The following is a 57,671-nucleotide window of genomic DNA, read 5'->3' as shown; positions in this document are numbered from 1 at the left end:
TCGGCGGGGAGATCACGTTCAATAAGGCCACATTAACCGTATAGCGACATGTCCTTCCGGGCAACCCTAACCATAGACGGTAAATCATTCGAGGTCTTGCAGTGTAGCCATACGTTGTCTCAGAAACACGACCGGGGAAAAACCACATCGGGCGTGCGTGGTGGGGTCATCATGCTCATTCTACAAGGCAGTGACGAAGATTTGCTGGGCGATTGGGCGACCGGACCAACGGTGAAGAAGGACGGAGACATTACGTTTGACCGTATCGACCAACAATCGACTTTACAAAAACTCGAATTTCAGGATGCCTATGCCACCCTGTATTTCGAATTTATGGCATCCGGTGCTATCGATGCCGATGCCGTTTTTGAAGCCATTCCGGATACCCTGAATCTGGACCTGACAAAGGAAAATGAGTTTGACGCCCGGGTAATCAACAATACGAAAATCATCGTGCGTTTTGTCGAGCGTACCCAGCACAGCAATTGCATTCTGCTACGCTTATCAGCCGCAAAAATTAAGCTCGACGGTATTGACCACCAAAACACCTGACCAATGGCCAAACAGGTTGTTCCGCATATTGAACTCGAAGGCGGCAAAGAGCTGAAAAACGTTTTGTCGCTCACCATCGAGCAGGATCTGTTCGGTCATCACCAATTTGCCCTTTCGGTTCCCTTCGAGGACCTCGAAGAAGCTAATGAACTGTTTTTTCATGAGTCGCACCGGAACGTGGTCGGGAAGACGATTCAGTTTTCGTTCGATCCCCTGCTCGAAAATGGGTCATTCAACTTCAGGTTCAAAGGGCTCGTTACCGAACTTGCCCTCAAAAATACCAGTGACACGTCGAACGTTTTCGTATTGACCGGCGCTGGTCTGACCATTTTACTGGAAGACAGCCGGTTACGGCGGACGTTTCTCCAGTGCAGCCTGACCGATATTGTCAACCAGGTGCTGACGCCGTATCCCAGCAACCTGCTGAAGCGATCGGTAAATCCTAAATCATCGGAAGCGTTACGCTATGTCGTTCAGTATGACGAAACGAATTTTGCGTTTCTGACCCGCCTGGCCGCCGAATACGGCGAATGGTGTTTTTACGATGGACAGCAGTTGGTATTTGGAAAACCCGATAACCAGAAAGTTGATTTTAAAGTCGATGGCATGCAGACGTTTGCCATGAGCCTGCGGCTTCAACCCGCCAAATTTCTGTACACCCGATACGATTATTTAGCCGACGAAACGTACCAAAGTCACTCTAACGATCAGTCGATCAGTGGATTGGGGCAATGGGGCGACTTTACCCTGAACGAGTCAGAGAAGACGTTTAGTCAGGAATCGCAGCTGCCCCTGCCCAAACTCGTGTATGGCCAGAGTGAGTTGAATGAAGTGGCGAAAACGCAGAAAGCCATGGAAGCCAGCCGATTGGTGGAGTTTCAGGGCTTCGGTGAGAATCCAGACATTTCGGTTGGAACGGTTATCTCCGTAAAAGGAACGCGCCTTACCGAACGGGGCGTGTCGGAGGAGAATTTCGGCAGCTACCGGGTTACGCATGTATCGCACACGTTGGACAGCAGCGGAAATTACGCCAGCACCTTCCGGGCCGTGCCCGACTCGGTCACCTACCCGCCCTCAAACCCGTCGTTCCGACTGCCGATGGGCCAGACAGAATTGGCCAAAGTAATTGATAATGAGGACCCCGACAAGCTGGGTCGCGTAAAAGTGGCTTTTATGTGGCCCGGCACCAACAACGAATCGGACTGGCTGCGGGTAGCTCATGCCTATACAGGTGGTGGCGAAGGTATGCTGTTCGTACCCGAGATCGACGCGCAGGTGATGATTGCTTACGAGTCCAACCTGGCCGAGTACCCCTTTGTACTGACTAGCCTGTACCCTAAAAAAGACGGCGTTGATTACACCCGGCGCGACAACGTGCAAAAGACCATCCAGACCAGAGGGGGCAACCAGATCAGCCTGTACGATAAGGATACTGAACAGAAAATTGAGTTGACCAACGTTAATAAAACGGATACCCGCCTGCTGCTCTCGTTTGCCGACGACGGCAAAATAACCATCGAGACGCAGGGCGGCATCGTTATTTCGGGAAAAGACATTCAGATCAAAGCGTCTAATGATTTAACGCTTGAAGCGCAGAACAACATTGAGTTAAAGGCTACCAACGCCGTGAAGGTCGAAGGTACGGCCAGCGTGGCGATCAAAGCCGCCGAGATCAACGCCGAAGCGGACGCCACGGCCAGTGTGAAGGCCAATGCGCAACTCTCGCTCGAAGGTACCCAGACGTCGCTCAAAGGCGATGCAATGGTGGAAGTGAAGGGTGGTGTAATTATGCTGAACTAACGATTGGAATTAGCTCACCCGCCGGGCAATAATCGTTGCATTGTCAGTCAGTTTATTCTGGCTGAAATCAAGATCAGGATCCAGATAGACCGGGCGCTGCCACCAGGCCGTTTTTTTTGTAAATACCCAGCCAAAGGGGCGTCCCGCTTCATCGGTGAACTGGATGGGACTGGCGGGTGTGCGCTCATTATAATCGTTGATAAAGATCAGAAACAGATCGCCCAGCGTCATCGTAACGGGTGCTTTCGCTTTGAAATTCGTAAAATTCGTATCGGCGGACGTTTTGAGAAATTCAAACTGGATGACAAAAATGGTCGACAAGTCAAGCAAATCCAGATCAGGCATCGTTCCATTGAGTGGGTAGTACCATTTCCGGTAATCGGCCGGTGGTATGTTCAGGTAAAATTGATAGGCCTGTCCCACGAAAAAAGGAATCAGGAACGGAATCAGACTGGTCACAAATGGCCAGCGGTCGGCCAGATAACCCGTCTGCCAGTAAAATAGCAGGGCCAGAATCATGGCCACCAGCAGCATGCCTGTCGTCGCCAGCCCCCCCCGCCCAAACGGCGTGAAAAGCAGCGGAGCAACCTGTCTGCTCAAAAACAGGTGCAGACAACCCAGCCCTAGAGCCAGCACCTGAATCAAGATGTAATACCGCTGAAAATGGACGCTGTCCAGGGTACCCGCAACGCTGAAGGCACTCAGCAGCAGGACAACCACAAGCCCATAAAGAAAATTTGGAGATCGTTTTGCGATGGTTAAAGAAGGCATTAGACTACACGTTATTGATCATTTCATTACTAGCGTATTCAGTATGCAATATGGGCGAAAAATTAAAAGAACACACTACTTTAAGTACTTGTCTTTCAAGAGCAAGTCCAATCGCATTCATTTTCTGCCAACTTGCCTTTCCAGCACACTACCCGAAGGCGTACTGCCGTTGGCTAAAACCGTGATTGAGTTGCCTGAGCGTGTTAGCAGTCTCCGTAAAGGGAGACTCAGCCAACGCTTCTCCGCCGTATAGACTACCGGATTCATACAGCCCCCTCGCTGCCGAACCGGGATGTAGTGTACAGGGCCGATGGTCGGAATAAACGCATTTTGTTGGAGGCAGGCAACGGGTGTTGTACCGTTCGTGCACAGACTGGCAAGCCCATCGACAGCTTTGGTCAGGTGGGCCGATTCAACTGGGAAGCAGGTCTTGACTGCTCAGGCGCTGACAGCAGGCTACTGATTTGGCGGCCAACGAGACTGGAATTAACGCGTAACCGTCACGCGCAGGAAAGTGGCTGCTATAGCAGTGCGGTTTGGATCACCACTCGTGTTCTGCTGGTCGAATAACTCCCGTAACTCATGTTCGAGCGCCTGGGCTTTCCCTTCCTTTTGGGCAGCCTCGAAGGCATTCATCGTGGGGCCGTAATAGGTTTTAAACAGGTCGACCAGGTCGGCAGGTGGAGAATCCGTAGTAAACATAAATGTATCCGGAACACAACTGATATTCTCCCGTGGCACACCGGCTTTTTCAAAACGGTCTAGAACGTGATTTTCAATACCCCACAACATGGGACTGACGAAACCCTCTGGCGGAGGTGGTGTGTAGGCCGTGCTGATCTTCAGAATTTGCGCGACCAAGGTGGGGTCGCCTGGTATCCAGTTTCCCATCACTATTCTTCCGCCGGGTCGGGTAACCCGAACCATTTCGCGGGCAACGTCTACTGGCTTCGGCGCAAACATGGCACCAAATATACTGACGACCAAATCGAAGGATTGATCCTTTAATTCATGTAAATCGGTTGCATCCCCTTGCTGGAAAGTGCAGTTGGCTAGCCCTTCTGCTTTAGCTCGTCGGTTACCAGCCTCAACCAGATTTCTGGCGATATCGACTCCTAACACAGTGGCACCAAGTTTTGCTTCCGGAATGGCCGTGGTGCCATCGCCCGAACCAAGGTCAAGTATTTGCATGTCCTTCGTGATCCCTAGTTTGGCAACCAGCTGCTCACCGCTTTTCCGCATAACCTGAGCAATTTTTGTAAAGTCTCCCTTTTCCCACAAGGCTTGGTTCGGATTCATAAGTTTACCTGTTTAGTCTGGTATCAAATTTGAGTTGTTTAAACGACTGGCTAGAACGAGAGGGGTGGCTTCTGTTGACACTCACCCATACCCTACCTGGTTGATTCAAGGCTACGCATCCAGTCATTTATAACAGGCTGAAAGTAAGCCATCTGTCAGCTTTCCAAACAAATTATTTAGCCATCGGAAACTTTCTTCCTGGTGATGGTCTCTACAAAATTCAGGATTTTTATATTTTTATTTTGCTATATATAATACAACTACAACAGTCAAGTATTATTTTTAGGCCGTAAACAACTGCTGAACAGAATCAACAGACGTAGTGAACATTCTGCCTACTCTATTCATTTGCCATGGCTACTAGAAAGAAACAACTGATCCGGGTCGTATTTGACGTATTGGATGAAATGAAACAAAATCTGCGGCTGGATGAAGACCTATCCGTTGCCGCCACCGACCCCGACGAAGCAATCGACTGGGTATTTTCGGAAATGCAGCGTCAACTAAACCGATCGGACATCCGCCTGTCGCGGGTTCGCATTTGCGCCTGAAAGACGCCTTTCAATCTGTTGCTTGACAGCTCTTTTTGTCGCTGCGACCTCAGACGCAATCTACGGATGCAGTAAAATCGCCCTGACCGACGATTACGGCTAACGGCGCAATGACAAAAAGAGTCACGCAATAACACTCAAGTTTAGATAGTGATCAACGCTTCGCGAGTACCTAGTTTACCAGGCGTCGTGGCATTCGTATCCTTGAGTAAAGGCAGGCAAGAAGTTGCGTCATTGGCCTACTTACTGGACGAGTAACCGCTTAGACTATTTTTCCAGAAATAATGTGACCCAGGCCGGTTAGGCGGTCCTCATTATATGAGGATGTCATATTTACGCCAACCACTATCTTTTATAAAGTGGCTTCTGATCGCAGGCTTCTGGAGCCTGTGCAGTTGCCAGGGCACCCAGCAGAAACAGCCCCTGTCAGCCAATCTGGCAGCCCCAACGGCGATTCGCTTCGATGGTACAACGTACCAGTTGCTTCGACACGGCAAGCCTTACTTTATCAAAGGGGCCGGGGGCGTCAGTCACTTTGACGAACTCAAGGCGTGCGGGGGCAATTCCATCCGGGTCTGGGACGATATTGATGCCGGACGCATCCTGGACGAGGCCCAGTCATTAGGGCTGACGGTCATGCTGGGCCTGTGGGTTGAGCGGGAAATCGAGGGCTTCGACTACGACGACCACGAGGCCGTAGAACGACAGTACGAACGCATTCGCAAAACCATCCTGAAATACCGCCACCACCCCGCCCTCTTGCTTTGGTGCGTGGGCAATGAATGGGCGCAGGAAGCCAAAAACGTTAAAGTCTATGACGAGGTCAATCGCCTGTCAAAACTTGTCCACCAGCTCGACCCGAATCATCCGGTCTGTACGGTCATCTCGCCCGATAGCAAACGGGCCATCTGGCTGGTCAGCAAGCGCTGTACCGATGTCGACATTCTGGGGGTGAACTCCTACGCCCTGACGGAGAAACTAGGTGAGTTCTTTCAGAAAGGCGGCTGGACCAAGCCTTACCTTATCTCAGAATATGGCGCACAGGCCTATTGGGAAACAACCGCGTCCGCCTGGGGAGCGCCCGACGAACCCGACAGCCGTCGGAAAACGGAGTTTGTCCGACCTTTTTACCAACGTTATATTGGCGCACAGCCCACCAATTGCTTCGGCGCTTACATATTTTACTGGGGCCACAAGCAGGAGGAGACACACACCTGGTTCAGCCTGTTCGATGAACAGGGCCGTCAGACACCGCTCGTGGCGTTGATGCAGGAGCTTTGGTCGGGCAGAAAACCAGCCAATTTGGCTCCCGTTGTCGACGGCCTGTTCATCGACGGGGAGCCGCTAGCGAACCACTCCTACCCAGCCGCGTCGACGCGACATGAGGCCGAAGTTCGGGTTCAGGATCCGGAAGGTGATCCGCTCACGTTTGCGTGGGAAATTAAACCGCATGCGCAGCCCGGCGCCGATTTCGTGGGCGTTCCCCGGCCCGCTTTACAGGGACTGCTGGAACGTACCGATACCCGAACCGTCCGCTTTCGCTTACCCGAAAAGCCGGGTGCGTACCGGTTATTCGTAAATATATACGATACCCATCGACACGTAGCTACCGCTAATTTTTCGTTTGACATAGCGGGGACATCACCAACCGAACCCACCACAGCCGACGACTAGCGATCGGTTGGCTGCTGTATCGCCAGCCAGGTAGTGGGCACCGCCTGTAAATCGCGGGGTTTCGAGAAAACGACACCCCGAATGGTCGGGTAGCGCTCCCTCATCAGTTCCAGCGCATCGACTGTCCATTGTCGGTCAGGAGTATTATCCGTCACGGATTCCAGACGGGTAATCAGAATCGGTTTTTGCCGGATGCTGTACGTAACATGCGACCGAACCGTGGTGTTCGGAAGCTGAAACAACGCGGCAAACGAGTGCTCTTTGTGGTCGGCGGCCAAATCCGGGTTATTGACGACGGCAAAGCCCAGCCAGTCGACATAGGCGGTGCCCGGATAATAGGTTACCACGGTTGACGGCTGCGCAGGGCACCAAACCCAGGTAATGTTCTGCGCCTGCTGCTGCCGACACAACCGGACAATGTATTGCCACGCCTGTCGGTACAAAACCAGGCTGGCTTCCTGTTGCACCCCATAGGCTTGAGCCGGACTGTCGAACTCAGGCAGGAAACTAACCAGCACCGGGCGTTGCATCTGCCGGACATTCTGCGCCCACCTGCGCAGCGCAGCATCGCGCTCCCCACGCACGATGCTTTTCAGAAACATCCGGACATGGCTTTCTGTCGTATCGGGTCGTCCGCTTGCCCTGATGTACAGCAGCGGCAGTTGCCCATCGACAATCCTGGGCGAAAACTGGATGGACGAATTAGGCGCCATCGGCCAGTCGACGGAATAGGGTGTTATGAGGTTGATGGTTGACGGAAGAGCAGGTTGCCCGGCCGACGGACTGGTCAGGCCAACATAAAAAGGCTGCGTATTGGCAAAACGAAGGTCAGTGGGCCGGTCGTTGGTTTTGATGCGGTACGTAAAAATCAATAAGCCCAGCGCCAGCAGCACCATACCGGCAAACAACGGAATTGCCCGTCGCTGGAGCCAGTCGTAGAGCCCGTAACGAACTACCCAAGCTATTCGGCGCCAGCGCCCGATCTGCGCCGAATGGCCCGATGGTTGGGTAAGCCAATTGGCGAGCTGGCGTAACATCTTCTCCTGACCGGCAATAACGTTAAGCGTCAGAATCAGCATGTTCAGTACCCCAAACACCAGCATCATCTGAAAGTAAATGTTGTACAGCGCAAAACGACCATACCAGTAAATGCTGTAGCCGATGGCCCCGAGGGTAGCCAGCACAAACACAAGATTAGGCAGAATGAGCCAGAAATTATTCCGGGGCCGGTCGTCTTTAGGCGTGGGAATGTACGGCACCTTTACCCGGAATACGGTGTAAATAAACCCCAGCAAATATACCCACCAGGTCCCACTGGCCAGTATGCCACCAACAAGATGAAAGCCAGCCTCGTGCCGCTCAACAAGCCACCGTTGAGCATATTGTCGGATCAGAAAACCCGTTAGCAGCAGCGGTATATAGACCGTAGCGAACCGAAGTAAATCCAGTTGCAGCGGCAGCAGCATGGTGAGCAGCGACAGAATCGGAATGAGCAGGTCGAAAAGCTGCACCATTCCCAGCAGATAATACAGGGGCAGTGTTGTGTAGTGCAGCTTTTGCCGCCAGGTCAGGTGTTTGAACACCCGGGGCAAGGTGGTCACCAATAGCTCGAACGTGCCACGCGACCACTTAAGCTGTTGTTTGTAATAGGCCGATAGCGTGGCGGGTACTAACCCGTACGACAGGGTCAGCGGCACATAAACCGACTGCCAGCCCCTGGCGTGCAGCTTCATCGCCGTGTGCATATCTTCCGACAGTCCATTGGCATGCCCCCCAATAGAGTCCAGCGCTTCCCGCCGAAAGGTGCAGTTTGCGCCAATAGCCTGCGCCGTTCCGTAATTGCCCATGCAGGTCATCATCGGGCCGTAAAAGCTGTAAGTCTGTTCGGCAGCGCCAAACGCGACGACGCTCCCTTTCTGATTATAATAGCCCTGTACGCACTGAACAAAACCCAGATCAGGATTATTGAAATAGGGCAATACATGATCCAGAAAATCCGGTACAGGCACATGGTCGGGATCGATGATCAGGCATATCTCGCCCGTAGCCTGTCGTAAGGCGTTGTTGATATTCCCCGCTTTCGCGTCGGTTTTAGCGGTGCGGGTCACATGAATGACGCCTAGTTGGGCGCAAACCTGCTTAAGGCGGGGGTCGTCGGCTTCGTCACAGAGGTAAGTCGTATGCGGGTAGGTGATCCGCCCGATGGCTTCCAGTGTATTAATAACCATCTCGTGCGGCTCACCAGGGCAGTACGTTGTCAGCACATCTACTGACCAGGTCCGGGTCGTCACCGGCGGCACGGGCGGCACGACATTCCAGTAATGATACCACTCATGCAGGAGCCGCAGAATGCGAAACAGGACGGACACGGACAGCAACCCGAACAGCCAGGGATACCCCTGGTTCTGGGGTTGAAAAAACACCCATAGGAACGCCACCACGAACAACAGGCCAATGCCAATCAGTACACGGACCAGCCGGACGTCGCCCGCTTTGTAAGTAAAGTTATAGTTTTCATTGGGTGTGGATTGGGTGAATTGGGGCCATTTCATACTATGTTGACTCGTTCTGCCAAAAACGGTTACATCAAAGCCCACCAATCCAAAAATTTAATAAGTTGTACCGTTTCGACGGTACGCTAGCCAGGCCAAATTGGCTCCGTTCGGGCAGCACAGCCAGATCGGATACTCAAACAGGCAGGCCCCAAAAGAGCCATCTTCAGCATCAGTACCGTTTAGATTTCCTCTTTGACCGACCCACACGTCAGCATTTTATCGCCGTAGTATGGATTCCGGACTTCACGCTTGTCGCTGAGCCACGATGCCCCTTTGCCTTCGGCCGCCATCGGGCAGAACTGCACGTATGCTTTAGCTGGCCTGGTTGCTTTAGCCAGCGCGATCATGCTGGACGAAAGCCTTTCGAACTGCTTACGCTGGGCATCCACATTCGTACTTTTGCCAATAGCCAGCGCATCGGCTTTAGCGCTTGCCAGCGCCTTTTTGTCAGCCGCTGATAATCTGGTAGCATCGACCTTTTCCAGAGCCGCGACCAGGGCAATTGCCTTTATTTTAGCTTTGGCGGCATCCGTTGCGACTAGGGCATCTTTGACCTGATAATATGCCGTGAGAGCCGGGGCGGTCGTCTGCGCTGAAACCATTAGTGAAACCAGCGACAGGCTCAGGGCCGCTATAGTCAATCGAATTGTTTTCATAAACTGGGCTACATTAACAAGGTGAAACATCAGGTAAGTTTACGACACGACCGGTTGATCATCGATGCGCCGGTCGGTTATTACTTTTTTGTAAAAAAGACAATATGGCAAAAATGAGGCATGAGCGGGTACTTGGTACAAAAATGTGTAGTATAAAGATTTACTTCGGTAATTTTCCATCTGTGTAACTTATTTCGTAGCCCTCCTATTCGGCATGACCGTACACTTTGACACGCTGGACTATTTAAAGACGGGAAATACCCGGCAAAAACAGGCGTATTCGATCCTGACGCATCACAAAATTATGGACAAACTGGTCCGGTTTACGCCTATTCTGGTGGGTACCATTCCCATCGATATTGCCATTGACAGCAGCGACCTCGATATTATTTGTTGCTGGGACGACAAGCAGGCGTTTCAGGCTACCGTCCTCGACTCCTTCAACGGACATACTGGATTCCGTGTCCATGACTATTCAGAGCACAACACCGATTATGTCGTGGCTAACTTTATGATCGACCATGTAGAAATCGAAATTTTTGGGCAAAATATTCCCACCCGGCAACAAATGGCGTATCGGCACATGCTCATCGAGCATACCCTGCTAACCGAGCGCGGGGAGTTTTTCCGCCAGCAAATCCTTGACCTCAAACGGCAGGGCTACAAGACAGAACCCGCCTTCGGCAAATTACTGGGCTTTCAAACAAACCCCTACGAAGAACTGCTGACGTATGAAGCCAAGTAGCGACCATTGCCCCTCCCGGCACTCGCCGTGAGGATTCGATTAGGCATTACCAGTTCATTGATACGTGTAAATTTTAATAACCATGTCAGAACAGTTGATTCATCACATCCGAAAAAATGTAGCCCTCCCGGTAGATGATGAATCGTCGATTCTAAGCTATTTTCGACCTGTGCACATCAGCAGAAAGGAAAATCTGCTGGAAACCGGGCAGCCCTGTAGAGATCATTATTTTGTCCTGAAAGGCTGCCTGCGGCTGTTTTTCCTGAATGAAAAAGGAACGGAGCAAACGACTCAGTTCGCCATTGAGAATTGGTGGCTAACAGACTACATGGCGTTTCAAAACCAGCAGCGTACCGACTTTGCGATTCAAGCAGTCGAATCGACTGACGTTCTGGCTATCGATTTTCAGAGACAGGAGCAACTGCTGGTTCAGTTTCCCACGCTGGAACGCTATTTCCGGCTCATCTATCAGCGGGCGTACGCAGCCTCGCAGTTACGAACAAAGTACCTGTGCGATTTTTCACGGGAGGAGCTTTATCACCACTTCGCAAAAAGCTACCCGGAATTCACCCAACGCGTTCCCCAATACCTGCTAGCTTCGTTCCTGGGCTTCACTCCGGAGTATTTAAGTGAGATCAGAAAAAAGCGTTCTTAAACCAGTTTAAGTTTTTTCGCTTCTGCGCGTCCGACCTTTGTCGTATCAAAACATTGATAGCAAACAAGATTGATTTTCACGGTCAACGACAGACAAAATGAAAAAGCGAATTGACATCCAAGCCATTGAACCACAGGCCTATAAAGCCATGTACGCGTTAGAAGGTTATTTGCAGACCAGCCAGTTAACGAAGATCCACAAGGAACTGATCAAGATAAGGGCTTCACAGATAAACGGTTGTGCCTTCTGTCTGGCGATGCACACAAGCGATGCGCTGAAAGCCGGAGAAACCGCAGAGCGAATCTTCCTGCTGAACGCCTGGAAAGAAACCCGCTTATTTACGGACGAAGAGAAAGTGATTTTGGCGTTAACAGAAGAAATTACGTTAATCCAGAAAAATGGGGTAGCCGACACTACTTACCAACGAGCCCGGGAGATCTTCGGGGAGACTTACTTAGCCCAGCTTATTATGGCCATTGTCGCGATAAATGCCTGGAATCGAATTGCCATTAGCACTCAACTGGAACCATACCCGGTGGACTGAGCTTTCATCCAAAATAAATGTGATAAATAATACGGCTTCTGTTTCAGGCCACACAATAAACCGGCTTCGGCTGCGTTTTTTAAACATTACGCTTTCTTAGCTCCGTGGGTAATTCCCGCGGAGCTTTTTTAGTTTACGAAGTTATCCGTTATCTACCCGTCACGGAATCGACATTCGCGTAAAAGAACACTAGCCCTTGACGTACGCCGATGGTGTTTGTTTATAAAACTCCCGAAAGACTTTGGTGAAGTAAGATGGCGTCTCAAAACCCACCAGATAAGCCGTCTCGGCCGCACTGTGCCCCAACCGTAACAGGTCGATGGCTTTTCGTAGCCGATACTGACGGATCAATTCCACCGGCGACAGATGGGTGAGGTTGTGAACTTTCAGGTACAGCGCTTTGCGGCTCATCGCCAGTTCATCGGCCAGCCATTCGACGCTTAGGGTCGAGTCGTCCAGATGCGCTTCAATCAGCGTGTACAGCTTACGCAAAAACTGATCACTAACCGTTTGCAACGGCGTGGTGCTGTCGGGCTGGGCCAGTTGCTGGCGGTAATGTTCCTGCAGGCGCTGCTGCCGGCTCAATAAGTTACGTAACCGCAACCGGAGTTCGTCCAGATGAAAGGGTTTCGTTAAATAGTCGTCGGCTCCCAATGCCAGGCCCTTCAGGCGATGCGAGTCGCCCGCATTGGCCGATAACAGCACCAGCGGAATATGGTCGGTAACGGGGTCGGCCTTTAAGCGCTCAATCAGGGCGTAGCCATCCAGACGAGGCATCATCAGATCTGTAATAATGATCGAGGGGAGTTCCTCTTTGGCCAGTACCCAGCCGTCGTAGCCGTTGGCCGCCGACCGCACCCGGTACGTGGTGGCCAGCTCAGCCACCATAAATTCCCGCAGTTCGCGGTTGTCTTCGATCACCAGCACCAAGGGCGGTGTCTCGGCGACTCCCGATGGGGTTGTCAGCGGGGGCGTTGCGGGGAGCGCGGGTAAATCGACGAGCACCGAGGGGGCTTCAACCGCCGAAGCGGCCTCGTTTTCATTCGTCCGCTGCAGCGGTAATTCGAGCACAAACTCCGTACCCGATTCACCCGCTTGGCCATCGACCTGGCTCTGAACGTTTATCTGACCACCCAGTCGAAGGGTAAGTTCGCGCACCAGTGCCAGACTAATGCCCGTGCTGTCGTTGGCCCGAATACGCTGATTATCACCTTCGTAATAGCGATCAAAAACGTGAGGAAGTTTATGTGCCGTAATCCCAATGCCCGTATCCCGTACGGACAAACGGGCTCCGGTCGGCGTTTGGTGAAGCGAGACGGTTATGGTTCCCGTAGGTGTGAACTGTATCGCATTTGTCAGCAGATTGGCCAGAATTGTTTCCCATTTGCCCGCGTCGAACCGGTAGTATCCCGTAGGCATATCCGTCTGGTAGACCAGCGCCAGTTGCTTGATATCCGCCGAAGGTCGAAACAAGTCGACCAACTGGCCGACAAAATCGGGCAAGTCGCCTACCTGCTCGACCAGTTCTACCTGCCGGGCTTCGAGTTGGTTAATGGCCAGCAACTGGTTAAGCAAACGAAGAATTTGCCGGGCATTGCGCCGAACCGTGAGTAACTGCTGCTGAAGGGGCACCGATAAATCCGGCGTTTCCAGCAACTTGTCTACCGGAGAGATAATAAGCGACAACGGCGATCGTAACTCGTGCGTAATGTTGGTGAAGAACCGCGTTTTCATCGAATCGACGGCCTTCAACTCCTGGGTTTCGCGCAACTGATGAACGTAGCGGCTGGTCTTCTGGATCGTGGCGTCAAGGTCTTCGAAATTAATAGGTTTGGTGATAAAGTCGAACGCACCCCGGTTCATGGCGGTCCGAATCGTAGCCATGTCCCCATAAGCCGTAATCATCACCGTACGCACCATCGGATTGATGTGCTGGAGCTGGTCCAGCAGGGTGAGCCCGTCCATGCCGGGCATATTGATGTCGCTCAGTAGGAGGTCGATATCGGGTTGTTCTTCCAGCATACGCAGGGCCTGACGGCCATCCTGCGCAAACACAAACTCGTACGTGCCGTTTTGAATCGATTGGCGGAAACGTTGTCGGAAGAGAGCTTCCAGATCGACTTCGTCATCTACCAGGAGTATTTTGGTCTTCATGCGTTGGTGGTATACTAATCGCTAAGGTACGAAAGGAAAGCCATCCGGACCGCTTAGCGGACAGCCTCCTTCGGTAAACCATTCTCTACCAGCAATCGGCGAAAATCCTATTGAAAATTTGGCTTTACTAGTTGAGGGCGATTTGGCGCGCCGATACGCTTGGCTGCTGCGTGGCGAGTGTGAGGTGATGAACCGTTGTATCGACGCCATTGCTGATGGACACTTGATAAATACCATCGGGCAACGCACTTACATCTAACCGCAGACGGGCCATTTTCTGACGTTTTCCGACCCGTTGGGTAAAGAGTTCTTTTCCGGCGCTGTTGGTCATACGAATCTCGACGGTTCCGTTGGTTTGTTTTTCAACAGCGATATTGAGCTTACCTTCGGCATTTGTATACATGCCACTTTTGTAGGCCGCAGCTACCGTTGAGTCAGTTTTCGACGGACTAACGGTCGTGTCAGCGAAAGAAGCCGAAAGGTTAACCAGGGTTAAGGAACAGGCAACGAGCAGGGTATTTATGAGCGTTTTCATGGTAGTCGACAATTGATTTAGTTATCCGTTTTGGATAGATCAAAGGTCGGCAACCTGGCGAGCAGAGGCTGTCACAAATGAGTCAATCACTGCTACTTTTGTGACAGCCACCTATTGGGCTACGGTTGCTTCTCCCAGCGCTTTAGTACGTTTGCCAACTTAGACACTTACTCGAATAACTATTTTTTGGCTGATATTGAGAAACTTCCCGTATTATCCGAATAAGCCAGCGAAAACGTAGTGCCGTCAATTGATCCAAGGCGGACACCACTGTCCATGATGTCATAGCTTGACCCGCTCGACTTATTAATAGTTGCCACGCCGACATCTATATTTGTTGGTTGTCCAGACGTGATAATGGAAAGCGATATCGCGATCTGCGTATCACTATTTTTAACGACACTCACGCTCCCACTAGCACCTTGTTTCGGGATCAATGTAGTTGATCCATACACAAAACTTGTCATTTGATAGATGCCCGCTAACTCCGGCTCCGGGTCTTTCTTCCCTACTTTATCGGGCAAACATGACGTTAAGGCCAGCAATAAAAGAAGAGCAATACCTATATTTTTCATCAGTTGACTGAATTAGAAGTGAATGAACCGGCTAATACGTACGCATCAACCGGTTTACCTAAGATTAAAACAGTACGTACAGAAGAATAACCGCTGCCGAAACCAGCCCGGCGATCATACCGCCCAAGGCGAGTCCTTTCCCTTTAAAGCGCCCCGGTTCTTTGCGAATGCGGGTCAAGCTTAACGCGCCAAACACAATGGCGGCCGCTCCCAGTAGGAAAGCCCCGTAACCAGTCAATATGGCCAGCCCGCCCGTAGCGATGGAAACAATGGCGAAGGGATCGGTACGCGGGCCGTCATCCTGTGAATTGGTGGGGCTGTTGTACGATGTTCGGCCACCCGACGAACTGCTGCTCGATGGATTAGCCGCCGAATTAAAGCGCTCTACATCGCCGGTCGAATACTTAATACTCAGCACATCACGCTTGGAAATGGTGTAGTCCGGTCCGTCTGGCCGTTCACATTTTTTATACTTGATTTCATTGACCCCCACTTCCTTTATTTTGGCCTCAATGACATCCCCATTGCGTAACACGATCTGATCGCATTGGGGCGGAACGGGTTTCGCCAGACGCGTGCGCCTTGGCTGATGCTGAACCGAAGACAGGTCATTGGCCGATTCAACCGGCGGGGTGAGAACGGGTTCCATCGATAAATTCCAAATGGGTTTCGTGGATCGTGGAACCGCTTCCTGTAGCGAGGCCGTCAGTGACGAGTCAGTCAATGGTTCTAGTGAAGGCTGATTGACCGCCAGCCGCTGGGCAGCCGGGTGGTAAGTTGGCGCCAGATAAGCAGTGGCAGCCCGTTGGCAAGACAGTGTGCCAACAAACGTCATCAGAGCAACGAAGAAAACAGCAATCGAACGGGGAGTCAGCGTTTGCATAACGTGGATACCAGGTGGCAGTTTGGATAGTGATTACCGTCAATCACCGGGGCAAAACTACCGGCTGGGTCCAGGGTGGACAATACCGCATTTGCATGATTTTGGCGAGCCAACAGGTGGCTAATGGATCAATCAAACTGGGCTGGAAACCTTTTTTTCATCAGTTCGCACCTTTGATCCCTTGTCGTCTATTTCCGTCCCAGATACTTATTGACAGCCTCTACTTTCGAATGGACCTGCAATTTCTCGTAGATGTTAAAGATATGCTTACGCACGGTAGTCGGGCTGATAAACAGCTCGTTGGCCACCTCTTTATGGCTGTGTCCTTTCGCCAGCCGGTCCAGAATTTCGCGCTCACGGGAGGTCAACACGTCCAGTTCATTGGCTGCTGATGGGCCCGTATAAAACGAGCCCGCAATTTTTCGGGCAATGGTACTGCTCATGGGTGCTCCTCCTTCGTGCAGTTCAGTTATGGCCTCCAGGAGCTTGTGGGGAGGGCTACGCTTGAGGATATACGCGTTAGCACCAGCCTTAAGCGCGTCAAAAACGGTTTCGTCTTCATCGTACATCGTGCACATCATGAACTGCATATCAGGACAAAGCGCTTTTAACTGCCGAACGCAGTCGATACCGTTCATGCCGGGCAGATCAATATCCATGAGGACAACATCGACGCAATGGCTCGGCAAATAATCGAGTGCCAACTCGGCATTCTCGAATGTGGCCTGGCAACTAAAGCCTTCGGCTCCATCGACCAAAATGGCCAACGATTGCCGGATTGGCTCTTTATCTTCAACGATTGCTACCGTAATGGAGGTTTTCATCCGGCAATATTGACTTATTTTTCCCGTCGATGCTATACTACGTTTGTAGTATTTTGGGGGCAGAAACGAGTGGATATGGATACATAATCTTCACCACAGTACCGGTCGGCGAGGGAACAATCGAAAATGTTCCACCCGTTTCGGCCATCCGATTCTGCATGTTGGCCAACCCATTTCGCCATCGGATCCGTTCAGTGGGCGTAAAGCCACGCCCGTTGTCGCTAACTTCAATTAGCAGGCGGTCCGTTTCGGGTCGAATCAGGAGCGATACCTGGGTTGCCTGTGCGTGTTTGACTACATTATTGAGCGCTTCCTTCACGGTCAGAAAAACATTACGGCGGTCGGCGCCCCGTATAGTAATCTCTTTGGGCGACTCGCTCACCTGCGTTTTCAGCACCAGACCGGTGTTATCGATAAACTCACTGGCGTAGGCTCTGGTATAGGCAATTAGCCCGTTGAGGCTATCATTTTTTGTATTCAACGACCAGATGATCTCATTCATGCTGGCGACCATATCGGCAGAGATTGTCGAAATCTTTTCCACTTCGGGGATAATGGCCGTTCCCATCCGTGTTTTTGCCACTTCGCTCAGTAAACCAATGGCGGTCAGAGAGGCCCCCAGATCATCGTGCATTTCTTTGGCAATGCGCAACCGTTCTTTCTGCTGCCCCTGCAACTCCGATTGCACCACCGCCAGCGTGTGTTCGCGTTCGGCAGCCAGCAACGCATTATCGGCCGTTCGCTGACGCTGGCGTGAATACAAGTAAGAAAATACCAACCCACTCACCAGAACGACCCCAGCCAAAGCCGCGATCAATAGCCATAAATTCTGTCGCTGACGAGCCTGCTCCAGCCGACTGATCTGCCGTTGTTTCTCGGCTAGTTTCTGACCAGCTTCGGCCTGGCGAAGTTTCAGCTCATACTCTTCCAGGAGCGTTTTTGCTTCCAGCGTCGAGAGCGAATCTTTCGTTTGCATGTATCGACGATACCAGGGAATCACCTCTTTATACTGACCCATGCCGAGGGTCGCATTTGCGTATTCGCGGTAAATATTTCTGAATTCAGACAGACCTACGTTGTGTTGTTTCGCCAAGGCGTAGGCTCTGTCAAGTAATGATTTTGCCCGGCTATACTGCTTTAGTTCGTTGTAGGTTTCGGCCAGTCCGGCTAGCAGATGCAGTTCCTGAAGCGGATTATTCAACTGTTTGTTCATCTGAAGGGCTTCCTGGTAATAATATAGCGACGAGTCGAACTGTGCTAACTCTTTATGCACATTCGCCATATTGCCGTACAGACTGGCGACGATATGCCGGTCGCGAGTTGGATTGAGCAGGGCTTTCCCTTTCTGAAAATAAGCCAGTCCCCGCTGCAATTGATTTTGTTTGACGTAAATAGCGGCCATACTTTGGTAATCCAGCGAGATGTCCTGGTCGGAACTCTTCGCCAGTCGATCATTGGTGAGCGCCCGATCGAAATAAGCCAGCGCCTGCGGGTAGAGCTTCTCGGATTCGTACATGAGGCCCAGATTCTGGTAGAGAACCGCGGCTTTCCGGCGATTCTTGTGCGTCAGCATAAACGGAGCCGCCTGTTTAAAATGCAGAATAGCCTCTTTGTTTTTGCCCTGCCATTTGGCCGACTGTGCAATGGCAAAGTGGCAGAGGCTACGATACTGTTCCGACGTATCTTGTTCTGCTTTCTGCAATCCTTCCGTAGCCAGCCGGTAGGATTCATCGTGGTGTCCCAGTATATCGAGCAGATACGTTATTAACCGAATACTCTCGAAATAACCTTTTGTATACCCAATTTTACGGGCAAATGATAGCGCACTTCGATAATCACGGAGAGCCGTTTCGGGCTGTTGCATTTCGATAACCTCTGCTTTTTTCAGCAACGTCATCACGTAACTGGTATCCGTAGGATTAGGGACGCGCTGACCGAAGCTACTACCCGCATATATAAAGAGAAAACAAACAAAAAACAGCTCTCGTTGAACTAGCATTCGTATGATCATTACGGAAAACGTTGATGCACAAATATACAGGGCAACCTGCTTACTACTTACCTGGTGAATGAGTTGCCGCACACTCATCTTGTAGCCGCCCAACCCCAGCATTTATTACCTTTAGCACGCCACTCGGGCAACGACTTCCGGCAATGCATGTCAATGCCGTTGCCCGGCACGTTAATGGCCGATTAAATGTTGCCCACAGATCAACTAATGTTAAACAATTAGAAATCAACGGAAGTCTATTTCTTATGGAAACGAACAACGTAAAGCAAATCCACGACTTCGGCCAAAGCATCTGGCTCGATTTCATTGACCGGAAAATCATGAATACCGGCGAACTGCAAAAACTCATCGATGAAGACGGGGTTCGGGGTATTACTTCCAACCCGGCCATCTTCGAAAAAGCGATCAGCAGCAGTAGCGACTACGATGGCGACATTGCCCAGCTTGCCCAGAGCAATCTAAGCAATGAAGACCTCTTTTATAGCCTGGCAATCAGTGACATCAAACGGGCAGCCGATATTTTTAAGCCTATTTATTCCGATGAGGATGTGGTAGGGGCCGACGGTTACGTCAGTCTGGAGGTCTCTCCGTTTCTGGCCCGCGACACCGACGGTACGATCGCTCAGGCACTTACGCTCTGGAAAAAAGTAGAACGCGACAACGTGATGATAAAAATTCCCGGAACGGCAGAAGGGTTGCCCGCCATTCAGCACTGTATCTCGGAAGGCCTGAATATCAACGTTACGTTATTGTTCAGTCTGGAGCGCTACGAAGCCGTAGCGAATGCTTACCTGACGGGCCTCGAGCTACGGGATCAGGCGGGGTTACCCATCAATAAAATTGCTTCGGTTGCCAGCTTTTTTCTGAGCCGGATCGATACACTGATCGACCCCATGCTTCCCGAAAAGGGCCTGGCCGATCTGAAAGGAGAAGTGGCCATTGCGTCGGCCAAGAAAGCCTACGAGATCTACAAGCGGGTGTTCAACAGCGACCGTTTCCTCAAATTAGCGGCTAAAGGCGCTACGCCACAACGGTTGTTGTGGGCCAGCACGGGCAGCAAGGACCCGTCGTTCTCCGACGTCAAATACCTGGAAGCACTGATTGGTCCCAAAACCGTCAACACCGTTCCGATGGATGCGCTGGTCGCCTTCCGCGATCATGGTGTGGCGGCCGATCGGCTGGAAGATGGCCTCGATAAAGCCACCCAGACCCTGCAACGGCTGGCCGACGCGGGCATTGACCTCGCAGCACTCACCCAGCAACTGGAAGACGAAGGCATCGAAAAATTCAACACCCCTTACCAGAAATTGCTGGATGCTATCGAAACCCAGCGCACCAAATCCCTGGCATAGCTCTTTTGGTTATGAAAATGCCTGAATTAAAAATTCTGCTCTTCGATATCGGCGGTGTCCTGCTCAACAATGCCTGGGGGCATGAGTCGCGCAGGAAAGCCGCCGATCTTTTTACCCTCGACTACAATGAGATGAACGTGCTTCATAACTTCATCTTCTCGACCTACGAAACGGGCAAAATTACCCTTGACGAGTATCTGGATACGGTTGTCTTTAATCACCCGCGCGATTTCAGCCGGGAGGAATTCAAGGACTTCATGTTCGCTCAGTCGGTGGAGTTACCCAACATGCTGGCCTGGCTTACCGCCTGGAAACAAAACCACTGCGGATTTCGTATTTTTGCCGTGAACAACGAAGGCCGTGAGCTAAACCAGTACCGGATCGACACGTTCAATTTACATCAGGTCTTCGACGCGTTTATTTCATCGAGTGAAGTTGGTATGGTCAAACCGGACCCGAATATCTGGCGCCTGGCCATGGGTATTGCCCAGGCCAAACCAGAACAATGTGTTTACTTTGACGACCGGCTGATGCTGGCGCGGGCAGCCAGTAAGCTGGGTATCCGGGCCTATCACCACCAAACATTTGACGAAACCAGACAAATCCTCGAAGATCTCTCCCATTCACCCCTATCTGATTATGAATACCGATTCAACCAGTAATCAATTTACGTTTGGCATGATTGGCCTCGGCACGATGGGCCGCAACTTATTGCTGAACATGGCCGACCATGGCTTTTCTGTGGCGGGTTACGACAAAAATCCGGCCCAGTCGGAATTGCTCGAAAAGGCGTGGGCCAACGATTCCGGCGGCAAGGCCGATAACGTTGTCAAAGGCTTCACAGACATCAGCGCTTTTGTCAAGAGCCTCAAAAGTCCCCGTGCCATCATGATGCTGGTTCCCGCCGGCCCGATTGTCGACAGTGTCGTTGCTGAATTGTTGCCCTTGCTCGACAAAGGCGATATCATCATCGACGGTGGTAACTCGCACTTTACCGATACGATGCGTCGCGATAAAGCACTCGAAGCCGAAGGATACCATTTCTTCGGAATGGGAATTTCGGGCGGTGAAGAAGGCGCGCGTCGTGGCCCAAGCATGATGCCCGGTGGCGACAAGGCGGCTTACGAGTTCGTGAAGCCAGTTCTGAACGCCGTAGCGGCCAAAGTTAACGGCGACCCCTGCGTCACTTATATCGGCCCTGGTGCGGCTGGACATTTCGTTAAAATGGTGCATAATGGCATCGAATACGCTGTCATGCAGCTCATCGCCGAAACATACGAAGTGTTGCGCAAAGGACTGAAACTGGACAATGCCGCCATTGGAAAGGTGTTCAGCGATTGGAACGAGGGGCGTCTGCAGTCGTTTCTGCTGGAAGTGACCAGCGACATTTTCAAATACCACGAACCCGGCGAAACACAACTGCTGCTCGATAGCATAAAAGACGAAGCCCGCGCGAAGGGAACCGGCAAATGGACCTCACAGGTAGCCATGGACCTGGTTACGCCCATTCCAGCCATCGATAGTGCGGTTTCGATGCGTGACTTATCCAAATATAAAGCGTGGCGCGTGCAGGCCGCCGGTATGTACGGCGACGAAATTGCTCCGCTGGCCGTCGATAAAGATGCGTTTCTGGCAAGTCTGGAACAGGCATTCTACTTCTCGATGATCACGACGTACGCCCAGGGTATGCACCTGCTGGCGTCGGCCTCTGAACAGTACGCCTACGAGCTGAATCTGGCCGAAATCACGAAAATCTGGCGGGGTGGCTGCATCATCCGGGCCGCGTTCCTGGAAACGATGCTGAGTGCGTATCAGGCTGATTCGTCACTGAAGCACCTGTTGCTGGCACCCGCCGTGCAGGCGATTATTCAGGAAACGGTGCCCGGTATTCGTACGGTTGTTGGCACTGCCGTTGCGGCCGGTATCGCCGTCCCAACGTTTGCTACGTCGGTCAGTTATTTCGACGCCTTCCGGTCAGCCAATATGCCCTCGAACCTGATTCAGGCTCAGCGTGATTACTTCGGGGCGCACACTTTCGAGCTCATTGGCAAGGAAGGTGTTTTCCACGCTCAATGGCAAGAGAAAGAAGCCACAAATCCTTAATGGAAGTTATTTGGCTTAAATAACCTAAATAAGGACAATTAAAGGCTTCGGTAGGTTAATGACAGCTTATTGCTAATTATTTTTGTCATCCCGACGAAGGGGGGATCCTAATGTATCCTTACCTGAGTGCCAGGAAAGATCAAGATCCCTCCTTCGTCGGGATGACAAAAATTGGTATTTAGTGCATTAAGTATCTACGCGATCAAATTAAGCCATTATTCTCATTAACTAGTAAAAGCGTTTGGGCCTTCTTCTAATGGTTTTCGATTACAGAAACCATTGGAAGAAGGCCCAAACTATGTAAAATTAGGTTATTATTCGACAACCGTCGGACGCTGTGATTGTTGCTTCAACCAGTCATAAATAGCGAGTTGAGCGCGCACCTGAGATTCCTCTGTGGCACGAATGGGCAGATTATGCCCCTGCTCATCAAGTAGACAAGCTTTGGTATTATCAGCCAGTTGATACGCAATAAGTTGGCGAAGTTCTGCTTGCACCTGTAGGTCGTAGACCGGAAAACCAACTTCTACCCGGTGATACAGGTTGCGCTGCATCCAGTCGGCGGAGGCCAGGTATAGTTCCTCGTCTCCATTGTTGTGAAAAATGGCGACCCGGGCATGTTCCAAAAACCCATCCACCAGCCGGATTATGCGAATTGTTTCGCTCATGCCCGCCACGCCCGGCACCAGGCAGCAAATGCCCCGAATCAACAGATCGATGGTGACACCGGCCCGGCTGGCCTCATACAGCCTGTCGATCATGGTTTGATCTTCGAGACCATTTAGTTTAAGCGTAATATGGGCTCGTCGGCCCTTGTGAGCATGGTGAATCTCCCGCTCGATCATGTCCAGGTAGCGTTTCTGAAGGGTAAAGGGCGATACCAGCAGATGATTTAGTTTGCCCACATCTTTTTGTTTACCCAGGAAATCAAACACCTGACCCAGCTCGCGCACAATGGATTTATGCTTCGTCATCAGGCCATGATCGCCGTAGATTTCGGCCGTCACTTCATTAAAATTACCCGTAGCCAGGTAAGCGTATTGAATTCGTTTGGCTTTGGCAGACGGTTTCCGGCGTTTGATCAGGGCAATTTTGGCATGGACCTTCACCCCCGGCAGACTGTAGATGATGCGTACCCCGGCGGCTTCCATCTCTTCGGCCCAGCGCAGGTTATTGGCCTCATCGAACCGGGCTTTTACTTCCACGAATACATTCACCTGCTTCCCGTTATGGGCGGCACTCATCAGCGCATTGGCAATCAGCGAATCGGACGCGATGCGGTAGAGGGCAACGTCGATCTGGTAAACCAGCGGGTCAATGGCGGCTTCGTTGAAAAACCGCAGGACATATTCATACGACTGATACGGAAAATGCAGAATACGGTCCCGCTCGTCAATAGCGGCAAAGATGGAATCATGCGTGTCCAGTTCAGGCTTTAGCAGCGGAGGTAAAGCGGGCGATGTCAAACCTGGCCCTTTGGGCATGGGTAGTTTCAGCAACGCACTCAGACTATGATAGCGTCCGCCCGCCTGTAATTCTTCGGGTTTCAGGGCAAACAGGTTGATAAACAGGGCAATCAGATCAGCGGGTGCATTACCGTCGTAGAGGAAACGAACCGGCGGGGCCGTCTTCCGCTTTTTGAGCTGCCGTTTGATCTTTCGGACCAGATTGCCATGATACTCATCTTTAATATCAATATCTTCCGATCGATTAAGCTTAAAGCTAAAGCAACCCGTTACCTCATAGCCCGGAAAAACAATCGACAGGTTAGCCCGGATGACATCGTCCAGAAAAGCGAAGTATTGCTTATCATCAATGGGGCTGAGCGGAACAAAGCGGGGCAGCTTATCGGCCGGAATATTCAGGTAAGCGTACAGCGTATCATCAGCCGTCAACTCGGTTTGGTCAGCCGGATCAGGTCCAGACTGCCGCCTGAGGTTAGGTCGTAAGGTCAGGGCAAAATAGAGCTGCTGGCTATCCAGAAAAGGAAGCCGCCTGCTGTGCTTAGCCTTCCGAAGCGAGCCAATGAACACGGGTTGAAGATACGACAGCACGGTACTCCGGAAAAATCGTTCCTGTTCATGGCGGTGTACTTCCGGCACTGTTTCCTGCTGATACAGGATAAGACCATGCGCCTGCAACTGGGGCAGCAGTTCATGATGAAAGATCGCCTGGTATTGCTCCTGTTGCTGAGCCACAATACCCAGTACCTGCGTGAGTGTTTGCTGAGGATCGGTGCGTAATCGACGGGTTATTTTTTTCTGCCGCAATCGGATCAAACTACGCAGCGCGCTGACCCGAACGCGAAAAAACTCATCGAGATTAGCGGAATAGATAGCGAGAAACTTGACCCGGTCCGCCAGCGGCACCCGGTTATCAGCGGCTTCCATCAGCACACGTCCGTTAAACGCCAGCCAGCTTATATCCCGGTCTATATATCGGTTCTTAGGCTCCATAGGTAAGTAGAGGTCGTTTATAACTGCTATCCGTACAACTACCTGGAAAGCGTTTGGGGCGGTCGGCACATCAAGAAATTGTTATGTTTCCCCCGCGGGCGGGCAATCGGGTGTGTTAACTGCAGCCTATGGTCACCTTTGAGTAAATGGCTACGGTTTGTGCGCGTAAGGGCCGGCGAAGGGTCAGTCGTGGATCAAGGACAAGGAGATTGCCGGTAACCCTTCCTTTTGGCACAGGCATCATTGACTCGTTTTAGCACACCCGTAGTGATTTAATGTTCCCTTAATACGCCTGACTGTATCTTAGTACGTTAACTAACGCTTCACCTTTTACCATGAAAGTTTTCCTCACTCTGGTTGGTTTCTGGCTTTTGACGGCACTGATACCGGCGAATTTTGACAGCTTAAAACTTAACCAAATCCAATGTATTGGTTCGCACAACAGCTATAAACAAGCCATCGACCCGGCTTTGTTCAGCTTACTGAAACGAACCGACTCGCTTCGGTTCAAAGCCATCGAGTACAGCCACATCAGCCTGACCGACCAGTTGAATGTTGGCTTGCAGAACCTTGAAATCGATGTTTACGCCGACGCGAAAGGAGGTAAATACGCGCACCCGCTGGGCCTTAGGCTCGCCAAAGGCCAGCAGCCGTATGATGTAGACGGAGTGATGAACGAACCGGGGTTCAAGGTATTTCACATTCAGGATATTGATTTCCGAAGCAGTTGCCCAACCTTCAAAGGCTGTCTGGCCGAGCTGAAACGCTGGTCGGATGCGCACCCGAATCACTACCCGGTTTTCATTACAATGAATGCCAAAGACGATACCATTAAAAAGTCCGGCTTTACGATCCCGGAGCCATTTACGGCGGCCGTTTACGATCAACTGGATAGCGTTATTCTGGCTGGTTTAGGCCGGTCCAAATTGATCACGCCCGACAATGTTCGGGGTACTATGCCAACGCTGGAAGCCGCAGTCCTGGCGGGAAACTGGCCAACCATGCAGTCGGCTAAAGGCAAGTTCCTGTTTGTGCTCGACGAAACCGGCCCGAAACGGACAGCTTACATGGCTGGGCATCCGTCGCTGACGAAGCGGGTATTGTTCACCAATTCGGAGCCCGCTACGCCCGAAGCCGCCTTTGTCATTTTAAATAATTCTATCGAAGATCAGGGCCAGATTCAGGCTCTGGTGAAGAAAGGCTATATCGTCCGCACCCGCGCCGATTCAGACACGAAACAGGCCCGATTGAACGACAAACGAAATTTTGAGGCCGCCTGCCAGTCAGGCGCGCAGATCATTACAACCGATTATTATGCCAGGAGCCAGTTCTTCCCATCCGACTACGTCGTTCATTTTGCGGACGGCACCTACCTCCGCCCGAATCCGGCAAGCCGTTGATGGCACTCTTCGCTCGTTGCTGTCAGGTTTTCATAGAAAAGAGAGGGGGCGGCTACTTAAAGCCGCCCCTCTGCAAGCGATAATCTTCTTACAATTGGTGGCTGTGGACGTTGACCTTCGCCAACTCACGCTCGACGGCTTCCGCAAAGGCATTTTTATCCGACTTCCGGTACTGGTCCAGAGACGCAGCGCCCGACGGTGGTGTAAACCCAATGTGGGCCCGCAAACAGGCATCCCACAGGACAGGATTCGACTGAATTTTGTATTGACGAAGGGGCGTATCGGCCCCAAACCAAAGGCCAATAATATTACTCTTCGTTACTTTCATTTGATGAGCCATTCACAGATCTGTTTAGTGGTTATGGATAGATGCCTAACATTTGTCCAATAAATACAACGTTTCATTCCCAGTTTTAGTCAACATTACCCGGTGGAATCAACCCACCGAATCGGTAAGATGTTTTTAGATAGGCTCTGGCGATCGAACGAATAGAGTCCAGACTACCGGCGGGCATGGGTTTACCGGCATGGTCGTAAGGCATCGATTCATCGGTCAGGGCGTCGTAGATACCCTGAGGGGTCAGGTCGTTATCTTCATAACCCCAGAACAGAAAATCGAGCGCATCGACCAAACTGTCGAAGCCAACACCGGTTGCGGTTTGAAGCTGATGATAAACGGCGATAAAGCGCATACTTGATTTGTTCATTGAATCACAAAAGTAACGGGTTCCCAGGCAGCGGGTGTTATCCATTCATTATGAAAAAAACGGGCTAGTTCCCAATTCGCTAACGCAAGAATATATACCGGGCCATCCTTCCGGCAAACCACTCTCTGCGCTCACCCGTAAACCCACCCTTTCCAAGTAGCGAGTCGGCTGGCCTATCCCAAAAATTAATATTCACATAACAGGCCAGCCTAATCGGTTACATAGGCGTAATGTGGCGTCCTCTAGCTTTGCAGGATTATCAGACCATATAGCCAGCTATGAGATTGTCACCTTTACCCCTTTCGTTCGTCATCGTTGCCGGAATTGCGGTTGCGGCTTGTGAAGACCACCGCCTGCCGGCCATTTCTTACCCGGCCTTCGCCGAAGCTTCCAATCCAAAGATATTAGCGACCTCTCCCAATGGTACGGTCATTTATAATGGCGGCTTTGGTTCGGCCATCGTAGCTGACCCGCTCGACCCAGCCGTTTTTTACTTATTGACCGATCGCGGACCCAATGCTGCCGGATCTGCGGCCAACTCGATCATTTTCGGGAAGGCCGATTTTACGCCCCAGGTAGGAAAATTCCGGCTGGTGGGAAACCAGTTAGTACTTGAGCAAACCATTTTGCTTAAAAACGCAGCCGGACAATTGCTTACGGGCCTTTCCAATCCCGTTGGGCAAGGAAATACGGGCGAGATCGCCCTCGATCTGAATGGCAAAACCATTGCCCCCAACGCCGATGGGCTCGACTCCGAAGGAATGGCGCTGGCGCCGGATGGGTCATTCTGGGTAAGTGATGAATATGGCCCCCACATCGTACACTTCGACGCCAATGGCAACACCATTGAGCGGATCAACCCCTTCGGTACGGGCACGGGCGGCCGTACGCTGCCTAAAGTGCTGGCCCGCCGTCGGCCCAACCGGGGTATGGAAGGGTTGACGATTACACCCGACGGGAAAACATTGGTTGGGCTGATGCAGTCGCCGATGTACAATCCATCGTCAGCGGCTGTTTCAGGCTCTACGGTTATCCGGGTTGTTACGTTCGATATTGCCAGCGGAGCCACCAAGCAGTATGCATACCTGATGGAAAATGCCAGCCTGACGGGTTGCAGTGAGATTGCGGCTATTACGGCTACTACGTTTCTGGCTATTGAACGCGATGGCGATTATGGCGGAAACCCGGTTAAGCCATCGACGTTTAAACGCGTGTACAAATTCGATCTGGCCGGTGCAACCGATATATCGGATCCGGCGAATAGCGATAGCGGTAAATTATACAACGGGTTAACCGTCGAGCAGCTCAAAGACAAGGCAGGTCTCCAGAATGCTGGTGTTATTCCCGTCACCAAAACGCTGATCTTAAATTTACTGACTGACATTTCGCCCGTTTACCCGCACGACAAGGCCGAGGGGATTTCACTGATTGGCTCGAATCGACTGGCTATTTCGAATGATGATGATTTTGGCGTGGTCGATAATGGTCAAAATGGATTTACCACAAAGATCTTACCCGCGACTGGCCAGGTTGACCGTAATCGAATCTACTTTGTCACTCTGCCTACGGCGCTTCGATAAGCGATTCGTTTCCTATTGGGGTGCGTTTGCCGTTTCGTACAAAATCCGTCACTTGCTTAGAAAAGCCTCCTCGTCTCAGGTAGGAGCGTTTATTTATACAAGCGTGCTTTTGTGCTTTTTTGTTTGGCGTTATAATAAAACGCCCAGCTACTTTATTGTAGCCGGGCGTTTGCTATAGGGATCATGTACTACCTTAAATCGCATCCCCTCTCGATTCGAGCTCTTTCTTAATCTGCTTTAGACTATTCACGTTTGTAATTAAGATTGGCAGTAAAGCGAAGGGGATTATAACTAGGGCGCTGAATCCTTTTTTGATGGATAGGAATATGGCCATCACTAGAAGCACTAAAAGCATTCCCGCCAGCGTACCTGTGGCTACCTTGATTGTCTTGGCTTGCCGCTGGAGCTTCTCTATACTCATTTGGGAGAACTGATTCATACTACTAAGAGGAATAGTTGTTGGCTTACAAATAGCGCATTTACCCGCTGAATAGCAACCCACAAACGGGTTAATTTCTACGTGGCGGAAAACTAAGCACCCGGCCACTTGTGATGAGTGGCCGGGCGCTTAGGCGTTAGCTTGCCGGGATAAGCAGTATAGCCTAACCAGGGGTAGCCAGTTAACTGACCGTGTTTCTGCGGCTTATTTCCGTTTGGATACTTTTCAGGTTTTTTGCGTACACTCGGCCCGCTAAAAGAGCACCAATAAGCAACATGGAGGTCACCATAAAACCGCCCGTATGGGTAGCTGACCAAATGGCAAAGCCCACCAAGATACCCACAAACAACGCAAATGGAATTTTCTGCGCGGTCATCTTTTTTTCTTCCGACACGAGTTCATCAAGTATCATTTCCGGGTAGCTCTTTCGAATAAACATGCCTTTATCTTTTTTTATAGATCGCTGGGGTGGAAGCCTCAACTGCTCCCCTCAAAAGGAAGTACTAACTTAATTTTACTTCCGTTCCAGTAGTTGGGTAAATCTAAAATACGGATCAAATTTGTCACTTGGGTTTATTTGTCTTCTCGGTAAGTAAAACTTTATCCGCCATTGCATAAGCTGTCACAACAACAGAGCATTTTCTGAGACTGTGCTTTTTTCTTTATTGGATACAGCTTTATCAGAACCAGGTGATCAACAAAACGCAGACGAGTAGCTTAAACTACTGGGGTAGGTAGACAGTAAAAGTGGCCCCTTGACCGGGTTGACTACCCGCTGTGATGGCTCCCCCATGATTGGCCACCACCTTGGCACAGATGGCCAGCCCAATGCCCGTCCCCGCATACTGGTTCTTACCATGCAAGCGATGAAATACCTGAAAAATGCGGTCCCGGTATCGCTCATCAAAACCGATTCCGTTATCGACTATATCAATCTGATGGAAGAACAAGGCTTCACGGCTGGGTCGGATATGTTCGGGTAGCTGTTTGGCGGTTAACAGGCTGGACCGTACCGCAATGACAGGAGCCACCACAACGCCGGACGTTTCCGTGCGGTGAAATTTAAGCGCATTGCTCAGTAGATTCTGAAACAGCTGATGGAGTTGAGTGGCATCGCCCATCACAGTCGGCAAGTCCTCAACCGTCACCTGAGCCCCTGTCTGCTCAATCGCCAACTCCAGCGTGGAAAGCACCTGCTTCAAGACGGTGCTCAGTGAGACTGCCTTATGGACATCGCGTTGGGTAGCGATGCGTGAGTAATCTAAGAGGTCCCTGATTAAACCCGACATCCGCTCAGCAGCCGACTGCATCCGGTCAACATAACCCAATTCCTCACTTGCTGAGTGAGCATAGCGATCCTTCAGCAGATCCCCAAACTGCCGAATCTTGCGCAAAGGTTCCTGCAAGTCATGAGACGCCACATAGGCAAACTCCTGGAGGCTTTGGTTGGAGCGGTTCAACTCCTGGATCGTGTTTTCGAGTTTGAATTGCAAACGCTTCAAGTGGGAGAAATCGGTGAAGTGAACCACCACTTCATCCCCCCATTTAGCCGTGCTCATCAAGTTATAGAGGTCAAGCCCATCCTGATCGTAGTGGATTTCAAAAGTGAGTGGCCTGCCGGTTCGGTAGGTTTCGACGGGGTTGGTAAAACTGGCGGTGTCCCGGTAACCGGGAAATACCTCGCTGACGAGTTTACCCTGCAATTGGTCGGGTGTCGCCTGGGCATAGTCGGCATAGGCCTGGTTGGTCAACTGGAAGCGAAAGTCAATGATTTCATCCTGATCGAAAACCGGCTGCAAGACCTGCATAGGTTCTTTAAACAGGTTGATGATGCCCTGTAAATAGCGGTTGGTTTGAGCGACCTCCACCAGTTGTCGCTCCGTGGTGATGTCTTCCACGGTGTTGATGATATAGAGCAGCTTACCCTGAGCATTGATAACGGGTTTATTGACCACCCGCCAGAGACTCCCCTCCAGTCCATTGGCATGCGCCTGATAGCGCTCGTAGCGCAGCTCGGCGATGGACTGGGACTGCTTGGTGTGCAGGACCTGACTCAGCGATTGACCCAGTTGTTGGGCCGCTGGCTGGTTACGTCCGTCGCTGAAGAACACCTCCAGGACGCCACAACCCAGTAAGGCTTCCCGATGCAGCTTTAGGGTCGCCAGGTAATCGTCCGAGACGGCGGCGATGGTGAACCTGGGTGCATCAGGCAGGAGCATCAGATGATTGCCGGGGATGGCATTAATCAGTAGGGCCTGGTTTTCGGTTGGGTACAGGGGGCTAGGGCTCATCAAGGACTGGCCTATCAGTAGGGGTTAACAATCATTTGACGTGGGAAGAATTAAGCAATGTCCGTATTACCCACAGCTCTAAATTACAGCCAACTTTGTTTTTTACCTCACTGGGCCGCAGAATACTTAACTAATTATATAGCTACTAGGGCCTCTGCTTTACGGCCGACTTATTCTGGCCGTAGCCCTTGTTACCTATTGACATTGATTTATCAACGGCTTTCGCTTTGGCCTACTTGTTGATGAGAACTGACACCAGACGATCGTGGGATTGCCTCTTCACAAAGCTGAATAAACGTAAAGGGGTTCATGCGCAAGGGTAGGTCCTCTCGTTGATCACTAATCGGAGCGATTTTTAAGATTAAAATAAGGCCGTTTGCTTAGTACTAGGTTGACGGTTTTCTTTCTTTACTTTTCAACGTGTAAAAACAATAGGCTAAGGAAAGCAAACCCACCTTTAGTTTCAAGGAAGTGTATACGTTACTAATCTAGTTGTATCCTGTTTGGTATTACATTATCAACCCAAGCTTTATCGGTATGAGATGTGCTAAAAGAGCGAATTGTACATTGGCAACTCATGCTCTTTAGATTAGAAAGATTTATTGACTATCTTAATCTGAGAAATGCCTCACCATAGCTAGTTACTGAATTGAAAGAGCCTAACCAAGACTATTTCACATCTACGCCACGTAAACAGACGTTGCTGTATCCCAATGCCCCTTGGTATTTTGGGCTGGCCGTTATCATAACCTGGCTGGGATTTTCCCGGTCTTATTTTTCCCGACTCACCCAGACTGACCTCTATCATCATCTGCATGGGGCTTCCGCCGGATTATGGATGGGTTTGCTGATTCTACAACCTATTTTGTATCGACGTGGGCAATTGGCTTTGCATCGAAAACTAGGTTGGATCGGCACGGCTGTGCTTGTGCCTGCCCTGCTGATTGGGGGAGTCAAGATGATGCGCCTGATGCTCCAGGCAGCCGATGCGTACCCGCCCGGAGCCGTTTATCAGCTTTCTTTTATTGATGCGTCCTCCTTGCTGCTTTTTTCCTTGTTTCTGGGCTTGAGTTTATGGAATGGGCAACGATTGGCCCTCCATGCCCGCTATATGGTTTGCACTGTACTCATCATTCTGCCGCCCGCTATTACCCGCCTATTATTTTTTATTCCCTGGTTTGACAGTTTCGCTAAAACACTGAATGGTAGCTTTGTCGCCATCGAAGTGGTATTACTGTTTCTGCTGGTGGACGATCGACGAATAGGTCGGCTACAACCCGCGTACCCGTTGGCCTTAGGGCTCTTTCTACTATTGCATCTAACGATGAACCTAGCGGGTCAGTGGTTATGGTGGCACACACTAATGGATCACTTCGCTAGTTTGTAAGTAAGTAGGTTTCTCTAGTCCCTCTGCCATTTTGTTGTTTACCTGAAAACGTACGAAAAAGGGGGTTACCTGACCTATTATCGAATTTCTTAGAATAGGGCGAAAGATCGGTTGCGTCGTCGTAAACGCCCGAATTCATGAGCAGATACATGACTACTTCTTCGTCTAAGATGGTAGCCTATTCATGAACGTTTCTATGTCTCATACGGGAGCGTTAATTGAGAAAACGGGCATGTCAATCTGGCCGTGTCTACTGCTTCTTTAGGAGCTGGTTGACGAGTTTTTTTAAGTCCGCAATTTCCTGTTTTTGCTGCTTTTCTAACTGGTCAATTCTAGCTTCTTGGCGCTGATTAGTTTTTTCCAACAGAATACTATACAAGGTCAACTCCTCCACCTTCTCTAATAATGTTGCATTCATCTTTAGCAAATCAACGCCTTCGTTAGCTACCTGCTCGGCTGAAGGAACCCCCGGTAAATGGCTGTGCTGGTTAACGTAAGCAGCCACCGATGTCAGGGGACGCAAGGAATAAGAAGGACTAAAGACTTTATCACTCCACTCAGAAGGATGATTGATGCGAAGCTGATACCGGGCTTTAACGACTTCGCCTGTTTCGTTGACCGTCAGGAATTGGTCAGTGGCTCGGCTGGTTGGACTGGAAGTCGTTAGATTCGTTAAGGATAATCCACTGGTATTCGGCGATTGGCTAACCACTTCCAGACGATTTACGGGAGCTGAGGTGCCAATACCGACGTTAGCTTTATTACCTAGGATAACAGCATCACTAATGGTAACAGTAGCTCCTGCCCCAATAGCAGTGGCATTGGTTAAGTTCTGGGCTTGAGCATCAGCTCCGGTACCAAGTAGTGTATTGCGAGAGCCGCTGTCATGATTACCTGTGTTAAATCCAATGTAAACATTGTCATTAGCGTCGCTGCCTGATGGACCAGCTCCATTACCTACGAAAGTGTTATGATTACCAGTAGTGTTATTTTTTCCCGACAAAGTCCCAAAGAATATATTACCATTACCCGTAGTAGTTGTATATCCTGATTGGTAACCGATAAAGGTATTAGAGTCCGCAACTGCATTATAACCGGACTGGAATCCGATAAATGTATTTCCTCCGCCATTAACATTGGCAAAGCCTGTTTTAGAGCCAATAAAGATATTATTAGACGTTTTATTGTTATAACCTGATGAGTCGCCTAGCATTAAGTTATAAACACCGGTTTGATTAGAAAATCCCGATTTCGTTCCTATGTTAATATTGCTAATCCCATATTGATTGCCTGCCCCTGCCCAGTAACCTACCGACACGTTATAAATGCTGAATATGCCGTTTGCACCGGCATTGTTGCCTATAAATACATTGGCAATACTTCCTTTATCGTTTACTCCTGCTTGAGACCCAATATGAACATTTGACCAGCCGGATGAATTTATATTCCCCGCCTGATACCCTATAAAGACATTATCAGATCCTATGCTGTTATATCTACCTGCTTCAGCGCCAATAAACGTATTGGATGAGTTATAATTTCCTAAACTTCTGCCTGCATTAGGGCCAACAGCCGTATTATTTGCTCCTGCCGTACTTGAATTAGGGGTATTAATTATATAACTGGTTTGCGCCTGTACCCATTGATAAGTGATTAACAGAAAAATAATAAAGTAAGTCTTTTTCATGAACAAGTTTATTTAGTTATCTGTAAAATTCGGAAATATAGTTAAATATTAAGTAATCAAGTCTAATATAGAGTCGCATTTTCAATGTTAACGCCTTTTCCACAGCCTTAAAACGAGCCTTTATTGAGAATAAATTAAAAGGAATAATTTTGTACTTTTCTTAGTGTAGTTCAATAAGTGGCATTATGTTAATTAGCAACTACTTCAGCGGCTTTAATCACCTTTCTAGCTAGTTCTGAGTTCTTCTCTATGTTACCCAATAATCCCATCGTCTCTTGCTCAATCGAGAGTAATTTCTGGGCTAGCTCCTCAGCAGTTGCCCCATGTATAACCAAACTAAAGACCTGGCTAGCATAAGACGAATATTCATCCCTTACTTCAAAGCAATCATTGATTCCAATAGGGTCCCATTCCTGCCATAGGAGTTCGTCTATGAAGGTATATAGTTGGTTTTGCTTGTCAGTCAGCCTTCGAAACGACATTTTATTTGTTGTATAATCAACTATATGTTAAGTACTATAAACTGTAGGACAAAAACAAGCCCTGCCTTACGGTTGTATGACAGAATGCCGAGATCATTAAGTTAATGTTTTTGTAAGCAATCTAGAGAAATAGCGTATCATAAAATGCCCATCTTAAGCGATAGATACCGTCATTGTTCTGTTAAAATCAATCTATTGGAGTTCCAGTCTCAAATTGGCATCTCACGAATCAAATTCAAAATCTCACATTTTAGCTGAGTTTCAGAGACTATTTTTCTCTTGAATAGCAAGTTAGCCATCCAGTGGCCACCGTAGGACGACTTGGTCCGTTTCGGCAATAAATATCCTTGTTGCTGACTAATTGCAAAGTGACGGATTTTGTACGAAACGGCAAACGTACCCCTATTGAGTATACTTCTCTGACTAACGAAAAGGGTCAGGCTTGGGATAATCAGCTAGAATGCTAATTACCCCAAGCCTGACCCTTTTACGTGACAAAGCTACTGGGAATGACTTAGCCTGCTTTCTCTTCTGCCTTGACGACGTCCATGTCGATCGTTGGCTCGGCATGCTTTTTCTTCTTTTCTTTCTTTACCTGTTTGGCCAGCCGTTTGGCTAGTTTCTTCGTCGATTTCTCAATGGTTTTCCTGAACTTCTTCGACTGTTCGGTTGACTCGCCCAGTTTAGCCTCAACAGCGGTTGCCAACACATGAGCAAGCGCTTTAGTAGATGATTTCATACGTGTAATTTGTGAATCCCGTAACTCAGGAAAAAACTTACAAATAAATACGAATAATCAGTCAGAAATGAAAAGGCTATGTTAAGAATTCGTTACCCTTTCCTTACAGGCTAAACCGCCACGTTACCATCCGAAATCTGCCAGTCAACGTCGCTGCTTTGGTAGGCAGGAATTTGAGCTGATATACTGTCAATCAATTTATTGATTACCGCCTGTAGCGTTTCGTTACTCATTGACAACTATTTTTTCTATTCCTCTGTGTTGTCAGTTTCTTAAAACTGACATGAGCGGTTTCTTAAAACCGTTGGGTGTTGATTGATTAAGGAGGTTTTGAGAAACCTCCCTATGTCAGTTTTAAGAAACTGACAACACCTAAATCCGTTTATACGACCAGATTCAGGGCCAGTACGCCCAGCAGGCCAACGATGGACACAATCGTCTCCATCAGCGACCATGTCCGGATAGTTTGGCCGATCGTCAGGTTGAAATATTCCTTGAACAGCCAGAATCCGCCATCATTGATGTGCGAAAACATCAGGCTTCCCGAGCCAATGGCCAGTACCATCAACTCCGGTTTTATGGCCTCCGATTGCAGCAGCGGCAGAACGATACCCACCGTTGTGAGGCCCGCCACCGTGGCGGAGCCGACGCATACACGAATAAAAGCGGCAATCCCCCAGCCGAGCAATAACGGCGGAATGGCCGCATCGGCCAATAAGCTACCGATGTATTTACTGGTGCCACTATCCCCAAAGACCTGCTTCAGCGCACCTGCTCCGGCGATGACCAGCAGAATTGGCGCAATGGCTTTGACGGCTTCTTCCATGTCTTTGGTAATGGCCTTCACACTCTGCCCCTGCCGGATGCCCAGCGCGTACATCGCCGTTAGCACCGATATGAGCATGCCAATATAGGGCTCGGCCAGCAGTGTTATCACGGTTTTAAGGGGCGACTCGCCAGGCATCGCATTCTTCAGCGGTCCAAAGGTGGTGAGCAACAGAACGGGAAGCAGGGCGACAAAAAAGCTGATACCCGCCCCCGGCATCTGGTGCGTCGGAATTTCCCGGATATTGAACAACTCCCGATTGGGCGTTGCTTTGATATTTACGAGCGTTTTGCCAAACAACGGCCCGGCGATGATGATAGCCGGAATGGCAACAATGATCCCGTAAAGAAGGGTTTGCCCAATATTCGCGTCCAACTGACCCGCCACGGCCGACGGCGATGGATGGGGCGGCAGATACCCGTGCGCTACGGAAAGGGCCGATAGCATGGGAACAGCTACCGACATCAGCGGCAAACGCGACGAGGCTGCAATGGTAAAAATCAGGGGGACAACAATAATAAACCCGGCATTATAAAAGAGGGGAATACCGATGACGAAGCCCGCCAGGGCAAGTCCCCATCGAATATTCTTGATCCCAAACCAGCCAATCAAGACATCGGTAATGCGCCGGGCAGCCCCACTTTCGGCCACGAGTCGGCCCAGCATAGCCCCGAAACCAATAATCAGCACCAGTTCGCCTAGTGTACCGCCAATACCCGTCTGGATGGATTTCCCGACGGCCACTACATCCATGCCGGATGCCAGACCGATACCAAGTGCTACAATAACAAACGAAATAAACGTATCTAAACGAACAAAGGCAACGAGGAAGACAAGGGTTAAAATACCAACCAATGTTAAAATAAGGGGCATAGACGACGGTGAGTTTACTTTTCGTTGAAAGATAAAGCGTATTCGGCTAATTTATCTACTTCATCAGCCAGCGAATTGGTCAGATCGAAAGGCACAACGTGCAATCGGGTATGGGCATCGTACTCAAATACCGGGAGCGGCCTAGAGAAGGTTTCATTGAGCGGGTAGATCAAAAATAGGTCGTCGGCCCCATACTTTTTACCGTAGGCGTACAATTGATACATATCCGGCTGCTCAATGCCGTAATTACCGGTGCTCACCTGTCCGCCCGGCTCCTGCCCGTTTATCTGCTTCCACTTCGTATCCAGCACGAATGTCTGGTCAGGATGGTGGATAATAATATCTGGACGAAGCTTGAATTTGGGGGCTCCGACATGCTCATCAATCAAATGAACCGACGACTCCTGCACCCGCACCCTGTCGGCGTTGGGCCAGTAAGTTCGAATCCCGTGGGCAACGTAATCTTCGAACACCTGCTCCATGGGAAAAAGCAGGGATAGACTCGCCTGTTTACCCATCCTCACCCCCAGCCCCTGCCCCATCAACAGGGCCTGTGCCCACAGCAAAGCCGCGTCGTAGCGGACAAACAGGCGGCTGCTTCGCCGAATGGCGTTCAGATCGTTCGAAATGGATTCAGAAACGGGCACCTCATCCAACACCCATAGCAATTGCTGGATACGTCGCTGATTAGCCCGATCAGCGGTCTTCGGCATCAAAAAAACTAAGGTCGATTTCAGAATACGGTTGGGCGGCACATTAGCGGTCAGCTCATCGTATACAACGGCCAGCCGCTCGGCATGGTAGCTGTTTTCACGTAGCTGCCGCGTAGCCTGAAAACGACCCTTCCAGAAACGTTCATTACGCTCAACGGATACGTACGCTCGCTGTATGCCCTGCTGCGCCAGAGGCTCTACCGTATCCAGAAAAGCCGTGATGAATATTTCCCATAACGGCAGCTTAACTGCCCTCGACTGGGACCCGCGCAACGTCCGAAAGGGGCTATGGCGCAGGTACCGAAGCATGTTGAGCAATAGTGGCCGGGCGTTGGTCTGCTGCTTTATCTTTGGTAAAATCTCAAGCATCGTCCCATCGGTCAACGGCAGTAGCCCGACGTAATTACGGACACGAATAAGCTCGGTTCCTTTCTGTACGGTAAAGGTGAACAGCCCATCCGCGTTTTCATTCTCCAGCACGAACTGACGGAGGGCATCAAATACCGTTTCGGGTACGGTTATGCGGCCGGGTAGCGACTCCGTCCCTGAATCAACCTTCCCGATCAGACTATTTTCTACAACCGAAATGATCGTGATCATATCGTTTAATGGATGCTTTTCAATTATTTACTACTGGCTGGTAAGCCCGGATTTTCTGCTGATTGATCCCGAACAACAGCGTCTTACCCATTGGTAATACGCTCCGCACATCGCCCGACAGCCGGAAACCGGCCTGTGGTTGCGGCACAGCAGAAAATCCTCCCCGGCCATCCCCCCGAAGCAATAAGCCAGCGTTGGCATCGGACCGGCCAAACCGCAGGCGAGCCTGGGCGGTGTTGCCGCAAAGTAACAGATCTTTGTGTCCATCCTGGTCGAAGTCCAAAGCCGTCAGGGTAAATACGGGCGACTGTTGCGCAACTATGGGCAACGACTTCTCGACCAACTTACCCGTGGGTGTACTGGCAAAATAAGTTGTTGTCAATTGGTTGGCGATGAGTTTATTCGTACCGCTCAACTCGGCTTCGGTAAAGACATCGGTCAGCGTGGCGTTCGAATAGCTATCGTAGTTGGTAAAGCGGTGACGCAACATACCCAGTTGATCCAGCAATTCGTCGCGGGTGGCATGAGGGTATGATTTTCCCTGGACATACAGGCACAGAATTGGATCAACTTTACCATTGTTATCGAAGTCTTTGTAAATCAGTTCGGCGGGTTCTTTATCACTGGCACGGCATTGGGTATTAAGTCCCTGATTGCCGACCACCAGATCGGGCCGGCCGTCGCCGTTGAAATCATCAACCAGCAGTTTGTTCCACCACCCCCGATAGTCCTTCTCGAAGTATGTTTTCGTTTGGTCGGTTAGCTGACCCCCGCCGTTCGTCTGGCCCAGCACAGTAACCGGCATCCATTCACCAACCAGTATTAACTCGGGTTTCCGGTCGGCATTCAGGTCAACCCAGGCAGCATCCGTCACCATACCCAGCGTCGAGAGCATCGGTGCCAATGTTGCCGTTTGATTGGTAAAACTGGGCTGGCCACCCCGCGTCTTACCCGTGTTGATGAGCAGGTAACTGGGGGGCGTTTCGGGATAGCGTCCCGGAACAACGCGGCCACCCACAAACAGGTCCGGCCGACCGTCGCCGTTTACATCGGCCACCCGTACACAACTTTTGCTGGTCCGCATAACCGGCAAGGCACCAGGGCTTTTGGTGAATTTTCCTTTGCCGTCATTGAGGTATAACCGGTCCTGTAAGTTTGGGTCATCGGGCAGCAGATTGTCGTAGCCGCCACTACATACATAAAGATCGGGGAATCCGTCGGCGTTGGCATCGAAGAAGACAGCATCGGCATCATTGCTCTGCTTGTCGGCCTCAAAAGCGGGTTGCGCTAACTGGCTAAACTGCCCCGAAGCCTGCTGAATATATAGTGCCCCCGCTTGCCCGTTGTTTCCACCGGCATAAATATCTTCCCGGCCATCGCCGTTTACGTCCGCTTTGACCAGACACGGCCCATTGAAGGATTGCGCATTGACGAGTAACGGTTGCCGCTTAAAATCGTTGATCTTCTTGACGGGGTCGGCAAATGCAACCGGAGAACTTACCTCCCTGAAAAGCACCGGTGTGGATCGGGGGATTTTATAGGTTGAACGGGCTTCTTTTTCGTCTACCATCAGCAGTCGATCGGCTTTTACGTTCGTTAGCACCTGCTGCTTACCGGTTGGCCACACAACGCGCAATGAATCAATAACGGGATCAGTGCCCAGTCCAAAATGAAGCCGGGGCGACATACTCGACTGATAACCCCGCGTTGGCATTTGCTCGACATACTGCTGATCTCCTTTTCGATAGAGCGTCAGTTTGGCGCCTACGCCCTGCGTGTTGGCCCCGCTCCCAGCAAGTTGTACGGCCAGGTAATGATGCTTGCGTTCTTTGTTCGCTTCGTTCTGAAAAACAAACGCCGGTTGGTTCGTATTATTAACGACAAGGTCCAGATCGCCATCGTTGTCCAGGTCGGCATATGCAGCGCCCGTACTGTTCGAATGCTGCGTCAATCCCCAGTCCGCACCAACATTGGCGAAGGTCACTTCATCCGATTGATGACCACGATTCTGAAACATGTAGTTCACGACATTCGAGGAGGGTATCCGGTGAACCAACTCCAGCACATCTTCGCGTCGAAAATTCGCCGGGCGATTTTTCATATAATCCGTCATGTACTTCAGGAAGTCCAGATTCGTATAGTCGCGCACGTAACCATTGGTTATATACAAGTCTTTCCAACCATCATTATCATAATCGGCTAGTAAGGGCGACCAGCTCCAGTCGGTGTTCGAAACGCCAGCCAATTGGCCTACTTCACTGAAATAGGGCGTAGCCGATGCGCCATTCTTTTTCGCCGAAACCACCTCTGTACCCTGGTTGAGTTGCAGCATGTTCCGCATGTTCTGATGGTGAAATCCCGACGCTACACCAAGGTCATATTTATCATAATTGTCAGGGGCCATCAGCAGTTTTTGTCGCCTGTTGTCTTCCGGCAGCATATCCAGCGTCAGAATATCGGGCCGAGCATCGTTGTTGACATCCGCAATGGCGTTACCCATCGAGAAGTTGGATGTGTGGCCGATACTGGTTTTCAACTGATTGGTAAACTTTCCCGTATGGTCATTGATGTAGAGATAATCCGGAACGCCGTAATCGTTTGAGATATACAAATCGGGCCAGCCGTCGCTATTCAGATCCGATACCCCGATACCCAGGCCGTAACTCAGAACGGAACTACTTAGGCCACTCTGCTCGGTAACATCCTCAAACCGCTTTCCAGTATTCTTCAATAACCGAACACCAATCTCTGGATCAGGTTGCTTCATAAGGGCAGCGGTTGCCTGCGGATCCAGAATGGGTAACAGGCGCGGATTGTGATTGAGCAGAAATAAGTCAAGGTCACCATCGAGGTCATAATCGAAAAAGACGCCCTGGGTACTTTGCCCAGGACGGTCCAGTCCGTACTGGACCGTTTGGTCCGAGAAATGCGGAATACCCTGCGCATCTGCTCCCTCATTGATAAACAACTGGGGAATCCGTTTCTGGGGTGGCAGACTTCCGGAGTAACAGACAAACAGGTCCAGACGCCCGTCACCATTGACATCCGCCATCGAAACGCCGGTCCGCCAGGGGCCTTCCCGACCCGACACACCAGCGGCTGCAGTTACGTCGGCAAACTGCATGGGCGACGACTTTCCCTTATTGAGATACAGCTGATTGGGGACCATATTGCCGCTGAAATAGATGTCCTCGAAGCCATCGCCATTCAGATCGCCAATGGCGACTCCCCCACCGTTGTAGAAATACTCATACATCAAGACATTCGTGTTTAATCCTTCTGTTAGGTTATTCGCGAACGTAATCCCGGTTCGGTCAGCTGTCAGGGAGGTGAAAAGAGGGGTGCCCGCCTTCCTGGGTTGATCCGTTTTTTGGCAGGAAACAACTAGAATCGAGCTAGTAAGTATCAATAAGTGGGCGAGCGTTTGCGGGAAGAAGAGCCTTTTTAAAATTAACATGTCGTTTGAAGGAGAGTCACGGGTAGGGTACGCGTTACCAGGCACTTGAGTATTTTCCTCAAAATCCTATAAAAATAAACTAAAAAATGCCAGTACCCTTGAGTACTGGCATTTTTTAAGAAACAAATAACCCAGTCGATGCGCTTAGTAACCGGGATTTTGGATCAGTTTATTGTTCCGGTTAATTTCATCCCGGTTGATCGGCAGGAAATAAATCTTATCTGACCATTTCCGGTTCTCCTTACCCGTCCCCAAGTCCTGAACCTGGTAAGTATAGGTATAATTGTCTTTGCTATACTTATAGGTCGTAACCGACTTGCCTGGCTTGAGTTTGCCCGTAATTGAAATAATACGGGCCTGCTGACCGAGTACGGTTGGCGCGATCATCCACCGACGAACGTCGTAGAAACGCTGATCTTCCAGGAACATCTCAACGTTCCGCTCATTCTGGTAGCGCGCGATCAGCGCGGCACCCGTTTCGGTGACAGCGGGCATACCGACCCGGAAGCGAACAGCGTTGATCCATTTCTTAGCTTCCGCTTCCTGACCCAGCATCAAACAGGTTTCAGCATAGTTCAGCACAACTTCCGTATAGCGAATCTGAATGGAAGGAATCTCCTGACGGATGTTCTGATCCACCAGCGACACATCCGTATTGAAGAACTTCCGGATAGCGTAGCCCGTCCAGGTACCATTCCAGTTTTCGATCGTGCTGTTACGCGTGTCCAGGCCCGAGAACTTAACCGGAGCGGCCGACGTACCCACTTCGTATTCGCCCATTTGAATCTGACCGGCGGGATCGATACCAGCCCCATCGGGCGTACGGGGTTTCCACTGCGCACCATCATACAGGATCGAAGCATAAAAGCGGGGGTCACGGTTTTCATAAGGTGCTGCGGCATGAGCTGGATTTTTCCAATCGAACTTGGTCCCATCCATCATCTCATAGTTATCCACCATTTGCTGGGTTGGTTCACTGGATGTCCAGCCGTGGTAACCGTTTGGCATGTTATTGCGTGGGAACCAGGAACCCCAGTCATCATTCGATGCCCGGATATAGTATTTCAGGAAAATACCATCGGTTTCACCACCGTTTTGCGACAGCGACAGGTTCACATAGTTCTGCTGTCCTTCGGCAGCCGTAACGGGAGCGGCCAGATTCAGCTTGTAACCGTACAGATTCAGATCCATCACGGCTTTTGCTGCGTCCTGAGCTTTTTTCCAGCGAGTCGTCCGGTCGCCACTTACGTAGCCAAGGAGTTCAGGATTAGCGAAACCGGCAATGACACTCGACTTGGCTTTGGCCGTCGGGATGTCGTGCAAATCACTAGCGGCATACAACAGTACCCGTGCTTTGAGGGCCATAGACGCACCCATCGTAGCCCGGCCCGCTTCCATACTCCGGCCCTTCAACAGCGCAGAGGCTGAGTCCAGATCGGTAACGATGGCGTTGACGCACTCTTCATACGTATTACGGGCAACAGTAAAATCCCCCTCATTTAATGTATAAGGCGTTTTAATGATGGGAATAGCTCCGTAGTAGCGCAACAGTTGGTTGTAGAAGTAGGCCCGCATAAAGTACATCTCTCCACGCATCCGGCCAGCCAGGTTACCCGTATTATCAAACGTTGGCTTGGCTAACTTCGACAGGGCAATGTTTGCAGACCGAATCCGGGCGTACATCTCCTGCCATTCCATCGTCGTTTTAACTGTGCCCGTATTCGACGGGCTAACGTTTGCTTCGTTTACGTCCTGTTTGCCAAAGCTATACAGGGCGTTGTCGGTCTGGCAATCAAAACTCATCTGATCCAGCAGACCATCCCGAAGACCATTGTACACATCCGTTACAAAAGCTTCGGACAGGGCACGGTCGGCCCAAACCGCATCACCCGATACTTTGTCGAGCGGTTGCGTATCCAGGAAATCGGTGTTACAGGCGATCATCGTTGTGCCCAACAGCAGGCTGAACGATAGACACTTTGCTATATAATTCATACTAATCTGATTAATCTTTTAGAAACTAAGTGTTAAGCCCGCGTTGATCACTCGTGCCTGTGGGTAATACTGTCCCCCGCTATTCGTCGATTCGGGATCGTATATACCTTTCATGGCAGGCGCGTAAGTAGCCAGATTTAACCCGTTTACGTACACCCGTAGGTTGTTCAAGCCAATCTTGCTTCCAACCGTACTGGGTAGGGTATAGCCCAGCTCCAGGTTTTTCAGACGAACATAGTTAGTGCTTCTCAGCCAGTAGGTGGTACCGTTGGAGAAGTACTGGTTACTGCGGTCCACAATGCGTGGATCAACGGTGCTTGGGTTATCTACCGTCCAGCGGTGATCATAGCTGTATTGCAGGAAATTACCAATGGTACCCGACTCCGTTTGCAGGAAGATCTGACCTCCAGTCGAGCCCTGGAACAGGATACTGAGATCGAAGTTTTTGTAGCGGACACTGGCGTTCAAACCACCCTGAAAACGGGGCTGGTTGTTGCGATCGGCCCGAACACGGTCGTTTGCATCAATTTTGCCATTTCCATCAATGTCCTTCAACTTCATGTCGCCAGGCCGTAACAAGCTAGCACCTACCCCACTGTAATCCAGCTTATTGGCATCGATGTCAGCCTGCGTAGAAAAAATCCCGTCATACTGATACATAAGGGTACCATTTTGCTGGTTCGGGTCATTGACGTTAGTCGGAATAGGCTTACCTGTTGACCGCTGCCACTCGGGTGCACCCGGGGTTTCGTCCCAGAACGTAATGGTGTTCTTGGCATAGCCACCGTTCACACTAACGTTGTATTTGAAGTCACCAGCCTGGCCGTTGTAACCAATCCGGAACTCATACCCTTTGTTGGTAACCTTCCCAATGTTCGTAGCGGGTAAGGTAGCTCCCGTCGTTTGTGGGATAGACGCACTCTTGCGCCACAGGATGTTCGACCGCTTGTTCTGGAATACGTCGAACTCGAAGAACACTTTCCCATTCAGCAGGGAGCCTTCCAGACCGATGTCCGTATTGTTGGCTACCTCCCAGGTCAGCGATGTGTTCGGAACACCGTTTTCGTAGAGTGTCTGCGAAACCTGGTTGTTTATAACATAACCCCAGTTCGAATTGACGCGGTCACCGTAGGCATACGTAGGTAAGTAGTCATATTCGCGTAATGTATTGTTGAAGTACACTTGGTCGTTCCCCAACTGACCCCAGGATGCCCGTAGTTTCAGAGAGCTAACCACTGGCAGCGCTTTCTTGAAGAAGCTCTCCTCAGAAATACGCCAGCCCGCCGTTACGCCGGGGAAGAAACCCCAACGGCTCGAACGAGGAAACATATACGAACCATCGTACCGCCCCAGGAATTCAAACAGGTATCTCTCTTTGTAATTATAGGCTGCCCGACCGAAGTAACTCATACGAGCCCGTTCCCAGATAGGTGTTTGGGTAGCGTCATTGGTAGCCACCTGCTGGGAACTTCCCCCGGCAAACAGCTGATCGATAGCCGTCGAGTTAAAGTACTGGCGGAATCCCCGGAAACCGTTCGAATTAGACTGCTCTTTCGTGATACCCGCCAGCAACGTAATGGCATGACTGGCCCCAAAGGTATGGTCGTAGGATAAGATACCGGACAGCAGCGAGTTGAACTGATCGTTCGTGTATTGATTGAGGGTCGATTGCGCGGGCCCTTTCTGTACGCGCTGAAGTACTGGCTCTTTCGTTGTTGGATCGTAGGAGGTATAATCCCAGCTATATACGAACCAGGGAGTCTGCCACTTCTTGCCCTGCTGTATATATTTGTCCAATGCAACGCTGGCGGTCAGCTTAAGGCCTGGCACCCAGGGGTTGGTGATGTTTAAGCTGGCATTGCTTTGCAGGTAATACCGGGTATCTCTATCGTAACCCGTGGCGCTGGTTGTCACCAGTACGGGTTGCTGTCCATTCTCGATATCAGGGGCAGGCTGACCAGTTGGCCAGAAAGCGGGCTTGTTTGGATACCCCCGAGCCAGCATCCGGAAAATATCGCCAGCAGCAACCGTTGGGTAAAACCGATTTTCCTGACGACCCACAACGCCTGTCACTAAGTTAATATACTTACTGATTTTGGCATCCAGATTCAGCCGGAAGTCGTACTGTTTGTAGCCCGTAGCCGAGTTTTTGTAATAAGCATCCTGATTCTGGTAGTTGACGGAGGTCAGGTACTTGATGTTTTCCGAACCGCCCACTAGCTGCAACGTGTGCCGAACCTGGGGCGACCAGGTCTTCAGAGCCGAGCCAAACCAGTCGGTATTCGGGTGTCCCCAGGGATCAGAACCATCCTGAAACTTCTTGATATCGTCGGGCGAGTAGGGCGCTTTAACGACTAGTCCATTGTCAGGGCGGGTGTAGCTTCCGGTGGTATTGAAGGCCGTATTGGCATCTTTCCAATACCCGGCAGGCAGGTTATTGTATAAGTTGATTTCGTTGTTCAACTGAGCATACTCAGCCGCCGTGGCCATTTTGGGAACGACCGTCGGTTGACCAAAGCCCTGGTTGAAACTGTAGGAAAGCTCCGGCTTACCGCTCTTACCCCGTTTGGTGGTTACCAGAATTACCCCGTTGGCCGCCCTTGATCCGTAGATAGCCGCCGAAGCATCTTTCAGGACCGACATGCTTTCGATATCCGCCGGATTCAGGCGGTCGATACCCCCGGCCCGGGCAGGCACACCGTCGATAACGATCAGGGCATCGTTGTTACCCAGCGTGTTAGACCCCCGGATACGAATGGTAGCCCCATCCGCTCCAGGCTCACCGCTGGCATTGGTGGCAATAACGCCTGGCATCCGGCCCGCAATGGAGTTACTCAGGTTCATAGCAGGCGACTTGACCAGCTCGGCACCTTTTACGGTAGCCACAGCACCCGTTACGGTTTCCTTTTTCTGCTCGCCGTACCCAACGACGACCACCTCGTTCAGCATTTTATCATCCGAAGCTAAGGTGACGTTGATTGTTGTCTTGTTAGCGGCCGACAATTCCTGGCTCATAAAGCCAATGTATGAGAACACCAGGGTCTCATTTCCCCGAGCCAGATTCAGCGTGTAATCGCCATCTGCCGACGACACCGTACCGGTAGTCGTTCCTTTAACCACAATACTAACCCCAGGCAGAGCCAGTCCTTGTGCGTCAACGACCTTACCAGACACCTTGGTTTGGGCGAAAGCGCCCACCGAACCGAGCAGACCAAGCAGGAACAGCGAACAGAACACGATTCGCCGTGGCCAGATGGCAGTTGATAGGAAAGCGCCTTCATACTGGAGGAAGGCCTTCCTGTTGGTAAACATTTTTTGCATGAGCAACCTGTTTTTAATAGAGAATATTAACAGGTCAAAGCAGGGTCACTAAGGGTTTTTACTCACTATTTATTACCCGATGTTTACTTTTTTTTACCATTAAAAAATGGTATTTCACAATTATTAAGATAAAATCAACGTGAACAGCCAGTTATACTGGTACCGTTTTATGAAATTCGTCCCCAGTTGTTTTCAGTTTGTTTAAGTCCGTCAACGTGATTGCGGATGGGGGTATGCTGGGGCAGCAGAAGCTCAGGATCTTCGGCTAAAATAGCCTGCGCCGACTCCCGGGCGGCAGTCAGAATGGCGCCATCTTTGGCCAGATCGGCAATCATCAAATCCATTACGCCACTTTGCTGGGTACCCGTCAAATCGCCGGGACCGCGTAGTTGCAAATCCATATCGGCAATTTCGAAACCGTTGTTGGTTCGTACCATCGTTTCGAGCCGGGTGCGGGTATCGCTGCTGAGTTTGTAGCCGGTCATCATAATGCAATAGGACTGGTCAGCCCCCCGCCCTACCCGCCCCCGCAACTGGTGCAGTTGCGATAAGCCGAATCGTTCGGCACTTTCAATAACCATCACACTGGCGTTTGGCACATTGACGCCCACCTCGATGACCGTAGTAGCGACCAGAATATGGGTTTCGTGTTTCAGAAACCGCTTCATCTCATCATCTTTTTCGTAGGCCAGCATCTTCCCGTGCAGCATACCAATCTCGTATTTTGGCCGCGGGAAGGCCCGCTGCATACTCTCAAACCCATCCATCAGGTCTTTGTAATCCAGCTTCTCCGACTCCTCGATCAGTGGATAAACGACATATACCTGACGGCCAAGTTCAATCTGCTGCCGCATAAAGCCGAATACTTCGGAACGGTGCTTGTCGTACTTATGCACCGTTTTAATGGGTTTTCGACCTTTGGGAAGTTCGTCGATGGTCGATACATCGAGATTGCCGTAGAGGGTCATGGCCAGCGTGCGCGGAATGGGCGTAGCCGTCATGACCAGAATGTGGGGGGGCACCGTTTCGTTTTTGCGCCAAAGTTTGGCTCGCTGGGCAACACCAAACCGGTGCTGTTCGTCGATGATGCACAACCCCAGATTTTTGTATTGCACCGCATCTTCGAGAAGCGCGTGGGTACCGACCAGAATGTGCATCTTGCCCGACTGAAGTTCGTCGTGTAGCACAACCCGGCGCTTTTTATTAGTCGATCCCGTCAGAATGCCCAGGTTGAGGCCCATAGCCTCGGCAAACGGTTTAAGTCCGTTATAATGCTGATCGGCCAGAATTTCAGTTGGGGCCATCAGGCAGGCCTGGGCACCATTGCCAATGGCCATCAGACAAGCGATGAAGGCCACAATGGTTTTGCCACTGCCCACATCACCCTGCAGGAGCCGGTTCATCTGCTTCCCTGTTAGGAAATCACCGTAGATTTCTTTGATCACCCGCTGCTGGGCACCTGTCAGCTCAAACGGCAGAAGTTCTTTGTAGAAGTGCTTCATCAGCGACGTGTCCCGGAAAATCTGTCCCGGAAATTCTTCTTTCTGAATAAGCTTATTCTTGATCAGTCGCAGCTGGTTGTAGAACAATTCCTCGAACTTAAGCCGACGCTGAGCCTGTTTCAGCCAGGCCTGATTTTGCGGCAGGTGTATGTTCCACATAGCCTCCCGCTTACCAATCAGCCGGTATTGCTGGATAAGCGAGTCAGGCAGTGTTTCGCGAATGTGCGGCCACGACAGTTCGATCAGACTTCGCATGGCTTTTCCCAGCACTTTGCTGTCGAGGTGACGCTTCCGAAGTTTTTCGGTGAGGTTATAGACAGGAAAGAAACCGGGCTCATTTTCTGAGGCCGTAATCGCGTTTTCCAGCTCTGGGTGAACGATACTGAATTGGCCGTTGAACGACTGGGGCTTGCCGTACACGATGTATTCCCCATCGCGCCGAAGCGATTTCTCCAGGTAGGTTATACTCTGAAACCAAACGAGACTCATGGAGCCGGTGCCATCGGTAAAGGTAGCGACAAGGCGTTTTTTGGGTCCCTCACCTTCCAGGTACCAATCCCGAAGTCGGCCACGAATCTGAGCCGATGGCATGGAGTCCATCAACTCGCTGATGGTGTAGTAACGCGTCCGGTCGTCGTAACGGAACGGATAATATTGAATCAGGTCGCCGTACGTGAACAGATTCAGCTCTTTATTGAGCAGTTCCGTGCGCTGCGGTCCTAACCCTTTCAGGTAAAGTAGCGGTGTATCGAAAAAAGTAGCTCGTTCGGTCATAACAGACCTGTATAGGCAATTTTGTACGTTGCAAAGGTAGTCAGTCAACCGCGGGAAAATCAAAACCCCTGGCAGAGACGCCTACTGCCCCTCTTTTAACGGACTACCTGATCAGGCCACTGCTCACAACGTAAAGCCGTAGCCTGATCAAATTTACGCAAAAACTGCCTTAAACCATCAACGATCGTAGCGATCTTCGCTGGCCCGACCGATGCCGAAAGCGACCCCCAGGTATACATCCAGACCACGGGGTTTGATGCTGTTGGAATTGCTGCCCAGTAAGCCCAGCAGGTTATCAGTCCCGAGCCAGCCCGGCCCTACCCGCACCGAAGCACCGGCCGTCAGTCCTCCGTTGAGGTAGGCAAAAGGAGCCGCGATACTCAACCAGCGCGCATCGTACCGGGGTGTTACGGCCACTAGTGTCGGCTGGTGAATGGCTGTTGCCTTCACCGATCGCATATCCTGCAAATACGTCACGTTGACACCCAATCCACCCGGCAATTGATAATCAGCAGAGAGGTTCAGCGATGTAGGTAAACCCGCCCGAAACTGTTGGCTGTCTGGTGTACGACCCGTATTTAATTTTTTCTGGATAACTTCAGCAATACCCTGCGGCCCACTGACCTGGTTAAAATCGCTCCCCTTAAATTGCGCCGGATTCGCTCCCAAATCGTTGTACTCATACTTCGGACCCGTATACGAAAGCCCACCAATATCCGTTACGGCAACGCCCAATTGCAAGGTTGGGCTATCTTCATCATACTGATCGACGTAGGTTAGGCCAATATCCAGCCCCAGTCCCTTACCGGGTGCCGCCCTGTTGAACAGGGTCTGCGGATTCAGGCTACGATTTTCCAGAAAGGTCGTATACGCAAGGGTAGCATCCAGTTTATTGACTTCCAGTAAAGCACTGCTTGAATTGTCGGGATCCGTAACAATGCGGTAATTCAATCCCCTGTTGATTAGTTGCTGGGCATTGTAGCCGAGCAGAAACTTTGCGGTTGCCCCGAGCAAAAGTTTTCGGCCGTCACCTTCCAGAATGGCTCCGGCATAGGTTAGTCCCAACTCGGCATACGTATTCGTGTTGGCGCTGAATTTGTTGTCGTTGCTGGGAACACTGTAAAAAGCACCATCGCTTAAGCTCGCCCGAAGCGCGGAGAGTAACGTTTCGGATGCGCCAACGACCTGCCCAACCGCCCGGAAGCGTGTGGTGACCGCAAAAGCACTGCTTTGTCCCGTTTTGATCAAAAAGGAGGGTCCCCGCACTTCGCCCCAGATCGTTCCGTTCTTGGGTCGTCCGTTCAACATTTCCCGCGTGTAATCAGACGAAAACTTGATCGATCCATCGGCACTTTTGTATTGGGACGGTACGGTGCCGGTAATTAAACGCGCCAGTGAAAAGGGAGCCTGATACCGAACGTAGTTATTATCGACGTGGCCACTACCCGTAAAAATATTCAGGTAAAATTTTGACGGAGAATCGGCAGCGAGTGCCGGATTGATATACAGTCGATTGGTTCCACCGTAACGACTGGTAGAGATACCAAGTAAATTTTGCGAAAAGCTAGTTGTCGAAAGGAGTAAAGAGGATAATAAAGCAAACGAATACTTCATGCAGTTACAAGTTGAATGGCAAAGTGAACTGCAAAGTAAACGGCAATCGGCAAGCCAGGGTTACCAAAAATTGAATTATTTTGATTTATTGGTATAAAAATAATTACTAAGTGATGTAATTATCAGCCGCTTAGTTGATTCAATTATTTCTTCTCTCAGTAAAAAACGAACATCAACTCAAGGCATTACGCGATGAACCGTACTGAAACTAAGAGCTGTCGTTTTCGTAACCTTTCAAAGTTACGAAAACGACAGCTCCCTATAAATGTACCCGTTACCCGGCGGCCTTTTATTTTTAAACGCCTTCCGCTTCAACCAGTTTAACCTCAGGTACCAGGCGAGTCAACAGATTTTCGATGCCTGATTTGAGAGTAAGCGTAGAGGATGGGCACCCACTGCATGAGCCCTGTAACAATACTTTCACCGTGCCACTTGGCTCGTCGAACGAATAAAAACTAATAGCTCCTCCATCCGACTCAACGGCGGGTTTGATGTATTGATCCAACACAGCTTTTATCTTCTGGACCGTTTCAGAGTCCATGTCGAGTTTTGTTGTGTTGGTCTCTACGGTTCGTTGTGAGAAGACGGGTTTTTGCTCGCCAAAGTAGCCTTTCAGAAAAAGCTTGAGTTCGAGCAACACATCATCCCAATCAGTCTCGTCGTCTTTGGTGACCGTTACAAAGTTGCCTGATATAAACACCCGGCGCACAAAGTCAAACCCAAACAGAGCAACCGCCAGTGGTGAGGCTTTTCCGTCGAGCAAGGCATCACCCGGGGTAGCATAATCGAATGAGAGCCCTTCCGGAACAAGTTCAAAATTAACGACGAACTTCATGGAGTTCGGATTGGGGCTTCCTTCCGTAAAAATGGATACGGGACGGCTTAGTGTAGGATTCATCGGCAAAATATGTTCAGTTTACGGATACGTCAAGCGGCATTCGCACAGTGGTAACAGCCATGGTGTTTTTTTAGTTTTTATGCACAAAAAAACCCGCTCAACATCCATTGAGCGGGTTTTGAAAAGCTTACTATATTAAGCAGCGACTTCAACTGCTGGTGCTTCTGCCGGAATAATATCCACGTACGAGCGGCTGTCGCGGCCCGGACGGAATTTCACGGTGCCCGCTACCAGCGCAAATAACGTATAATCTTTACCTAAACCGACATTTTTGCCGGGGTGGTGTTTCGTACCGCGCTGGCGGACGATGATATTGCCTGGAATAGCCACCTGGCCACCGAACAATTTAACACCCAGCCGCTTGCTATGCGAATCACGGCCGTTTCTGGAACTACCTACACCTTTCTTGTGTGCCATTTCTTTGAAGTAGTTAGGAGTGAGGAGCGAGTAGTGAGAATTGGGCTTGCATCGGCAACTTCTCACTACCTGCTCCTCGCTACTGTTTTAGAGAGTTATGTCTTCGATCATGACCTTCGTCAGGTACTGACGGTGGCCGTTTTTCTTTTTGTACCCTTTCCGGCGTTTCTTTTTGAAGATGATAACCTTCTCGCCTTTAAGGTGTTCGACTATTTTAGCCGATACTGCCGCTCCGGCGACAGTTGGAGCACCAACGGTGATGCTCCCTTCGTTGTCAACAAGGAGAATTTTCACCTTGTCGGAGGCAAGTGCAGCGTCCACATCGCCTTCTAACCGGTGGGTATAGATATGGCGACCCTTTTGGATCTTAAATTGCTGCCCTGCGATCTCTACGATTGCGTACATGTGCTTGTATGAAATTGGAAATGAGGGTGCAAAGGTAGAGAAAAAAATAAAGAATGAGGAATGAAGTGTGAAGAATAATTGGTAGTTATCCCAAAAAATCACTCATTACCGCCTTTATTCAGTAGTTCTTACCCTCTCCCCTTCATAAAATCCGTCGAAGCCATTTTTAGCAAACCAGCGAACGAATTCAGGCAAAACAGGACGCCCCGATCGATCAGGGCTCTGGCCTGATCGCCGGTCGCGGCAGTGGTTCCGGCAATACGCCCGGCTTTTCTGATCTTCTCAACCACGCCGGCAATCGTTCGTTTTACTTCATCATGACCGGGTCCATCATAATACCCCATACTCATGGCCAGATCGCGGGGGCCAATGACAAAGCCGTCAATGCCCTCTACCAATAACAGGTCATCGAGATTGTCGATTGCTTCTTTGTCTTCAATTTGGGCCAGCACCAGCACCTGCTCATTGGCAAAAGCGACAAACTCTCCCTGGTTCATGCTGCCCAGCAGGTAGTCGTTTGCGCGTACGGGCGCAAAACCACGGGCACCTATGGGTGGGTAGTTTACGGCCTGCACCAGGGCTTCAGCTTCGGCAACCGTGCTGATAGCTGGCATCATAATTCCCATAACACCCGCATCTAAAAATTGAAGGATAAGCTTGGGGTCGTTGCTCCGTACCCGGGCCAGTGGCGTGATGCCACTTAGTTCACAGGCTCGCACGATGTTTTGGACCTCGGATGTCGTGACAGAACTGTGTTCACCATCGATCATGTAGAAATCCAATCCCGAGTAACCGCATAATTCGGCCACGGTGGGATCATTACTATTAGACAGTACGCCCAGTACGGCCTGGTTATTTTTAAGTCTGGTTTTAACGATATTCTGCTTCATGTTCTAGGTAAAACGAACGCAATGCCCGACTTTACTACATTTCGGTAGACGAATTTTTAAGCGAGCAAGATACAACCGAATCAACGCGAAAGATAAAGATCGTTACCCTGTGACCAGGTTCCTTATCGGATAATCGCTCTTTAGTTAGAAAAACAGATCGGCAGCCACCCGGAACGTATTGCAGTGAGCCTCGACAATATCGGTCAGGCGGGGCGAGTAGCCGCCCCCCATCGAGACCGTAATGGGTAATCCGGATTGGATTGCCTGTTCAAATACGAATCTATCGCGCTGTCGGCACCCATCCCGACTCACATTCAGTTTACCCAGACGATCAGAAGCCAGAATATCGACGCCCGATACGTAAAACAAAAAATCGGGTTGCACCCGTCGAATCAGGCCGGGCAGGATATCATACAGTCGGTTCAGGTAGCCGTCGTCGGTCGTGCCGGTCGGCAGATTGACATCCAGATCGGATTGCTCTTTCTTAAGTGGGTAATTATCCTGCCCCTGCATGCTGAACGTAAAAACCCTCGTTTCGTGCTGAAACATGCAGGCCGTTCCGTTTCCCTGATGAACATCCAAATCCACGACCAGAATCTGTTGAGCCTGCCCTGTTTCGAGCAGGTAATGGGCCGCCACGCCTACATCGTTGAGCATACAGAACCCTTCGCCCCGGTCCGGGAAGGCATGATGCGTACCACCCGCAACATTCATGGCCACGCCGTCCCGCCGGGCAAGCTGCGTACAGTCAATGGTTCCCTGGGTAATGATCCATTCGCGTTCAATCAACTCAGGCGTCAGCGGAAACCCAATCCGGCGCATCATTTTCGGATCTATCGTTCCCGTTTTCAGCGCCTGTACGTAAGCTGGCGTATGTACACCCAGTACCCAACGATCGTCAACCGGAGCGGGACTAAAGAAATTAGCTTCGGTGCAGGTTCCCTCATAAAGGAGCTGTTCATGGATCAATTCGTATTTGAGCATGGGAAATCGGTGCCCTTCGGGCAACCGGAGCCGGTACACCGGCGAAAACGCAATCTGAAGCATATACAGCGAAAATAGCCCGGCCCGTTCGATAAAGTTACGCCTAAGTTAACCGGTCGGAGTAACGTTGTGTTACCAAAACCGCGTAGTTTGGTCGTTCGATGCGTTTATCCAACTTGTATGAAAACAGCAATCATTACTGGTGGAGGTCAGGGTATTGGCCGGGTGACCACGCAGTATTTACTGACGCATGGCTATCGGGTAGCCATCTGGGAGGCTGATACGGACGCTCTTGCCGAACTTCGTGAAGCATTCAAAGCCTCGTCGGCGCAAATCCTGTTTGTCTCCTGCGATGTCTCCAGCGAAATCAACGTAAAAAAAGCGACGGAGCAGACAGTTGCCCATTTTGGCCAGATCGACGCCCTCATCAACAATGCCGCCATCATGGTTGAGAAGTCACTCGATAAACTGACGCTGGATGAGTGGAACCGGGTGATTGGCACCAATTTAACCGGCTCTTTCCTCTGCGCCAAACATACTGCACCATTGCTGGCGGCTCAGAAAGGCTGTATCATCAACATTGCCTCTACGCGGGCGTTTCAATCCGAGCCGGATACGTTTGCCTATTCAGCGAGCAAGGGCGGTATTATCGCTCTGACTCATTCACTGGCGGTTAGTTTAGGTCCCGATGTGCGGGTCAACGCGATCAGTCCCGGCTGGATCGATGTATCGGCCTTGAAGAAAAAGGCGAAAGCAAAAGCAGATGACCTTCGCCCGGAAGACAACGAACAGCATCCTGCTGGCCGGGTAGGTCAGGCCGACGATATCGCCCGGATGATTCTGTTTTTGATTGCGCCCGAGAATAATTTTATCACCGGTCAGAACTTTGTGGTCGATGGAGGAATGACCCGGAAAATGATTTATGTGTAAAAATCTATTGGAATCGAGTAAAACATCCCCGTTGTGTACAGGGTTAGTCTACGACGATGGGTTTTACACCATCCGATTGTCAGGCATCCCTGGACTTTGTTGAATACACCATTTTAGTATAACCATACACCTGTTTTTATCCTTCATCAGCTATGAACATTGAACTCTCTACTGCCTCCCAAACGGCTCCCTTTGAAGTAATCGACTTGCAGGTATCGTCCCGGCGGACGGCTGGCAAAGCACTGCTTTCGGTCCGTTTCCTTTGCCGCAATGATCGGTATGTCAATCACTTGCATATGCCGGAACTGTCGTGGTTCGATGCCAACCAGCTCCAGCGGTTTTCGCAGGACTTGTCGCAGGCACATCACCCGGAAACCTGCCAGACGGATTTGATCGATGCGGGTCTACGGCTCACGGGTTCTGTTCGGCGATTGGCTGGCACCTGGACCACGGGCCGAACCGTTCGCATCGAACCGCTGCCTTCATCAGCTAACCAGTTTTTACCCTTTACCATCCATGCATCACACCTCGATGTAAAGACGTACGCAAGTAAGTTGTACAGTCGTCTGTGGGAATTATTCACAAAAGGTTGAACAGATAGCCCATAGGCTCATTCAACCCCTTTATTACTCTTTACAAGTAACGTTTATGGAAAACATGAATCAGGATTCAACGATTGGATCGACTACGGGTGGAACCGCCCAAACGCCGGACGACAGTATTTTGATCAATCAGGATTATAACCCGGCCGATCTGGCCGGTGATGTCAATGCGCCCCCAACCACACCGACCGATGAGGAAGAAGCCGCCACGGGAAATGATGGAACAGGAGCGGCTTCGGGCAGCCCAAACATGGAAGTCGATCGCTCCCACTATGGCAACGGGGATACACTGGGCAACAACGACGGCACCGAACCCGATCCGGAAACGGCTGACCCTATCAGCAACAATTAATTGGGTAAAAGCCTTTTCTACAAGCTGATATAAAAAAAAGAAAGCGGCACGCCTAGATTAGGCGTGCCGCTTTCTTATACTAGCTGGTTAACTTCACAGTGACCGGGAACCGCCCAGCAGGCTTGCATCCGACGAACCATACCCGGTGGTTGTGGACCCGTATCCGGTCGTTGAACTGTCACTGTAGCGGGTGCCGTCAGGATTCACCGCCGTATTATATTGGTCACCGTACTGACTGGAACCGGAGTTAGGTGAGTTATCGTCTTCCGAAGCTGCCCGCTGATTAATGAATGACTCGGCTAATTGAGTCAGCTTACGGTCAGTGTTCTTTTCTTCTTCAAGCGTTTGCTGCAACAGGCGGGCGGCATCTGAATAACCCAATACTTTAGCCAGCGTCACGACCGACCCATAGGCTGCAATCTCGTGGTGTTCAATCTTCTGCCCGGCAATGATCAAGCCCGCATCACGCGTTAATGAGCCAGATTCGGTGCTGGCAACCACGGTTTGCGCATCATCGACCAAGCCATCTATAGCAGCGCATGTTTTGTCATCTACGTCGGCACCGACACTCCGGAATACATCTTCCAGACGAGCAACTTGGCCCCTGGTTTCTTCCTGGTGCTGAAGAAACGCATTTCTTACTTCATCCGTCGTCGATGCGTCGGCTTGTTCACCCAGTGCGTCAACGGCCTGTTTCTCGGCGTAATAAATGCCACGTAACTCATCGATGAAAAGGCCATTCAGCCCTTCCCTTGTATCATTATCACTACTACTAAAAAAATTGGCGATTTGAGTTCCTAAAGAAGCCATGTTATCTGTTGGTTTAAGAGTTAACGTTGAATTCATGACCGATTTAACCAAAACTATGCCATATGCTGATACTGTGGCGATTAGCCATTTGTGCTGAATACAATTGATTAAGTTTTTCCACAGATTTTGTAGAGTATTAGTCCTAATCCCCACCTTATTGCCTTAACATCTTCTGAAACAAGGGTTTTCTTTTTGATGTTGTCTAAAGTTTGAGATGGCGCAATAACAGCGTACAAAATGCCAGCCAGTGGAAGGCCAACCAGTTACTGGCCTTGGTTTCAAAACGAACCAATAGATTCTT

General features: G+C 50.5%; 49 protein-coding genes (1 of these 49 running past the window's edge). 17 read left to right on the top strand and 32 right to left on the bottom strand.

Going from position 1 to position 57,671, the window contains the following annotated elements; translation table 11 throughout:
* The 3 genes in view from tssD (ACYU8Y_RS07145) to ACYU8Y_RS07135 are tightly spaced (at most 4 nt apart) and all read left to right on the top strand, a layout consistent with a single transcriptional unit that may run on beyond the window.
* Nucleotides 1-44, top strand: partial view of a type VI secretion system tube protein TssD gene (gene tssD / locus ACYU8Y_RS07145; protein WP_460935651.1) — the 3' end only. It extends 328 nt beyond the left edge of the window; the window shows 44 of its 372 coding nt (coding positions 329-372); its start codon lies off the left edge, out of view; it ends in the stop codon at nt 42-44.
* A 4-nt stretch (nt 45-48) separates the two neighbouring features.
* Nucleotides 49-552, top strand: coding sequence for a type VI secretion system tube protein TssD (gene tssD, locus ACYU8Y_RS07140; protein ID WP_460935649.1), 504 nt, complete (start codon nt 49-51; stop codon nt 550-552).
* Between the two features lie 3 nt (nt 553-555).
* Complete coding sequence (locus tag ACYU8Y_RS07135) at nt 556-2,352, top strand: type VI secretion system Vgr family protein (RefSeq protein WP_460935647.1); 1,797 nt, start codon at nt 556-558, stop codon at nt 2,350-2,352.
* A gap of 9 nt (nt 2,353-2,361) precedes the next feature.
* On the opposite strand, the gene ACYU8Y_RS07130 is transcribed toward ACYU8Y_RS07135, so the two are convergent.
* Together ACYU8Y_RS07130 and ACYU8Y_RS07125 are read right to left on the bottom strand one after the other, a co-directional pair.
* Complete coding sequence (locus ACYU8Y_RS07130; protein ID WP_460935645.1) at nt 2,362-3,123, bottom strand: TssN family type VI secretion system protein; 762 nt, start codon at nt 3,121-3,123, stop codon at nt 2,362-2,364.
* A gap of 486 nt (nt 3,124-3,609) precedes the next feature.
* Entirely contained in the window at nt 3,610-4,422 is an 813-nt protein-coding gene (locus ACYU8Y_RS07125; RefSeq protein ID WP_460935643.1) for a class I SAM-dependent methyltransferase, read from the bottom strand.
* 353 nt (nt 4,423-4,775) lie between these two features.
* On the opposite strand from ACYU8Y_RS07125, the gene ACYU8Y_RS07120 reads away from it, so the two are divergent.
* Complete coding sequence (locus tag ACYU8Y_RS07120; protein WP_460935641.1) at nt 4,776-4,973, top strand: hypothetical protein; 198 nt, start codon at nt 4,776-4,778, stop codon at nt 4,971-4,973.
* A gap of 324 nt (nt 4,974-5,297) precedes the next feature.
* Nucleotides 5,298-6,647 carry a glycoside hydrolase family 2 TIM barrel-domain containing protein gene (locus ACYU8Y_RS07115; RefSeq protein WP_460935639.1) on the top strand — a complete coding sequence of 450 codons (1,350 nt, stop codon included), beginning with the start codon at nt 5,298-5,300 and terminating at the stop codon, nt 6,645-6,647.
* On the opposite strand, the gene ACYU8Y_RS07110 is transcribed toward ACYU8Y_RS07115, so the two are convergent.
* Nucleotides 6,644-9,199 carry a glycosyltransferase family 2 protein gene (locus ACYU8Y_RS07110; protein WP_460935637.1) on the bottom strand — a complete coding sequence of 852 codons (2,556 nt, stop codon included), beginning with the start codon at nt 9,197-9,199 and terminating at the stop codon, nt 6,644-6,646. The two genes, ACYU8Y_RS07115 and ACYU8Y_RS07110, sit on opposite strands and share 4 nt — an antisense overlap.
* 182 nt (nt 9,200-9,381) lie before the next feature.
* Nucleotides 9,382-9,858, bottom strand: a complete 477-nt coding sequence (locus ACYU8Y_RS07105; RefSeq protein WP_460935635.1) for a DUF3347 domain-containing protein — start codon at nt 9,856-9,858, stop codon at nt 9,382-9,384.
* A 214-nt stretch (nt 9,859-10,072) separates the two neighbouring features.
* Between ACYU8Y_RS07105 and ACYU8Y_RS07100 the strand changes: the two genes are divergently transcribed.
* The 3 genes from ACYU8Y_RS07100 (at nt 10,073) to ACYU8Y_RS07090 (ending at nt 11,802) form a co-directional block, all read left to right on the top strand.
* The gene (locus ACYU8Y_RS07100) at nt 10,073-10,603 is read left to right on the top strand and encodes a DUF4269 domain-containing protein (protein WP_460935634.1); all 531 of its coding nucleotides are present in this window, start codon (nt 10,073-10,075) and stop codon (nt 10,601-10,603) included.
* A gap of 82 nt (nt 10,604-10,685) precedes the next feature.
* A complete protein-coding gene (locus ACYU8Y_RS07095; RefSeq protein WP_460935632.1) occupies nt 10,686-11,258 on the top strand; it encodes a Crp/Fnr family transcriptional regulator in 573 nt (190 codons plus the stop codon).
* A 97-nt stretch (nt 11,259-11,355) separates the two neighbouring features.
* Nucleotides 11,356-11,802, top strand: a complete 447-nt coding sequence (locus ACYU8Y_RS07090; protein ID WP_460935630.1) for a carboxymuconolactone decarboxylase family protein — start codon at nt 11,356-11,358, stop codon at nt 11,800-11,802.
* A 189-nt stretch (nt 11,803-11,991) separates the two neighbouring features.
* Here ACYU8Y_RS07090 and ACYU8Y_RS07085 read toward each other — a convergent pair whose 3' ends face one another.
* From ACYU8Y_RS07085 to ACYU8Y_RS07060, 6 genes are all read right to left on the bottom strand, one after another.
* Nucleotides 11,992-13,956, bottom strand: a complete 1,965-nt coding sequence (locus ACYU8Y_RS07085; RefSeq protein WP_460935628.1) for a hybrid sensor histidine kinase/response regulator transcription factor — start codon at nt 13,954-13,956, stop codon at nt 11,992-11,994.
* A 127-nt stretch (nt 13,957-14,083) separates the two neighbouring features.
* Entirely contained in the window at nt 14,084-14,491 is a 408-nt protein-coding gene (locus ACYU8Y_RS07080) for a T9SS type A sorting domain-containing protein (RefSeq protein ID WP_460935626.1), read from the bottom strand.
* Nucleotides 14,492-14,670: 179 nt separating this feature from the next.
* Nucleotides 14,671-15,066, bottom strand: a complete 396-nt coding sequence (locus ACYU8Y_RS07075) for a hypothetical protein (RefSeq protein ID WP_460935624.1) — start codon at nt 15,064-15,066, stop codon at nt 14,671-14,673.
* Between the two features lie 64 nt (nt 15,067-15,130).
* Nucleotides 15,131-15,949 (bottom strand): DUF4190 domain-containing protein, encoded by an 819-nt coding sequence (locus tag ACYU8Y_RS07070; protein ID WP_460935622.1) that lies wholly within the window; start codon nt 15,947-15,949, stop codon nt 15,131-15,133.
* Between the two features lie 188 nt (nt 15,950-16,137).
* Entirely contained in the window at nt 16,138-16,773 is a 636-nt protein-coding gene (locus tag ACYU8Y_RS07065; RefSeq protein WP_460935620.1) for a response regulator transcription factor, read from the bottom strand.
* A gap of 37 nt (nt 16,774-16,810) precedes the next feature.
* A complete protein-coding gene (locus ACYU8Y_RS07060; protein ID WP_460935618.1) occupies nt 16,811-18,772 on the bottom strand; it encodes a tetratricopeptide repeat-containing sensor histidine kinase in 1,962 nt (653 codons plus the stop codon).
* Nucleotides 18,773-19,029: 257 nt separating this feature from the next.
* On the opposite strand from ACYU8Y_RS07060, the gene tal reads away from it, so the two are divergent.
* Genes tal through gndA form a run of 3 tightly spaced genes read left to right on the top strand, consistent with a single transcriptional unit; the run spans nt 19,030 to nt 22,239 of the window.
* Nucleotides 19,030-20,136, top strand: a complete 1,107-nt coding sequence (gene tal / locus ACYU8Y_RS07055; protein ID WP_460935616.1) for a transaldolase — start codon at nt 19,030-19,032, stop codon at nt 20,134-20,136.
* A gap of 17 nt (nt 20,137-20,153) precedes the next feature.
* Complete coding sequence (locus tag ACYU8Y_RS07050; protein WP_460935614.1) at nt 20,154-20,798, top strand: HAD family hydrolase; 645 nt, start codon at nt 20,154-20,156, stop codon at nt 20,796-20,798.
* The gene (gene gndA, locus ACYU8Y_RS07045; RefSeq protein WP_460936052.1) at nt 20,773-22,239 is read left to right on the top strand and encodes an NADP-dependent phosphogluconate dehydrogenase; all 1,467 of its coding nucleotides are present in this window, start codon (nt 20,773-20,775) and stop codon (nt 22,237-22,239) included. The genes ACYU8Y_RS07050 and gndA overlap by 26 nt, the downstream gene beginning before the upstream one ends.
* Before the next feature lie 314 nt (nt 22,240-22,553).
* Here the strand turns inward: gndA and ppk1 are convergent, their stop codons facing one another.
* Nucleotides 22,554-24,695 (bottom strand): polyphosphate kinase 1, encoded by a 2,142-nt coding sequence (gene ppk1 / locus ACYU8Y_RS07040; RefSeq protein WP_460935612.1) that lies wholly within the window; start codon nt 24,693-24,695, stop codon nt 22,554-22,556.
* A 335-nt stretch (nt 24,696-25,030) separates the two neighbouring features.
* On the opposite strand from ppk1, the gene ACYU8Y_RS07035 reads away from it, so the two are divergent.
* Nucleotides 25,031-26,095 (top strand): phosphatidylinositol-specific phospholipase C1-like protein, encoded by a 1,065-nt coding sequence (locus ACYU8Y_RS07035; RefSeq protein ID WP_460935610.1) that lies wholly within the window; start codon nt 25,031-25,033, stop codon nt 26,093-26,095.
* An 88-nt stretch (nt 26,096-26,183) separates the two neighbouring features.
* On the opposite strand, the gene ACYU8Y_RS07030 is transcribed toward ACYU8Y_RS07035, so the two are convergent.
* Both ACYU8Y_RS07030 and ACYU8Y_RS07025 read right to left on the bottom strand, forming a co-directional pair.
* Nucleotides 26,184-26,435, bottom strand: coding sequence for a hypothetical protein (locus ACYU8Y_RS07030; RefSeq protein ID WP_460935608.1), 252 nt, complete (start codon nt 26,433-26,435; stop codon nt 26,184-26,186).
* A gap of 73 nt (nt 26,436-26,508) precedes the next feature.
* A complete protein-coding gene (locus tag ACYU8Y_RS07025; RefSeq protein ID WP_460935606.1) occupies nt 26,509-26,787 on the bottom strand; it encodes a hypothetical protein in 279 nt (92 codons plus the stop codon).
* A 293-nt stretch (nt 26,788-27,080) separates the two neighbouring features.
* Between ACYU8Y_RS07025 and ACYU8Y_RS07020 the strand changes: the two genes are divergently transcribed.
* On the top strand, nt 27,081-28,382 hold the full coding sequence (locus ACYU8Y_RS07020; RefSeq protein WP_460935604.1) for an esterase-like activity of phytase family protein: 1,302 nt from the start codon (nt 27,081-27,083) through the stop codon (nt 28,380-28,382).
* 193 nt (nt 28,383-28,575) lie between these two features.
* Here ACYU8Y_RS07020 and ACYU8Y_RS07015 read toward each other — a convergent pair whose 3' ends face one another.
* The 3 genes from ACYU8Y_RS07015 to ACYU8Y_RS07005 all read right to left on the bottom strand — a co-directional run bounded on the left by ACYU8Y_RS07015 (nt 28,576) and on the right by ACYU8Y_RS07005 (nt 31,112).
* Complete coding sequence (locus ACYU8Y_RS07015) at nt 28,576-28,821, bottom strand: redox-active disulfide protein 2 (RefSeq protein ID WP_460935602.1); 246 nt, start codon at nt 28,819-28,821, stop codon at nt 28,576-28,578.
* Between the two features lie 181 nt (nt 28,822-29,002).
* Entirely contained in the window at nt 29,003-29,260 is a 258-nt protein-coding gene (locus ACYU8Y_RS07010; RefSeq protein ID WP_460935600.1) for a hypothetical protein, read from the bottom strand.
* Nucleotides 29,261-29,543: 283 nt separating this feature from the next.
* On the bottom strand, nt 29,544-31,112 hold the full coding sequence (locus ACYU8Y_RS07005; protein WP_460935598.1) for a sensor histidine kinase: 1,569 nt from the start codon (nt 31,110-31,112) through the stop codon (nt 29,544-29,546).
* 649 nt (nt 31,113-31,761) lie between these two features.
* On the opposite strand from ACYU8Y_RS07005, the gene ACYU8Y_RS07000 reads away from it, so the two are divergent.
* Nucleotides 31,762-32,499: a hypothetical protein gene (locus tag ACYU8Y_RS07000; RefSeq protein ID WP_460935596.1), complete on the top strand. Its 738-nt coding sequence runs from the start codon at nt 31,762-31,764 to the stop codon at nt 32,497-32,499.
* 250 nt (nt 32,500-32,749) lie between these two features.
* Here ACYU8Y_RS07000 and ACYU8Y_RS06995 read toward each other — a convergent pair whose 3' ends face one another.
* The 15 genes from ACYU8Y_RS06995 to ACYU8Y_RS06925 all read right to left on the bottom strand — a co-directional run bounded on the left by ACYU8Y_RS06995 (nt 32,750) and on the right by ACYU8Y_RS06925 (nt 54,739).
* The gene (locus ACYU8Y_RS06995) at nt 32,750-34,186 is read right to left on the bottom strand and encodes a hypothetical protein (protein WP_460935594.1); all 1,437 of its coding nucleotides are present in this window, start codon (nt 34,184-34,186) and stop codon (nt 32,750-32,752) included.
* A 996-nt stretch (nt 34,187-35,182) separates the two neighbouring features.
* Entirely contained in the window at nt 35,183-35,407 is a 225-nt protein-coding gene (locus tag ACYU8Y_RS06990; protein ID WP_460935592.1) for a hypothetical protein, read from the bottom strand.
* 110 nt (nt 35,408-35,517) lie between these two features.
* Nucleotides 35,518-35,640 carry a hypothetical protein gene (locus tag ACYU8Y_RS06985; RefSeq protein ID WP_460935590.1) on the bottom strand — a complete coding sequence of 41 codons (123 nt, stop codon included), beginning with the start codon at nt 35,638-35,640 and terminating at the stop codon, nt 35,518-35,520.
* Nucleotides 35,641-35,789: 149 nt separating this feature from the next.
* Nucleotides 35,790-37,106, bottom strand: a complete 1,317-nt coding sequence (locus tag ACYU8Y_RS06980) for a gluconate:H+ symporter (protein WP_460935588.1) — start codon at nt 37,104-37,106, stop codon at nt 35,790-35,792.
* 14 nt (nt 37,107-37,120) lie between these two features.
* Nucleotides 37,121-38,419: an McrC family protein gene (locus ACYU8Y_RS06975; protein ID WP_460935586.1), complete on the bottom strand. Its 1,299-nt coding sequence runs from the start codon at nt 38,417-38,419 to the stop codon at nt 37,121-37,123.
* 19 nt (nt 38,420-38,438) lie between these two features.
* Nucleotides 38,439-41,876, bottom strand: a complete 3,438-nt coding sequence (locus ACYU8Y_RS06970) for a VCBS repeat-containing protein (protein ID WP_460935584.1) — start codon at nt 41,874-41,876, stop codon at nt 38,439-38,441.
* Between the two features lie 144 nt (nt 41,877-42,020).
* Nucleotides 42,021-43,871: a RagB/SusD family nutrient uptake outer membrane protein gene (locus ACYU8Y_RS06965; RefSeq protein ID WP_460935582.1), complete on the bottom strand. Its 1,851-nt coding sequence runs from the start codon at nt 43,869-43,871 to the stop codon at nt 42,021-42,023.
* An 18-nt stretch (nt 43,872-43,889) separates the two neighbouring features.
* Complete coding sequence (locus ACYU8Y_RS06960) at nt 43,890-47,192, bottom strand: SusC/RagA family TonB-linked outer membrane protein (protein ID WP_460935579.1); 3,303 nt, start codon at nt 47,190-47,192, stop codon at nt 43,890-43,892.
* 167 nt (nt 47,193-47,359) lie between these two features.
* Nucleotides 47,360-49,468: an ATP-dependent DNA helicase RecG gene (recG, locus tag ACYU8Y_RS06955; RefSeq protein ID WP_460935577.1), complete on the bottom strand. Its 2,109-nt coding sequence runs from the start codon at nt 49,466-49,468 to the stop codon at nt 47,360-47,362.
* 177 nt (nt 49,469-49,645) lie between these two features.
* Nucleotides 49,646-51,082 carry a DUF5723 family protein gene (locus ACYU8Y_RS06950; protein ID WP_460935575.1) on the bottom strand — a complete coding sequence of 479 codons (1,437 nt, stop codon included), beginning with the start codon at nt 51,080-51,082 and terminating at the stop codon, nt 49,646-49,648.
* A gap of 295 nt (nt 51,083-51,377) precedes the next feature.
* Complete coding sequence (locus ACYU8Y_RS06945) at nt 51,378-51,980, bottom strand: NifU family protein (RefSeq protein WP_460935573.1); 603 nt, start codon at nt 51,978-51,980, stop codon at nt 51,378-51,380.
* Nucleotides 51,981-52,115: 135 nt separating this feature from the next.
* The gene (gene rpmA / locus ACYU8Y_RS06940) at nt 52,116-52,397 is read right to left on the bottom strand and encodes a 50S ribosomal protein L27 (protein WP_460935571.1); all 282 of its coding nucleotides are present in this window, start codon (nt 52,395-52,397) and stop codon (nt 52,116-52,118) included.
* A gap of 87 nt (nt 52,398-52,484) precedes the next feature.
* Nucleotides 52,485-52,802, bottom strand: coding sequence for a 50S ribosomal protein L21 (rplU, locus tag ACYU8Y_RS06935; protein ID WP_460935569.1), 318 nt, complete (start codon nt 52,800-52,802; stop codon nt 52,485-52,487).
* A 128-nt stretch (nt 52,803-52,930) separates the two neighbouring features.
* Nucleotides 52,931-53,692, bottom strand: a complete 762-nt coding sequence (locus ACYU8Y_RS06930) for an HpcH/HpaI aldolase family protein (RefSeq protein WP_460935567.1) — start codon at nt 53,690-53,692, stop codon at nt 52,931-52,933.
* Nucleotides 53,693-53,836: 144 nt separating this feature from the next.
* Nucleotides 53,837-54,739, bottom strand: a complete 903-nt coding sequence (locus ACYU8Y_RS06925) for a histone deacetylase family protein (RefSeq protein WP_460935565.1) — start codon at nt 54,737-54,739, stop codon at nt 53,837-53,839.
* A 117-nt stretch (nt 54,740-54,856) separates the two neighbouring features.
* On the opposite strand from ACYU8Y_RS06925, the gene ACYU8Y_RS06920 reads away from it, so the two are divergent.
* From ACYU8Y_RS06920 to ACYU8Y_RS06910, 3 genes are all read left to right on the top strand, one after another.
* Nucleotides 54,857-55,606, top strand: coding sequence for an SDR family oxidoreductase (locus ACYU8Y_RS06920; protein ID WP_460935563.1), 750 nt, complete (start codon nt 54,857-54,859; stop codon nt 55,604-55,606).
* Nucleotides 55,607-55,758: 152 nt separating this feature from the next.
* Entirely contained in the window at nt 55,759-56,199 is a 441-nt protein-coding gene (locus ACYU8Y_RS06915) for a hypothetical protein (protein WP_460935562.1), read from the top strand.
* Between the two features lie 55 nt (nt 56,200-56,254).
* Nucleotides 56,255-56,560: a hypothetical protein gene (locus ACYU8Y_RS06910; protein WP_460935560.1), complete on the top strand. Its 306-nt coding sequence runs from the start codon at nt 56,255-56,257 to the stop codon at nt 56,558-56,560.
* A gap of 93 nt (nt 56,561-56,653) precedes the next feature.
* Here the strand turns inward: ACYU8Y_RS06910 and ACYU8Y_RS06905 are convergent, their stop codons facing one another.
* Entirely contained in the window at nt 56,654-57,370 is a 717-nt protein-coding gene (locus ACYU8Y_RS06905; protein ID WP_460935559.1) for a YciE/YciF ferroxidase family protein, read from the bottom strand.
* Between the last annotated feature and the right edge of the window lie 301 nt (nt 57,371-57,671).

It is taken from the genome of Spirosoma humi (genome assembly GCF_054776575.1).
Note: the sequence above shows the minus strand (reverse complement) of the source record. Positions and strands in the feature narration are given on the sequence as shown.

Bases quoted from the DNA above. Each gene is read 5' to 3' on its own strand.
- ACYU8Y_RS06910 (WP_460935560.1), top strand. From the start codon at position 56,255: ATGGAAAACATGAATCAGGATTCAACGATTGGATCGACTACGGGTGGA.
- ACYU8Y_RS07120 (WP_460935641.1), top strand. From the start codon at position 4,776: ATGGCTACTAGAAAGAAACAACTGATCCGGGTCGTATTTGACGTATTG.
- ACYU8Y_RS07095 (WP_460935632.1), top strand. From the start codon at position 10,686: ATGTCAGAACAGTTGATTCATCACATCCGAAAAAATGTAGCCCTCCCG.
- ACYU8Y_RS07065 (WP_460935620.1), bottom strand. From the start codon at position 16,773: ATGAAAACCTCCATTACGGTAGCAATCGTTGAAGATAAAGAGCCAATC.
- recG (WP_460935577.1), bottom strand. From the start codon at position 49,468: ATGACCGAACGAGCTACTTTTTTCGATACACCGCTACTTTACCTGAAA.
- ACYU8Y_RS07135 (WP_460935647.1), top strand. From the start codon at position 556: ATGGCCAAACAGGTTGTTCCGCATATTGAACTCGAAGGCGGCAAAGAG.
- ACYU8Y_RS07080 (WP_460935626.1), bottom strand. From the start codon at position 14,491: ATGAAAACGCTCATAAATACCCTGCTCGTTGCCTGTTCCTTAACCCTG.
- ACYU8Y_RS07070 (WP_460935622.1), bottom strand. From the start codon at position 15,949: ATGCAAACGCTGACTCCCCGTTCGATTGCTGTTTTCTTCGTTGCTCTG.
- ACYU8Y_RS07020 (WP_460935604.1), top strand. From the start codon at position 27,081: ATGAGATTGTCACCTTTACCCCTTTCGTTCGTCATCGTTGCCGGAATT.
- ACYU8Y_RS07125 (WP_460935643.1), bottom strand. From the start codon at position 4,422: ATGAATCCGAACCAAGCCTTGTGGGAAAAGGGAGACTTTACAAAAATT.
- ACYU8Y_RS07035 (WP_460935610.1), top strand. From the start codon at position 25,031: ATGAAAGTTTTCCTCACTCTGGTTGGTTTCTGGCTTTTGACGGCACTG.
- ACYU8Y_RS07030 (WP_460935608.1), bottom strand. From the start codon at position 26,435: ATGGCTCATCAAATGAAAGTAACGAAGAGTAATATTATTGGCCTTTGG.
- ACYU8Y_RS07025 (WP_460935606.1), bottom strand. From the start codon at position 26,787: ATGCGCTTTATCGCCGTTTATCATCAGCTTCAAACCGCAACCGGTGTT.
- ACYU8Y_RS07105 (WP_460935635.1), bottom strand. From the start codon at position 9,858: ATGAAAACAATTCGATTGACTATAGCGGCCCTGAGCCTGTCGCTGGTT.
- ACYU8Y_RS06965 (WP_460935582.1), bottom strand. From the start codon at position 43,871: ATGAATTATATAGCAAAGTGTCTATCGTTCAGCCTGCTGTTGGGCACA.
- ACYU8Y_RS07060 (WP_460935618.1), bottom strand. From the start codon at position 18,772: ATGCTAGTTCAACGAGAGCTGTTTTTTGTTTGTTTTCTCTTTATATAT.
- ACYU8Y_RS06945 (WP_460935573.1), bottom strand. From the start codon at position 51,980: ATGAATCCTACACTAAGCCGTCCCGTATCCATTTTTACGGAAGGAAGC.
- ACYU8Y_RS07050 (WP_460935614.1), top strand. From the start codon at position 20,154: ATGCCTGAATTAAAAATTCTGCTCTTCGATATCGGCGGTGTCCTGCTC.
- ACYU8Y_RS06915 (WP_460935562.1), top strand. From the start codon at position 55,759: ATGAACATTGAACTCTCTACTGCCTCCCAAACGGCTCCCTTTGAAGTA.
- ACYU8Y_RS06990 (WP_460935592.1), bottom strand. From the start codon at position 35,407: ATGAAATCATCTACTAAAGCGCTTGCTCATGTGTTGGCAACCGCTGTT.
- ACYU8Y_RS06930 (WP_460935567.1), bottom strand. From the start codon at position 53,692: ATGAAGCAGAATATCGTTAAAACCAGACTTAAAAATAACCAGGCCGTA.
- rpmA (WP_460935571.1), bottom strand. From the start codon at position 52,397: ATGGCACACAAGAAAGGTGTAGGTAGTTCCAGAAACGGCCGTGATTCG.
- ACYU8Y_RS06905 (WP_460935559.1), bottom strand. From the start codon at position 57,370: ATGGCTTCTTTAGGAACTCAAATCGCCAATTTTTTTAGTAGTAGTGAT.
- ACYU8Y_RS06950 (WP_460935575.1), bottom strand. From the start codon at position 51,082: ATGAAGTATTCGTTTGCTTTATTATCCTCTTTACTCCTTTCGACAACT.
- ACYU8Y_RS07075 (WP_460935624.1), bottom strand. From the start codon at position 15,066: ATGAAAAATATAGGTATTGCTCTTCTTTTATTGCTGGCCTTAACGTCA.
- tal (WP_460935616.1), top strand. From the start codon at position 19,030: ATGGAAACGAACAACGTAAAGCAAATCCACGACTTCGGCCAAAGCATC.
- ACYU8Y_RS07130 (WP_460935645.1), bottom strand. From the start codon at position 3,123: ATGCCTTCTTTAACCATCGCAAAACGATCTCCAAATTTTCTTTATGGG.
- ACYU8Y_RS06995 (WP_460935594.1), bottom strand. From the start codon at position 34,186: ATGAAAAAGACTTACTTTATTATTTTTCTGTTAATCACTTATCAATGG.
- ACYU8Y_RS07100 (WP_460935634.1), top strand. From the start codon at position 10,073: ATGACCGTACACTTTGACACGCTGGACTATTTAAAGACGGGAAATACC.
- ACYU8Y_RS07085 (WP_460935628.1), bottom strand. From the start codon at position 13,956: ATGAAGACCAAAATACTCCTGGTAGATGACGAAGTCGATCTGGAAGCT.
- ACYU8Y_RS06925 (WP_460935565.1), bottom strand. From the start codon at position 54,739: ATGCTTCAGATTGCGTTTTCGCCGGTGTACCGGCTCCGGTTGCCCGAA.
- ACYU8Y_RS07090 (WP_460935630.1), top strand. From the start codon at position 11,356: ATGAAAAAGCGAATTGACATCCAAGCCATTGAACCACAGGCCTATAAA.
- ACYU8Y_RS06980 (WP_460935588.1), bottom strand. From the start codon at position 37,106: ATGCCCCTTATTTTAACATTGGTTGGTATTTTAACCCTTGTCTTCCTC.
- ACYU8Y_RS07010 (WP_460935600.1), bottom strand. From the start codon at position 29,260: ATGTTTATTCGAAAGAGCTACCCGGAAATGATACTTGATGAACTCGTG.
- ACYU8Y_RS07110 (WP_460935637.1), bottom strand. From the start codon at position 9,199: ATGAAATGGCCCCAATTCACCCAATCCACACCCAATGAAAACTATAAC.
- ppk1 (WP_460935612.1), bottom strand. From the start codon at position 24,695: ATGGAGCCTAAGAACCGATATATAGACCGGGATATAAGCTGGCTGGCG.
- ACYU8Y_RS07005 (WP_460935598.1), bottom strand. From the start codon at position 31,112: ATGAGCCCTAGCCCCCTGTACCCAACCGAAAACCAGGCCCTACTGATT.
- ACYU8Y_RS06970 (WP_460935584.1), bottom strand. From the start codon at position 41,876: ATGTTAATTTTAAAAAGGCTCTTCTTCCCGCAAACGCTCGCCCACTTA.
- ACYU8Y_RS06920 (WP_460935563.1), top strand. From the start codon at position 54,857: ATGAAAACAGCAATCATTACTGGTGGAGGTCAGGGTATTGGCCGGGTG.
- ACYU8Y_RS07015 (WP_460935602.1), bottom strand. From the start codon at position 28,821: ATGAATCAGTTCTCCCAAATGAGTATAGAGAAGCTCCAGCGGCAAGCC.
- rplU (WP_460935569.1), bottom strand. From the start codon at position 52,802: ATGTACGCAATCGTAGAGATCGCAGGGCAGCAATTTAAGATCCAAAAG.
- tssD (WP_460935649.1), top strand. From the start codon at position 49: ATGTCCTTCCGGGCAACCCTAACCATAGACGGTAAATCATTCGAGGTC.
- ACYU8Y_RS06985 (WP_460935590.1), bottom strand. From the start codon at position 35,640: ATGAGTAACGAAACGCTACAGGCGGTAATCAATAAATTGATTGACAGT.
- ACYU8Y_RS06975 (WP_460935586.1), bottom strand. From the start codon at position 38,419: ATGATCACGATCATTTCGGTTGTAGAAAATAGTCTGATCGGGAAGGTT.
- ACYU8Y_RS06960 (WP_460935579.1), bottom strand. From the start codon at position 47,192: ATGCAAAAAATGTTTACCAACAGGAAGGCCTTCCTCCAGTATGAAGGC.
- ACYU8Y_RS07115 (WP_460935639.1), top strand. From the start codon at position 5,298: ATGTCATATTTACGCCAACCACTATCTTTTATAAAGTGGCTTCTGATC.